Source organism: Kribbella italica (assembly GCF_014205135.1).
GTDB lineage: Bacteria > Actinomycetota > Actinomycetes > Propionibacteriales > Kribbellaceae > Kribbella > Kribbella italica.
In genome coordinates this window covers 2,725,768-2,783,438 of the sequence record NZ_JACHMY010000001.1, presented here as the reverse complement: position 1 = coordinate 2,783,438, position 57,671 = coordinate 2,725,768, and the positions used below count along the sequence as shown (strand labels likewise).

41 protein-coding genes (2 of these 41 only partly in view) are annotated in these 57,671 nt (G+C 68.6%); 30 read left to right on the top strand and 11 right to left on the bottom strand.

What is annotated here, in order from left to right:
• The 4 genes from HDA39_RS12850 to HDA39_RS12835 all read left to right on the top strand — a co-directional run.
• Window positions 1-607, top strand: the 3' portion of a protein-coding gene (locus tag HDA39_RS12850; RefSeq protein ID WP_184795447.1) for a helix-turn-helix transcriptional regulator. It extends 395 nt beyond the left edge of the window; only the last 607 of its 1,002 coding nucleotides appear in the window; the start codon falls outside the window, past its left edge; the stop codon is at window positions 605-607.
• A 99-nt stretch (window positions 608-706) separates the two neighbouring features.
• Window positions 707-6,946, top strand: coding sequence for an RHS repeat domain-containing protein (locus tag HDA39_RS12845; RefSeq protein ID WP_184795446.1), 6,240 nt, complete (start codon window positions 707-709; stop codon window positions 6,944-6,946).
• The gene (locus tag HDA39_RS12840) at window positions 6,939-10,850 is read left to right on the top strand and encodes an RICIN domain-containing protein (protein ID WP_184795445.1); all 3,912 of its coding nucleotides are present in this window, start codon (window positions 6,939-6,941) and stop codon (window positions 10,848-10,850) included. Before HDA39_RS12845 ends, HDA39_RS12840 begins: the two co-directional genes overlap by 8 nt.
• 15 nt (window positions 10,851-10,865) lie before the next feature.
• The gene (locus HDA39_RS12835) at window positions 10,866-11,444 is read left to right on the top strand and encodes an SDR family NAD(P)-dependent oxidoreductase (RefSeq protein ID WP_184795444.1); all 579 of its coding nucleotides are present in this window, start codon (window positions 10,866-10,868) and stop codon (window positions 11,442-11,444) included.
• 478 nt (window positions 11,445-11,922) lie between these two features.
• On the opposite strand, the gene HDA39_RS12830 is transcribed toward HDA39_RS12835, so the two are convergent.
• From HDA39_RS12830 to HDA39_RS12810, 5 genes are all read right to left on the bottom strand, one after another.
• Complete coding sequence (locus HDA39_RS12830) at window positions 11,923-12,942, bottom strand: phosphotransferase enzyme family protein (protein ID WP_184795443.1); 1,020 nt, start codon at window positions 12,940-12,942, stop codon at window positions 11,923-11,925.
• Window positions 12,943-13,458: 516 nt separating this feature from the next.
• On the bottom strand, window positions 13,459-14,304 hold the full coding sequence (locus tag HDA39_RS12825) for an alpha/beta fold hydrolase (protein WP_184795442.1): 846 nt from the start codon (window positions 14,302-14,304) through the stop codon (window positions 13,459-13,461).
• Window positions 14,305-14,346: 42 nt separating this feature from the next.
• Window positions 14,347-14,655, bottom strand: a complete 309-nt coding sequence (locus HDA39_RS12820; protein WP_184795441.1) for an EthD family reductase — start codon at window positions 14,653-14,655, stop codon at window positions 14,347-14,349.
• A 26-nt stretch (window positions 14,656-14,681) separates the two neighbouring features.
• Window positions 14,682-15,500, bottom strand: coding sequence for an SDR family oxidoreductase (locus HDA39_RS12815; RefSeq protein ID WP_337925729.1), 819 nt, complete (start codon window positions 15,498-15,500; stop codon window positions 14,682-14,684).
• A complete protein-coding gene (locus HDA39_RS12810) occupies window positions 15,497-17,059 on the bottom strand; it encodes a phosphotransferase (protein ID WP_202892982.1) in 1,563 nt (520 codons plus the stop codon). The genes HDA39_RS12815 and HDA39_RS12810 overlap by 4 nt, the downstream gene beginning before the upstream one ends.
• Between HDA39_RS12810 and HDA39_RS12805 the strand changes: the two genes are divergently transcribed.
• A complete protein-coding gene (locus tag HDA39_RS12805) occupies window positions 17,040-17,291 on the top strand; it encodes an ANTAR domain-containing protein (RefSeq protein WP_184795439.1) in 252 nt (83 codons plus the stop codon). The genes HDA39_RS12810 and HDA39_RS12805 overlap by 20 nt on opposite strands.
• A gap of 212 nt (window positions 17,292-17,503) precedes the next feature.
• On the opposite strand, the gene HDA39_RS12800 is transcribed toward HDA39_RS12805, so the two are convergent.
• Window positions 17,504-18,988, bottom strand: a complete 1,485-nt coding sequence (locus tag HDA39_RS12800; protein WP_184795438.1) for an alpha/beta hydrolase — start codon at window positions 18,986-18,988, stop codon at window positions 17,504-17,506.
• Window positions 18,989-19,312: 324 nt separating this feature from the next.
• Here HDA39_RS12800 and HDA39_RS12795 point away from each other — a divergent pair, with 324 nt between their 5' ends.
• From HDA39_RS12795 to HDA39_RS12780, 4 genes are read left to right on the top strand one after another with little or no spacing between them, the layout of a single operon-like run.
• Window positions 19,313-20,317, top strand: coding sequence for an ABC transporter substrate-binding protein (locus tag HDA39_RS12795; protein WP_238356039.1), 1,005 nt, complete (start codon window positions 19,313-19,315; stop codon window positions 20,315-20,317).
• Window positions 20,314-21,078, top strand: coding sequence for a class I SAM-dependent methyltransferase (locus HDA39_RS12790; protein WP_184795437.1), 765 nt, complete (start codon window positions 20,314-20,316; stop codon window positions 21,076-21,078). Before HDA39_RS12795 ends, HDA39_RS12790 begins: the two co-directional genes overlap by 4 nt.
• On the top strand, window positions 21,075-22,085 hold the full coding sequence (locus HDA39_RS12785; RefSeq protein WP_337925728.1) for a FecCD family ABC transporter permease: 1,011 nt from the start codon (window positions 21,075-21,077) through the stop codon (window positions 22,083-22,085). Before HDA39_RS12790 ends, HDA39_RS12785 begins: the two co-directional genes overlap by 4 nt.
• Window positions 22,082-22,861 (top strand): ABC transporter ATP-binding protein, encoded by a 780-nt coding sequence (locus tag HDA39_RS12780; protein WP_184795436.1) that lies wholly within the window; start codon window positions 22,082-22,084, stop codon window positions 22,859-22,861. Before HDA39_RS12785 ends, HDA39_RS12780 begins: the two co-directional genes overlap by 4 nt.
• Window positions 22,862-22,927: 66 nt before the next feature.
• On the opposite strand, the gene HDA39_RS12775 is transcribed toward HDA39_RS12780, so the two are convergent.
• On the bottom strand, window positions 22,928-23,413 hold the full coding sequence (locus HDA39_RS12775) for a DUF3253 domain-containing protein (RefSeq protein ID WP_184795435.1): 486 nt from the start codon (window positions 23,411-23,413) through the stop codon (window positions 22,928-22,930).
• A 296-nt stretch (window positions 23,414-23,709) separates the two neighbouring features.
• On the opposite strand from HDA39_RS12775, the gene HDA39_RS41830 reads away from it, so the two are divergent.
• Window positions 23,710-24,096 carry a hypothetical protein gene (locus HDA39_RS41830; RefSeq protein WP_202892981.1) on the top strand — a complete coding sequence of 129 codons (387 nt, stop codon included), beginning with the start codon at window positions 23,710-23,712 and terminating at the stop codon, window positions 24,094-24,096.
• A gap of 71 nt (window positions 24,097-24,167) precedes the next feature.
• A complete protein-coding gene (locus HDA39_RS12765; protein ID WP_184795434.1) occupies window positions 24,168-25,520 on the top strand; it encodes a salicylate synthase in 1,353 nt (450 codons plus the stop codon).
• Window positions 25,521-25,792: 272 nt separating this feature from the next.
• On the opposite strand, the gene HDA39_RS12760 is transcribed toward HDA39_RS12765, so the two are convergent.
• Entirely contained in the window at window positions 25,793-26,842 is a 1,050-nt protein-coding gene (locus tag HDA39_RS12760) for a hypothetical protein (RefSeq protein ID WP_202892980.1), read from the bottom strand.
• Between the two features lie 117 nt (window positions 26,843-26,959).
• Here HDA39_RS12760 and HDA39_RS12755 point away from each other — a divergent pair, with 117 nt between their 5' ends.
• Entirely contained in the window at window positions 26,960-28,111 is a 1,152-nt protein-coding gene (locus HDA39_RS12755; RefSeq protein ID WP_184795433.1) for an alpha/beta hydrolase, read from the top strand.
• A gap of 1,377 nt (window positions 28,112-29,488) precedes the next feature.
• Here the strand turns inward: HDA39_RS12755 and HDA39_RS12750 are convergent.
• On the bottom strand, window positions 29,489-30,790 hold the full coding sequence (locus tag HDA39_RS12750; RefSeq protein ID WP_184795432.1) for an ATP-grasp domain-containing protein: 1,302 nt from the start codon (window positions 30,788-30,790) through the stop codon (window positions 29,489-29,491).
• Between the two features lie 340 nt (window positions 30,791-31,130).
• Here HDA39_RS12750 and HDA39_RS12745 point away from each other — a divergent pair, with 340 nt between their 5' ends.
• Window positions 31,131-32,333, top strand: a complete 1,203-nt coding sequence (locus tag HDA39_RS12745) for an MFS transporter (RefSeq protein ID WP_337925727.1) — start codon at window positions 31,131-31,133, stop codon at window positions 32,331-32,333.
• A gap of 116 nt (window positions 32,334-32,449) precedes the next feature.
• On the opposite strand, the gene HDA39_RS12740 is transcribed toward HDA39_RS12745, so the two are convergent.
• Window positions 32,450-33,241 carry an IclR family transcriptional regulator domain-containing protein gene (locus tag HDA39_RS12740; protein ID WP_184795430.1) on the bottom strand — a complete coding sequence of 264 codons (792 nt, stop codon included), beginning with the start codon at window positions 33,239-33,241 and terminating at the stop codon, window positions 32,450-32,452.
• 168 nt (window positions 33,242-33,409) lie between these two features.
• On the opposite strand from HDA39_RS12740, the gene kduI reads away from it, so the two are divergent.
• The 8 genes from kduI to HDA39_RS12700 all read left to right on the top strand — a co-directional run bounded on the left by kduI (window position 33,410) and on the right by HDA39_RS12700 (window position 47,045).
• The gene (kduI, locus tag HDA39_RS12735; protein WP_184795429.1) at window positions 33,410-34,225 is read left to right on the top strand and encodes a 5-dehydro-4-deoxy-D-glucuronate isomerase; all 816 of its coding nucleotides are present in this window, start codon (window positions 33,410-33,412) and stop codon (window positions 34,223-34,225) included.
• Complete coding sequence (kduD, locus tag HDA39_RS12730) at window positions 34,222-35,001, top strand: 2-dehydro-3-deoxy-D-gluconate 5-dehydrogenase KduD (RefSeq protein WP_184795428.1); 780 nt, start codon at window positions 34,222-34,224, stop codon at window positions 34,999-35,001. Before kduI ends, kduD begins: the two co-directional genes overlap by 4 nt.
• A gap of 70 nt (window positions 35,002-35,071) precedes the next feature.
• The gene (locus HDA39_RS12725; protein ID WP_184795427.1) at window positions 35,072-36,157 is read left to right on the top strand and encodes a sugar ABC transporter substrate-binding protein; all 1,086 of its coding nucleotides are present in this window, start codon (window positions 35,072-35,074) and stop codon (window positions 36,155-36,157) included.
• Window positions 36,154-37,155, top strand: coding sequence for an ABC transporter permease (locus HDA39_RS12720; RefSeq protein WP_337925726.1), 1,002 nt, complete (start codon window positions 36,154-36,156; stop codon window positions 37,153-37,155). Before HDA39_RS12725 ends, HDA39_RS12720 begins: the two co-directional genes overlap by 4 nt.
• Window positions 37,152-38,699: a sugar ABC transporter ATP-binding protein gene (locus HDA39_RS12715; RefSeq protein WP_184795426.1), complete on the top strand. Its 1,548-nt coding sequence runs from the start codon at window positions 37,152-37,154 to the stop codon at window positions 38,697-38,699. Before HDA39_RS12720 ends, HDA39_RS12715 begins: the two co-directional genes overlap by 4 nt.
• Window positions 38,696-39,688, top strand: coding sequence for an ABC transporter permease (locus HDA39_RS12710; protein ID WP_184795425.1), 993 nt, complete (start codon window positions 38,696-38,698; stop codon window positions 39,686-39,688). The genes HDA39_RS12715 and HDA39_RS12710 overlap by 4 nt, the downstream gene beginning before the upstream one ends.
• Before the next feature lie 62 nt (window positions 39,689-39,750).
• Window positions 39,751-41,247, top strand: coding sequence for an aldehyde dehydrogenase family protein (locus HDA39_RS12705; protein WP_184795424.1), 1,497 nt, complete (start codon window positions 39,751-39,753; stop codon window positions 41,245-41,247).
• A 50-nt stretch (window positions 41,248-41,297) separates the two neighbouring features.
• Complete coding sequence (locus HDA39_RS12700; protein WP_184795423.1) at window positions 41,298-47,045, top strand: LamG-like jellyroll fold domain-containing protein; 5,748 nt, start codon at window positions 41,298-41,300, stop codon at window positions 47,043-47,045.
• Between the two features lie 64 nt (window positions 47,046-47,109).
• Here the strand turns inward: HDA39_RS12700 and HDA39_RS12695 are convergent, their stop codons facing one another.
• Entirely contained in the window at window positions 47,110-47,334 is a 225-nt protein-coding gene (locus HDA39_RS12695) for a tautomerase family protein (protein ID WP_184795422.1), read from the bottom strand.
• Between the two features lie 117 nt (window positions 47,335-47,451).
• Here HDA39_RS12695 and HDA39_RS12690 point away from each other — a divergent pair, with 117 nt between their 5' ends.
• From HDA39_RS12690 to HDA39_RS12650, 9 genes are all read left to right on the top strand, one after another.
• Window positions 47,452-48,219 carry a YcnI family copper-binding membrane protein gene (locus HDA39_RS12690; RefSeq protein ID WP_184795421.1) on the top strand — a complete coding sequence of 256 codons (768 nt, stop codon included), beginning with the start codon at window positions 47,452-47,454 and terminating at the stop codon, window positions 48,217-48,219.
• Between the two features lie 47 nt (window positions 48,220-48,266).
• A complete protein-coding gene (locus HDA39_RS12685) occupies window positions 48,267-49,892 on the top strand; it encodes a copper resistance CopC/CopD family protein (RefSeq protein WP_337925725.1) in 1,626 nt (541 codons plus the stop codon).
• A 133-nt stretch (window positions 49,893-50,025) separates the two neighbouring features.
• Complete coding sequence (locus tag HDA39_RS12680) at window positions 50,026-50,949, top strand: ABC transporter ATP-binding protein (protein ID WP_184795419.1); 924 nt, start codon at window positions 50,026-50,028, stop codon at window positions 50,947-50,949.
• Entirely contained in the window at window positions 50,949-52,295 is a 1,347-nt protein-coding gene (locus tag HDA39_RS12675) for an ABC transporter permease (protein WP_184795418.1), read from the top strand. The genes HDA39_RS12680 and HDA39_RS12675 overlap by 1 nt, the downstream gene beginning before the upstream one ends.
• Before the next feature lie 12 nt (window positions 52,296-52,307).
• On the top strand, window positions 52,308-55,052 hold the full coding sequence (locus HDA39_RS12670) for an alkaline phosphatase family protein (RefSeq protein WP_184795417.1): 2,745 nt from the start codon (window positions 52,308-52,310) through the stop codon (window positions 55,050-55,052).
• A gap of 36 nt (window positions 55,053-55,088) precedes the next feature.
• Entirely contained in the window at window positions 55,089-55,466 is a 378-nt protein-coding gene (locus HDA39_RS12665; protein ID WP_202892979.1) for a BlaI/MecI/CopY family transcriptional regulator, read from the top strand.
• Window positions 55,463-56,359: a M48 family metalloprotease gene (locus tag HDA39_RS43200; protein WP_184795416.1), complete on the top strand. Its 897-nt coding sequence runs from the start codon at window positions 55,463-55,465 to the stop codon at window positions 56,357-56,359. Before HDA39_RS12665 ends, HDA39_RS43200 begins: the two co-directional genes overlap by 4 nt.
• A gap of 368 nt (window positions 56,360-56,727) precedes the next feature.
• A complete protein-coding gene (locus HDA39_RS12655) occupies window positions 56,728-57,504 on the top strand; it encodes an ANTAR domain-containing protein (protein WP_184795415.1) in 777 nt (258 codons plus the stop codon).
• A 145-nt stretch (window positions 57,505-57,649) separates the two neighbouring features.
• Window positions 57,650-57,671 carry the 5' portion of an arsenate reductase/protein-tyrosine-phosphatase family protein gene (locus tag HDA39_RS12650; RefSeq protein WP_337925724.1) on the top strand. The gene runs 644 nt beyond the window's last position, so only the first 22 of its 666 coding nucleotides appear in the window; it begins with the start codon at window positions 57,650-57,652; its stop codon lies off the right edge, out of view.

The following is a 57,671-nucleotide window of genomic DNA, read 5'->3' as shown; positions in this document are numbered from 1 at the left end:
CGCGATCCGCGCGTACCACGAGGCCGCGATCGCGCCGTACTGGAGCTCGATCGGGATGCTGGTCGCGGCTGACCAGGCCCGGCGTGGCCGGACGCTGGTCACTCACGGGGTCGACGACCTGTTGTCCTCCCTGCATCCACGGGTCCGGTGGGAGCCACCGGAGTTGCAGGTGCTCGGGATGCGTGACCGCAGTCTGCAGCTGGACGGGCGGGGGATTCACCTGCAGCCGTCCGCGTTCTGCTGGCAGGTGCCGACCAAGTTGCGCGATCCCTTGCTGCCACCGATCCTCGTCTACCCGATCGACCACACACCGGGCATCCTCGACCCGGGCCTCGGCAGCGCCGGCCGGGCATCGGACGCGCTGGGCGTGCTGCTCGGCGCCACCCGGGCCACCGCGCTCGCGGCGACCTTCTCCGGTTGCACAACCACCCAGATGGCCGAGCTCTGTCAGGTCTCACTCGCATCGGCGAGCCACCAGGCAGGCGTACTGCGCTCGGCCGGTCTGATCACCACGCGGCGGACGGGTTCGTCGGTCCGGCACGAGATCACCGAGCGCGGCCTGTGCCTGCTGTCGGCTCGTCAGCAGTTCGGTACGCCGGCCCACTGAGTGCCGCCGTACGGCCCCTTTCGGCCGGAGCCTAAACCGTCGCGCGCGGTGGGCCGCTACCTCACGCTGTGGGCGACGCCGTGAGCGAGGAGAACCATCATGTCGGATCCGTCCCACCGACCCTTCGGACGCCGTACCCTCCGCCGTTCTGCCCGGAACGGTCTGATCGCGCTGGTGAGTCTCGCGCTACTGGCCGGCAGCCAGGACAGCGGACTGACCGCTGCGGCGGCGGCACCGCCCGCCGATCCGGAGATCGCTCTACGCCGCGACGGGTCCGTGCCCGGTGTCGAGGCGCAGCCAGCCGTGCGCGCGGCTGATCCGGCGATGGCCGATGCGACCCGGAAGCGTACGCCGCGGCTGACCTGGCCCACGGCCGGTACGGCGGAAGTCGCCGTACCGCGGGTAGGTGACGGCACGAATCTCGGCCGGTGGAACGCGGTGCTGTCGGGCAGCCCGAAGGTGACCAGGCAACGCGCCGGCAACCTGCCGGTGTGGATCGGCCCCGGGACGGAGGCCACCCGGAACTGGATGTCCACCGGAAAGACCAGCGGCCCGGCCAAGGTCCGGGTGTCGATCAGCGGTCGTCAGGGGGACGCGCTGGCCGTCGAGGTCCGGCGTACCGATGGACTGAAGGCCGCGGGCACTGTCGGGCTGACGCTGGACTACTCCGCGTTCGCCGACACCTACGGCGGCGGCTGGGCTAGCCGGCTGCGCCTGTACGACGTGAAGTCCGGCAAGTCGTTTGCCAGCAGCAACAAGGGCGACGGCACCGTGCAGGCCGACGTACCGGCCGACTCGTCGCTGCGGATGGTCGCGGCCGAGTCGGGCGGCGGGGGCGACTACGGCAAGGGTGACCTGTCCGGTGGCGCGGCCAAGTGGACGATCGGGGGACCGTCGGGCGCCTTCGAGTGGTCGCTCCCGATGGAGGTGCCGCCCGGCGTCGGCGGACCGCAGCCGTCCGTGGCGCTGCAGTACTCGTCGTCCACCCTCGACGGCCTCACCTCGTCCTCGAACAACCAGGTGTCGGCGACCGGACAGGGTTTCGACGTCGCCGGCGGCGGAACCATCGAGCGCCGGTTCAAGAGCTGCTCCAAGGACAAGGGCAACAACGGCACCAAGATCACCGGTGACTTCTGTTTCGCCAGCGAGAACGCGAGCCTGGCGATGACCGGAAAGACCGGTGACCTGTTCCTGGTGTCGAAGACCTCGACGTCGGAGACCTGGCGGCTGCGTGGTGACGACGGCACCGTGGTCGAGAAGCTGTGGGGCGCCGCGAACGGCGACGAGGGCGTCGCGGCCGCCGAGAAGGGTGAGTACTGGCGGGTCACCACCAAGGAGGGGACGAAGTTCTACTTCGGTCTGAACCGGCTGCCCGGCTGGGCATCCGGCCGGCCGGAGACGCGGTCGGCGATGACGATGCCGGTGTTCGGCAACCACGCGGGAGAACAGTGCAACCGTGCTGCTTTCGCCGACTCGTGGTGCCAGCAGGCGTACCGCTGGAACCTCGACTACGTGGTCGACCGGCACGGCAACACGATGAGCCTGTACTACGACAACGAGACCAACAACTACGCCCGCGCGGTCGTGTCCACCGCGGTCAGCCCCTACGTCCGGGCGAGCAACCTGACCCGGATCGAGTACGGCCAGCGCGACGGTCAGGCCTACACCCAGAACCCGATCGGCAAGGTCCTGTTCACGTTGGCCGAGCGGTGCGAAGGCGCCAACTGCGGCCCTGCCCAACCCACGACGTACCCGGACACTCCGTTCGACCTGCGCTGTACGAGTACGACGAACTGCAACAACCACTTCACCCCGACCTTCTGGTCGCAGAAGCGGCTCGCCAAGGTCACCACGCAGGTCTGGCGGGACAGCGGCTTCACCGACGTACAGAGCTGGACGCTTCGGCACGAGTACACCAACGGCGCCGGTAGCGGGCGGGCACTGTGGCTCGAAGGGGTGACGGCCACCGGCAAGGTGGGCGGCGAGACGCAGATGCCGGAGACCAACTTCGACGGCGTCGGCCTGGACAACCGGGTCGATCCGGCCAACCCGAATCTTCCGAGCATGGTGTGGTTCCGTATCCAGTCCGTGCACTACGGCACCGGCGGTGACCTGGCGGTCAGCTACTCGGGCAAGCAGTGCACCGCCTCGAGCCTGCCCGACCCGGCCAACAACGACCGGCTGTGCCATCCACAGCGCTGGACCCCACCGGACCAGGGCGAGCGTCAGGACTGGTTCCACAAGTACGTCGTGACCGAGGCGAACGAGCTGGACCGCAGCGCGACCTCCAGCGTGCCGGCAGCACCGGTCCCGGTGACCAGCAAGGTCGAGTACCTCGGTACGCCGGCCTGGCACTACGACGAACAGGACGGCCTGGCGGACACCACCACGCACACCTGGAACCAGTGGCGTGGGTTCGAGCGTGTCCGGCTGCGCAAGGGCGCGGCCAGTGAGCCGCAGTCGGTCACCGAGACGCTGTACTACCGCGGCATGGACGAGGACCGGAGGTCGGACGGCTCCGCACGGGACGTCAAGCTGACCGACTCCACAGGCGTCGCGGTCGACGACACCGACGAGTTCTCCGGTCAAGTGCGCGAGCAGATCACCTACAACGGGTCCGCGGTCGTCGACAGGTCCATCAGCGACTACTGGCGCTCGGATCAGCCCACTGCGGTCGAGTCCCGCCCGTGGGGCACCCGGTACGCGTACCTGACGGGCCAGAAGGGCATCACCCAGTACCAGGCCGTCGACGGCGGGGTGCTGCAGGTCGCGAACCGACAGGAGTACGACGCCAGGGGCCGGCTCCTGTCGAAACACTTCGCCAACGACGCCGGCACCACGGCCGACGACAGCTGCACCCGCTACGAGTACCTGGACAACCCGGTCACCGGGCTGCAGGAGTTGCTCAGCCGCGAGCAGACCGTTGCCGTCGGATGCGACAAGTCCTACACCAGGGACCAGGTGCTGAGCGACGAGCGGATGTACTACGACAACAACACCTCGACGACCGCCACTCCGACCCGGGGCCTGCCGACGAGGGGCGAGCGGCTCGCCGGCTTCGACAGCGGCGGCAACCCGACGTACGAGACGGTCTTCACCGCGACGTACGACGCGTACGGCCGCCGGACCAGCATCTCGAACGCGGAGAACAAGACGGCGCGGGTCACCTTCTTCCCCGAGTACGGGCCGACGAGCAAGGTCACCGAGACCGCGCCGAACGGCATGCAGTCGTCGGAGGAGTTCGAGCCGGCTTGGGGCGAGCAGATCGCCGCCACCTCGCCGGACGGCAAGCGTGCCGAGGTCGCCCTCGACCCGCTCGGCCGGACCGCGAAGGTCTGGCATCCGGGCCACTCGCGCAGCTCCAGCCCGGCCGACATCGAGTACGAGTACCTGCTCCGTGGCGACGCCTCGTCGGCGGTCGTCACCAGAGCCAGACTCGGCGATAACCGCTACGACGTGACCTACGAGCTGTACGACGGACTGCAGCGGCTCCGGCAGACCCAGGAGGGGACGCCGGCCGGGGGACGCCTGGTCACCGACTATCGCTACGACAGCCGCGGCAAGCAGAACATCGTCTCCGGTGCGTACTTCAACCAGGCCGCACCGAGCACCGAGATCCTGTACGTCGACGACGCCGTCGTACCCAAACAGGAAATGACGGTCTGGGACGGCGCCGACCGGCCGTCCGTGCAGATCTTCCGGTCCGAGGGCCAGGAGAAGTACCGGACCAGCCACCAGATGACCGCGACCCGGCAGAGCATCGACCCGCCCCAGGGCCAGGCACCGACGACCAGGCTGACCGACGCCCGTGGCCGGCTCACCGAGGTGCGTCAGTACCAGGGCGACAGCTGGACCGGGGCCTATGACAGCACCAAGTACACCTATACCGCGCTCGGCCAGCTGAAGTCCCTGACCGATGCCGGGGGCAACGTCTGGAGCTACCAGTACGACCTCCAGGGCCGCCGGATCACCGAGACCGACCCGGACCGCGGCACCACGAGGTACGCGTTCAACGCGGCCGACCAGATCGTGTCGAGCACCGACGCGCGCGGCGTGACGACAGCCTTCACGTACGACGACGTCGGGCGGAAGACCGCGCAACGCAGTGGGTCGTCATCCGGGCCGGTGCAGATCGCGTGGACCTACGACACCCTGGCCAAGGGGCGTCCGACCTCGATGACGCGCTACGTGAACGGGAACCCGTACACGACCCAGTTCAGCGGCTACGACGACGCCGGCCGGGCCACCGGCCAATCCGTCATCCTGCCCGCCTCCGAAGGAGCGCTGGCCGGGACCTACACGGTCGCGCAGACCTACACCGACGACGGCAAGGTCGCGACCCGCAAGCTGCCAGCGGTCGGCGGACTGGCGGCCGAGACCCTCTCGACGACCTACAACGACCAGAGTCTGCCGACGGCGCTGAGCAGCGAGCTGGGGACGTACGTCCGCAACAGCAGTTACACGCCGTTCGAGGAGACGGACACGCTGACGCTCGGCGAGACCAACGGGCGCTGGGTACAACAGCGGTTCGAGTATGAGTACGGCACCCGCCGGCTGACCCGCGTCGTCACCGACCGCGAGCTGTCGCCGCGACGGATCTCGGACACGCAGTACAACTACGACCCGGCCGGCAACGTCACCAAGATCACCGACACCCCGTCGGCCTCCAGCGACGAGTCGATCGACACCCAGTGCTTCGGCTACGACCACCTGCGTCGGCTCACCCGGGCCTGGACCCCCGGATCGGGGGACTGTGCGGCCGCGCCGACCGCGGCCGGTCTGGGCGGCCCGGCGCCGTACTGGCACAGCTGGACGTTCGACAAGTCCGGCAACCGGCAGAGCGAGAAGAAGGTGACGCCGACCGGTGCCGCCACGACCAGTACCTACAGCTACGGCGCCGGTACGTCGGCGAACGCGCTGAAGAGCGTGACCACGATCGGGCCGGCCGGCACGACGACGAACAACTACACCTACGACGCCACCGGAAACCTGACGTCCCGGACGCAGGGCGGAAGCACCGAGACGCTGAGCTGGACCGACGACGGCAAGCTCGCCGCCACCAGCAAGGGCTCGTCGTTCGTGTACGACGGCGACGGCAACCGGATCCTGCGCCGCGACTCCAGCGGGACGACGCTCTATCTCGGCGAGACCGAGCTCCGCCTCGGCACCGACGGCAAACTGAGCGGAACGCGCTACTACACGTTCGGCGACGATGTGGTCGCGGTCCGGACCGGCGGCAAGCTGAGCTGGCTGCTGGCCGACCTCCACGGGACTCCGACCATCGCCGTGGACTCGAGCAGTCAGGCCGTTCAGCGCCGCAGGACCACGCCGTACGGCGATGTTCGCGGCACGGCACCAGCGGACTGGCCCGGGCAGAAGGGATTCCACACGGGCACCGCCGACCCGGACACCGGCCTGGTCCACCTGGGCGCCCGGGAGTACGATCCGTCGCTCGGCCGGTTCATCTCGGTCGACCCGGAGGTCGATCCGGAGGAACCGCAGTCCCTGAACGCCTACGCGTACGCGAACAACAGCCCGGCGACCTTCGAGGACGCCGACGGCCGGGTCGCGGTCGTCGCGGTTCCGGTGGCCCTGAGCGTGGTGGTCCTCGCGGTCGTGGTCGTGATCGTCGCGATCCTCGTCGCGATGGTCATCGAGCAGTTGGTCCCGGTCATCACCTGGGTGGCCGACCGGGTCTGGAGCTGGCTGGGCGACGTGTTCCGGGCCGTCGCGCGGGCGATCGTCGTCTGGGTGACGGTCTTTCGGACCGTCCTCAAGGTCGTGATGAAACGGGTGGTCAAGTACGTGGCGAAGGTCATCGTCAGGATCATCTGGCGGTACAAGAAGGTCGCCGACAAGATCCGCAAGCCGGTGCGCAAACCACCGCAGTCGATCAAACCCACACCGAACAAGCCGCGTCCACCGGTGCGGCAGAAGCCCTCGGCCGGCGGGAACAAACCCGGGGGAGCCAACCGGCCGGGCGGCAAACCGGAGAAACCGAACCGGGGCAACCCCGGGGAGCGGATCAAGCAGGATCGCGCCCAGCAACGCGAACAGCAGCGCGCCGAGCAGGAACGTCGCCTGGAGGAGATGCGGGAGCAGGTCCGGGACCAGGTGGGCAACCCCCGGCGCGAGGACTGGAAGAACGAGACCGCGGAGGAGGTCAACCCACATCCGACCAAGTACCCCGACGGCACCTCGAAGTGGAAGGAACCCTTCAAGGGCGGGGACTTCGGCTCCATGACCGGAACCAGCGCCGGCTGGAAGGTGATCCTGACCGGCGGGTTCCTGGTCGAGGTCGTGAAGCTGATCAAGTGGTTCGGGAGTGCCGGTGGCTAGGCGACGCGGTCTGCTGGCCGGCTTCCTCGCGCTGCTGCTCGCGGTCCCCGCGCTGAGAACCGCCGAGGCGGTCGAGCAACCGTCGGCACCTGCCGGCGCCACGAGTCCGGTCGAGCTGACGCACCTGCGCACCGAAAGCACCGAGGTGTACGCCGACGCCTCCGGCCTCCACACCCTGGTCGCACACCCCAGCCCGGTCCGCGCCCGCCGCGGAACGGACTGGGTGCCGATCGACACCACTCTGCGCCGCGGTGCCGACGGCACGGTACGGCCGGGAGCGACCGTGACCGGGCTGACACTGTCCGGAGGTGGTGACCGCGCGCTGGTCACCCTCACTGACGGGGCTGCGAGGCTCGGTCTCACCTGGCCCACCGCGCTACCGAAGCCGGTGCTGCAGGAGGGGACCGCCACGTACCCCGAGGTGTTCCCGGGGGTCGACCTGGGAGTACGGGCGGAGCCGGACGGATTCGCGCAGTACCTGGTGGTGAAGAACCGCGCGGCGGCCGAACGGCTGACGAAGATCGACTTCGGCCTGACCACGGCCGGCGTCCGGGTCGAGGACGGTCCGGCCGGATCGACGGTTGCCGTCGACAACAATGGCCGTCCGGTGTTCAGCGCCGACAAGGCGGTGATGTGGGACAGCGCGGCCCGGCACACGACGATGCCGACCAAGCGGTCCGGCGCCGGGCTGAGCGTCGTACCGGACCGGGCGTTGCTCACCGCGCCGACCACCGAGTTCCCGGTCTACATCGATCCGTCCTGGACCGCGGGACACCAGCTGTGGACCCACGTCAACCAGATGGCGCCGAACCAGTCGTACTGGAACTACGACCGGGCCGAAGGCGCGAAGGTCGGGCTGTCCTGGGACCTGGCCGTACGGTACCGATCGTTGTTTCAGTTCGACACCAGCGCACTGGCCGGGTCGAAGGTGGTCTCGGCGGCCTTCGACATCGTGCTCGACCACTCGCCGTCCGGTAGCCCAACCCCAGCGGCGCTCTGGCGGACCGCCGCCATCGACGCCGGACAGCCACTGACCTGGAACAACTCCGGTGGCCATTGGCTCGAGGAACTGGCCCAGGCCAGCGGCAACGCGTGGACCGGTCATCAGCCGGACATGGGGATGCGGTTCACCAGCGACAAGGTCCGGACGATGATTCAGGGGATCGCGACGGCACGGACGACGAAGGCCACCTTCGGCCTGCGGGCGCCGAACGAGGGCAACAAGTACCAGTGGAAGAAGTTCTTCCCGAACACTGCCGCTTTGGTGGTCCGGTACAACAACGCACCCCGGCCGCCGAGCAAGGTGAACTTCTCCCGCCCACGGCCGTGCGGTACGCCGGAGGTGCCGACCGTCGTCAGCGGGCTGGTCCCGCCGTCGTTCTCCGCGGTCGCCAGTGACCCGGACAACGACAACCTCACCACCAAGCTGTCGATCCACCGGGCCGGCGACGACTCCGTCGCCTACGAGGCGACTTCCACCACGACGACCTCCGGCGCTGCCTTCGCGTGGCCGCAGCCGGCGGCCGGAGCGCTCACGGCCGGCGTACCGTACTACTACGTTGCCAGTAGCAACGACGGTGTGCCTGACGACGGGATCGAGTTCGGTCCCGAGACTCCGCGCTGCTACTTCGTGCTGGACGCGGAGTCGCCGGCGGTCCCGCAGCTGGTCTCGACCGACTTCCCGGCCGACGGCGAACCCGGTGTCCCGGCCCGCACCACCGGGGTCGTCACTGTCCGGCCGGGCGCAGGGGAGACCGATGTCGCCGAGTACCTGTACGGCTTCCAGCAGGACCGCGTGCTGTCCCGTGTCAAGGCCGGTGCCGATGGAGTGGCCAGGCTGCCGGTGACGGTGTGGCCGGACCCGAACACCGGTATTCCGCAGCAGCGGCTCTACGTCCGTGCGGTCGACCAGGCCGGGAACGCCGGTGCGGTGACCCGTGCGTACGATCTCGTTGCCTCTGGCAATGGTGCGGTGATCCCGCGGGTTCGTGGGGACATCAACGGGGACGGACGTGCGGACATCAGCGCCGTACTCGACCACGGGTGGGGGAGGACCGCGGTGTGGAACGTCCTGTCCAAGCCCGGTGGGTTGCAGACCGGGACCCTGGCCTGGGACTCGGGGGAGAACGGTGGGTTCGCGCTCTACCGGACCAAGCCGGTGCAGGGCGACTTCGACGGTGATCAGCGATCCGACACCGTGCTGTTCCGCGAGGAGGCCGGTCGCCGGATCTCGGCGTACCTGCTGAAGTCCGACGGGAACGCCTATACCGCGGGCTCTGCACCGGTCTGGTACTCAGGGGCGGCGGGCTGGCCGCTGAGCGGCGCCCGGATCGTGTCCGGAGACGTCAACGGCGATCGGCTGGACGACATCGCCGTACAACTCGACAACGGCAACGGCACCTGGCGAGTGATGTTGTATCCCGGCGGCAACCTGGGGACGCCGGTGCAGTGGGTCACCACCGGCGGTGACTGGTCACGCAGCGCGCCGCTGCTCGCGGACATCGACGGCGACGGACTCGACGACCTCGTCGACATGGTGAACCTGGGCAACTGCCGGACGCAGGTCACCGTACGCAGATCCACCGGTACGTCGTTCAGCGCGAGCCCGACCACGCTGTACGACGGATCGTCGTACTGCTGGGAGAAGAGCAAGCCTGTCGTTGCCGACGTCAACGGCGACGGGCTGGACGACGTGGTGGCGATGTACGAGCACGGGCCGTCCGATCTCGCGCTGCGCGTGTTCGTGTCCAACCGGACCGCCCTGACCGAGTCGCAGTGGTACCGCGGAGCGCTCGATCCGGCCAAGGCGGCGCTGAACGCAGGCGACTACACCGGCGACGGCAAGGGCGACGTCGCGCTCGTGTACGCCCTGGACGGCGGTGGGCGGGACGTGTTGACGCTGGTCTCGAACGGGTCCTCGTTCGCTGCGCCGGTCTCGCGCTGGCGTGAGGCGGCGGTCGGTGCGACCACCGGTCCGAAGTTCGACCTCGACAACCGGGCCTACGAGTTGGTCGCGCGGCACAGCAGCAAGTGCCTCGACGTACCGCATGGGAGTCAGACCGATGGTGTGGCGTTCCAGCAGTACCAGTGCGTCGGAACGCTTCAGCAGAGGTTCCGGTTGGTGCAGGTCGCGGGCATCGACCAGTTCGAGGTGCACACGGTGCATGCGAACGGTGTCGCCGTCGACGGGAGGCCGCGCTGCCTGGATGTCGACCGGATGTTGCAGGACGACGATGTCTCCCTGCAGCAGAGGCCCTGCTCCAACACGGGCAACCAACAGCTGACCGTGGAGTATTTGGAAGGCAGCAGTTACGACACGGTGGTGCGGCTGCGCTTCGCGCACAGCGCGAAGTGCGCCGGCGTGCGGCAGTCTTCCCTGGGGGACGGCGCGGCGGTGGTCCAGCAGACGTGTTCGGCGGAGGCCGGCCAGCAGTGGATTCTGCGGCCGGTGTTCACCGGGCAGACGCTGAGTGGCCGGTACCGGATCGCCTCGGCCCGCGGTGGCAAGGTGCTGGACATCGTGGACTGTGGGACGAACCCGTCCAGTACGGACATCCGGACGTGGGACTGGGTGCCGGCGAGTCCCTGTCAGCGTTGGCAGATCGTGCCCAAGGGCGACGACATCTACCAGCTGTACGACCCGAACTCGCGGACGAACATCGATGTCCAAGGCTGCCCCGGCAACGCCGGATCGCCGGTGCTTCCCGGCGTACCGAACGACACCGCTGAGTGTCAGTCCTGGCGGATCGAACCGGCGGCCGACAACACCTGGAGCGTTCTGCAGAACACCTCCGGACGCTCGATGGACGTAGCCGGCTGCAGCGACAAACCCGGCGCCGACGTGATCACCTGGCCGTACTGGAACGGCGCCTGCCAACGCTGGGTGCTGACGCCGATGAACTGAACTGCCTGGAGTTGGGTGGCTGAACTGTCGACTCGGGCTGGTATCGACGGCGACGCAGACGAGCTGCTTGCCCTCGGCGATCTCGGTGGCTTGGTGAGCAACGCCGGTGGCTGGTTGCCCGGCGAGCAGTACCCGGAGTCGGTGCCAGACGTCTGGCTGTCGGCGCTCACGCTCAACCTGATCGCACCCATGTTGCTCACCCAGCGCCTGTGGCCGGAGTTGGCTGAGAACCGGGGCGCGGTAGTCGGCATCGGGTCGAGCGGCGGACTCGGTGACATGTCCTACGGATCACCCGAGTACGGCGCGGCCAAGGCGGGAGTTCGGCGGTTCACCGCGAGCCTCGGCGACCGCACGGACGTCCGGGTGATGGCCGTTGTACCCGGTTGGATCGGACTGGACCGAGCCCTGGTCGAGTGGGCGGAGCTGACCCCGGAGCAGCAGCGGCAGACCGACCCACCAATACCACCCGAGGATGTAGCGAGGGTGGTGGCTGACCTGCTGGAATCGGGACAAGCAGGCGAGGTAGTGAGGATCCTCAAGCCGCAGGAGTATCACTCGACACGGGCAGTCCAACGCTCCGGCGAAGACCGGTAGCACTCGCTAGGAGCGATCGCGTGCCCTTCATCTCCTCGAGCGAAGGCCTGATCGAGGTAGGTGAGGGCGCGGTCCAAGGCACGGACCAGCGGCGGCCAACGGCCTGATGGGCAACACAGCTTGCGAGTTGGACCTTCCGATCGAAATGAGAAGGGCGGTGGGGCCGGCCGTCGCATGTCTTGGGCGAGTTCAAGTCCGGAGCGAGCAGCAGCTCAGGACGGCCCTCGACGCTTCTAGTTGGCTGGCGGGGCTTGTCGATGCATCAAGGGATCATCGTCGAGCAGGGGACGCACAACCAGTTGGTGGCAGCCGGCGGTCCTATGCGAGATTGTGGTCCGCGTTCGACGGCGACTCGGTACCGTGCTCGGGCGCCTCATAGCTTTAGCCGAAGCGAGCAGCGGGCGAATTTGCAGATCTTTGTTGCTCATCATCATCACGGCCCAGTCCCTGGGATGTGAGATGCTGTGGGTCGCAGCTTTCAGGAAGTGCGGATCTCCTGCGTACGTTGTTGAATGGCGATAATAGTCGCCGCGACCTCTTGCACCTGCTCTGCAGCGCGTGGACCTACGATTCCATCGTCGACGGTCCACTCGAGCTCGGACAGTTCTCCCATCACAGCGAAATTGCTGAGCAGTTCGATGTCCCTTGTTTCGACCGGACCACCGGCATCAACATAGACGTCGCAGAAGCCCTTTACGTCGTACTCGCCGGTCCGGAAGGCTACTTGGGCGAGTTCCCACGCGAGTGGGTTCACGCAGCAGTCGTCCCAGTCGATGACTGCGCAAAGGCTCGCCGCCGGTACGCCATCCTGGAAAAGGATGTTGCGGTTGTTGAAGTCCCCGTGAATGACCGCTTCGGAACCGAGATCCCCGGTGCGCCATGCGGCATCGAGCCAGACGTCGAGTTCCGTCACGGCCGAGTCGATCACCTCGAAGGACCGGCCGACGTCCGTAGTGCCGAGTGCCTGCCTGAGGGTTGCTTCGAACTTCTTCCAGACCCAGCGTGGCTCATCCCTTACCGAACGGAACCCAGTCCTTTGCGGCCAGCGGAGAATGGCTGTCCGGTGATGGATCTGGCCTAATACGTCCGCAACGGCCGACATGCGGGTCTCGGCCCGCAGTTCGGTACCCGGGATGCCATCGACATACCGGAAGAGCGACACCGGGCGGTTCTGCCACTCCTGTAACGTCCCATGGTCCAGTCCAGGCTCCGGCGGAATCACAACGACGATGCTCTTGTGCAGTTCGGTGGTCAGACTGTGTTCGTACTCGATTTGCTCTCGAGTACGATCGGCGCGGGTCACCCGCAGGACGAAATCACCGTCTGCGGAGGAGATTCGCCACGATTGGTTCAGCATCCCGGCAGCGAGGAAGGTCGCCGAGTCCGCGGCAATTCCGTAGCGCCTGCGCACGGCGTCCTGCACGCCGCCCGGAGTGATCCACAGCCTTTTCCAGCCCCACGCTGGGCCGTTCCAATAGTGGCTGGCCTCGGTGTTCAACTGACCGACTGTGAGCTCAGGCATTGTGGTCAGCAATATACCAATGCTGGCGGAAGAGGAAGGTCCTGGAGGAAATCGCAGGCAGTTGCAACGCGCAGGGCTCGGGTACCTCCCACCGGAAGAAGCTGCACCCGGACCTGAACATGACGCCGTACCAAGAGGAAACCCTCTGGATCTACACCCGCGACGGCGGTCGTCGCGCCCAGGCCATACCTACGGTCCTGGACCCGTTGTCTTCGCCCCCGCCGTCGCCGAGGTACAGCAGTTGCAAGCCGAACACCGGGTGCAGTCGGCCGAGGTTGAGCATTGGCGTGGTGAGCAGGAGCGGCGCCGGCGCGAGGCCGACCAGCGGGCTGCCAAGGCGGAGCCTCGGGCCGAGGTCGAGCAGCGGGTCACTGAGATCGGCGGGCTGATGACACATCAGCCCGCGTTTGTGCGTCGTACGTGATGGTGGTGCACGTCGGAGCCGCCATCTTCTGCGGTGCCACGGCGACGGTCATTGTGTGTCGGGTTGTCTCATCGGGCGAAGGTTGCGATGGCCTGCCACAAGGCGTCCGGGGATTCGAGAGATGCTGAGTGGCCTGAGTGCGGTATGACGGTGGATTGGACGTCGCGCAGGCCGGCTGTTGTGAATCCGTCGAGGTACTCGGCGACGTCGACGGGGTCGGCGTCGCCGCGGAGGTACAGGACGGGGGTGTCGATCGGGCTTGTGTTCGCGGCGTTGTGTTCGGCGTCGTCGGGGAGGGCTCGGTACCAGTCGAATCCGGTGGTCAGTGCTTCGCTGGTCGCGTAGGCGGCGGCGAAGTGGTCGCGGTACTCGTCGGAGATCCGGGCCGGGTCGTCGGAGAGCAGGTCGAGGAACCAGTCGAAGTAGGCTCGTTCGCGGCCGGTGACCAGTTGTTCGGGCAGGCCGGGGACGGCGTGGAAGTGGAAGTGGAAGATGTGCGGGTTCCCGTAGACGTTGTTCCACGGCGGTACGCCGGGGATGACGGTGTTGCAGATGGCGACTCGCTCGAAGATCGGCGCCGCGCGTAAGGCGGCGTAGGCAACCATTCCGCCGATGTCGTGGCCGACGAGGCGTGGGTGCTGCCAGCCGAGTTCGTGGGCGAGTTCGGCGAGCAGCTGCGCGAGGTCGTGCTTGGTGGCGTTGGTACTGCCGCGGGTCGAACCTCCGATTCCGGGCAGATCCACGGCGTGCACCGTTGCTCCGTCGGCGGCGGCGCGTTCGAGGATCGGCACCCAGGCCACCGAGGATTCCGGCCAGCCGTGCACGATCAGGATCTCGGGACCGGTGCCGGCGACGGATCGAAGGTGCAGCTGCGCGTCGCGAACCCGGACGTCTGTTTGGACGATCTCAGCCATGGCGCCGCCTGTCCGCCGACGTTGTCCGGCTGCGGGGCCTCATCAGTCGTCCTCGACGATGAGCAGGGTGACGCCGCCGGTGGCGAAGTTGTCGAGGTCGGCGATGGTCGAACGGCCGCCCTCGGACCCGATGGCCTCGTGCAGTGCGGGGAGGTCGTCGTAGGTCAGGTGCGAGATGCGGTAGTACGGCGGTCGGCCGCCGTCGACGGTGGCGGTGACGCGGGAGTTCTGGAAGTCGCGGACGCCTGGCATGTGTTCGCCGGCGTACGGGATGTGGGTGTTGGTGTAGTAGTCCTCGAATGCGGCGGTGTCGTCGGGGTGCCCGTAGGCGATCACCAGTCGCGCGGTCATGGTGCCTCCTCGAATCGGTACGGCTTCTACGACCCCTGGGCTTGCTCTGAGACCGGCTGCCACTCGTTCCAGGTGGCGAGGCGGGACTCGTAGTCCTTGGTTGCTATCGACAACGGTGCCTTGCCGAAGAAGACCCGGAGCGGTGGTTCGTCGGCGTCGACGATCTTCAGGATCGGCCCGCGAGTGGCTGTCGGGTCACCCGGTGACGCGGCCGACGGGCGGTTCTTGGCGGCCTCGCGGACGTCGTCGTACGCGGGGTTCTCGTCGCTGTGGACGGCGGACGGGCCGGACCAGTCGGTGGAGAATCCACCCGGTTCGATCAGCGTGACGTGGATGCCGAGGCCGGCGACCTCTTGGGCGAGGGATTGCGACAGGCCCTCCAGGGCCCACTTGGACGCGTGGTAGGCGCCGACGCTCGGGAAGGCGCTGATGCCGCCGATGCTGGACACCTGGATGATGTGGCCAGACTGCTGCTCGCGCATGATCGGTAGCGCGGCCTGGGTCACCCAGACCGCTCCGAACAGGTTGGTCTCCAACTGGTTGCGCAGTTCGTCCTCAGTGAGTTCCTCGACCATGCCGAAGTGTCCGTAGCCGGCGTTGTTGATCACGACATCGAGCCGGCCGAAGTGCTCGGCGGCCTGTTGCACGGCTCCCTGGGCTGCGGCTCGGTCGGTGACGTCGAGTTCGAGTGGCAGGACGTTGTCGCCGTACTTGTCGACGAGGGCGTCCAACGTCTCCGGTTTGCGCGCGGTCGCGGCCACCTGGTCGTTCCGCTCGAGGGCGGCCTCGGCCCACTCGCGGCCGAAGCCCTTCGATGCCCCCGTGATGAACCAGACCTTGCTCACGTGAATCCTTTCGATCGCTGTCGGCGACTCGCTGTACCCACAAATCGGCGCGGGCATGCGCGGGCTCGGGACGTCAGCGGGAGGTGTTGCTTCGGTTCTGCGGGCTGTGGTTCTTGGTTCAGTGACTTGTGGACGTACAGCGGGCGATCGGTTTCGAGGCCGTAGTGAAGGTCTTCGAGCAGCGAGCAGCCGGCGTAGAAGCGGGCGCGGTCGCGGAGGCGACCGCCCGTCGGGTGCTGACCGAGTGCCACGTCGAGGGCCGCAGGACCCAAGTCGCGGAGGATCAGGCCGAAGTCGCGCGCTGGATCGCAGACGGCGGCGTCGGACCAGTCGATGACGCCAGTGACCTTGCCGGTGCCGGGGGCAACCAGAACGTGTTCGATGCCGAGGTCGTTGTGTGAGAAGGCCAGCTCCTGCGCCTGGCTCGGCAGTGGGGCGCGCAGGAACGACTCGATCCTGCGCTGCGGGCCGGGTGTCAGGACTTCGGCAACTTCGGCGAAGTGCTCGGCTGCTTGGTCGCGCCAGTCCGCCGGCGGTTCGTCGTCGATGCTGACCAGGCCGTCCCATCGATCGGTGCCCGACGTCTGCGGCACGGTGAGAAACCTCCCGAGCTCCGAGCCGACGGAAGCGGCGTACGGCGCTCGGTCGACGATCGGCAACTGGATCAGGGGTGTACCGCTGACCTTCCGGTAGCCCAGGCAGTTGTCCTCGGCCAGGACGAAGAGCGGCTCGGGCACCGGCAGCGGACTCATCTCGCCGACTCGGGCCAGCAGGGCACCTTCCCGTCGTACCGAATCTGGTTCGCGGGCGATGCGAACCACGAGCTCGCGGTTCACCTCGTAGGCGATGTTGTCCAGGCCCGCACCAAGCTGCGTGACCGTCCTGATGGTGCGGCCCGGCAGCCCGACGCTCACGAGATGGTGAACGTCGATCCCTGTGAGTCGGCGAAGAGTGGACCTTCCCTGCCATCTGGGGTCAGCGTCCTTGTGGATCGAGAGTCCGCGGGCGGGGGGCCGCTCGGTGTAGCGTGCCTGGCGCGCAGGCATCCTCTGAACGGACGGACAGCAGGGAAGACGGCGATGACGGACGACCTCTTGTCGGTGGCGCAGGAGCTCGCTGAGGTCGGGCGGCTGGTGGACGGCGACGATGTCGCCGCGGTACTGGAGCGGTTCGGTCGACGGATCGTCGCCACGGTCCAGGACTGTTCGAAGGCGGTGATCGTGGTCAATGGCCGCAACGGGCCGGAGTTGGTCGCCGGGACGGGCAGCGACGAGCACGACGAGGTGACCGGGACAGCGCTGTTCGATGCGATGCTGGGGGTAGCCGGGCCGGTCTCGCAGGTTCTCACCTATGGCGAGCCGCACCGTGTTCGCGATACCGCGACCGACCCGCGGTGGCCACGGTTCTCCCAGGCCGCTCTCGCGGTCGGCTATCGCAGTACCGTGTGGTTGCCGTTGCCAACCAGCAACGACCTGAGTGCGGCGTTCGGATTGTTTTCCGTCAAGCCTGATGCGTTCGACAGCCTCACTGATCGAGCAGTTGCAGACCGCGCTCGGCACCCGAACAGTCATCGGCCAGGCCCAGGGCATCGTGATGCGCCGCTACGGAATCAACGCCGAGATCGCACAGCTGGTCTTGATCCGCGGCTCCCAGAACTCCAACACCAAGCTCCGCACCGTCGCGACCGACCTGGTCGAAGCACAAGAACAAGGCCGGCTGGTCGCCGCGCTGACACGCTATGGGCTGGGCTCCGGGAGCGACAGCGATGAGCCCGCCGGATCCTCCAGCTGAAGGATTTCGCCCCTACGAGACCTGGCCCGGCGATCGGGCGACGGATCGCCACGATTGGATCGCCTTCGGTGGGGAACCGGTAAGGCAGCAGCAAACGACGTGCGCGTGCGGACTCTGCTGCAGATCATGGGCGTTGAGCAGCCAGGGTTCATGATCCGCGCACCGGGCAGATCCCAGGGACCGTGCCCGGTGCGCGCTGCATCCTTGGCGGGCTATTTCTTCCTCGGCTCCACCAGGCACGCCAGGTCGCGCGCCGGAAGCTTGCCTTCGACAAGGAATGCGTCGACTGCGGTCTTCGCGCACGTGCTGGGGGTGAAGGGGTAGACACCGTGGCCGCCCGCGTCGACCGTGATCATCCTGGCCCGGTGGCCGAGGGCTTGCCGGGTTTTCCGCGCGCCGGTCAGGGGCGTTCCGGGGTCGCGCTCGTTCTGGACCACGAGGACGTTCGAGGGGCCGTGGCTGGTGATCTTCACCGGCGGCTCGGGGTGCTGGTTCGGCCAGAAGGCGCACGGGCCGATGTTGGCGGAGGCTCCGCCGAGCATCGGGTACCTGATCCGGTCGACCAGGGCGTCGCGCTGGTACGCGCTGACCGACGTCGGCCAGCGGCTGTCGCCGCAGATCACGTGCAGGCGGCCGGACATGGCGTTGTCGCCGTAGGTCTGCGGCGGCGCGACCGGGTTGCCGGCGTCGATGTCCTGCCAGAGCTTGGCCAGTTGCGGCATGCTCGCATCGGCGTACAGCGCCTCGAACGCGGCGACCCTGAACGCGGTCTCGTCCATGTTCACTGCGGGCTCGGCTCGCAGCTTGCGTGCGAGCTCGAAGAACTTCGCTTTCACCTGCAGCGGAGTCGTGCCCAGCCGGTACTCCGGATGCGCCACCACGAACTTCGCGAAGTCCGGGAACCGGTCCGCCAGTCCGCGGGCGAACTGCCGCATCGCCGTCTCGTCGTACCCCTTGGGCCCGAGCACGCTGTCGATCACGATCCGGTCGCTCTGGTTCGGGAACAGTGTGGTGTACACGGCACCGAGGTAGCTGCCGTAGGAACCACCGAAGTACGAGATCTTCTGCTCGCCCAGCGCCTCGCGGATCCGGTCCATGTCGCGCGCGGTGTTCGCAGTGGTGATGTACGGCAGCAGCGACGCGGTCTTCGAGGTGGCGCACTGGTTGGCGATCTTCTGCGCGTACGCCGACTCACGGACGACATCGGCCGAGCTGTGCGCGTACTTCGCGAACAGACCCCGGCGCTCCTGCTCAGCGGTGAAGCCGCAGCTCACCGGCGTACTGCGTCCGATGCCGCGCGGGTCCATGCCGATCAGGTCGTAGGTGTCGAGCACGCTCTTGGGCAGTCCGAGCGCGGCCAGCAGGCCCGGGAAGTCGAGGCCGGAGATCCCGGGGCCACCCGGATTGGTCAGCAGTACGCCGCGGCGCTGCGCCGGGTTCTTGCTCTTCACCCGGGTGATGGCGACCTCGATCTGCCGGCCGTCCGGCTTGCTGTAGTCCAGCGGTACGCCCAGCGTCGCGCACTCGAGCGGAACGTACTGCACCACGTCAGGCGGGCACGGACTCCAGTGCACAGGACTCGGGCTTGCGGCCGGCCGCGGCGCGGCCGAGACGTCCCGCGCCGCCGTCATCGACACGGCCGGGACTGCTGCGGCCGCGACCGCGGCACACAGGGCGAGAACGAGCGTCCTACGCATCTGAGGTTCCTCCACTAGGGCGCACGGTGCGCCGGCACGATGCGAGGAATCTAACCGCGCGGCGGGGGTGCCCGCGTCAACCGTTCGTCGTCGGTCGGCCGTCGATCGGTTGAACGGCCGTGTGCAAGGGGCGACTGCTGCACCACGACGACGTTTACGCATCACCTGGCGGCGATGCTGGTCAGCCTGCCGTCCCGGCAGACCGTCGTGGTGAGCCGGCAGGTGTTTCAGAACTGATCATCAGCAAGGCCGCCGGAGCCGCCAGGGACGGGAAGCTGTTCTGTTACGCTCCTGGTCGTGAAGATGAAAACGATTGTCGTTACGATGACGGCCGGACTGGCGTTCGTGCTGTCCGGTTGCGGTGAGGCATCGGTTCCGGCCGCGGGCGCGGCGGCCGGGACGACATCCGGTACGACGACGTACCCGCTCAGCTACGACAACTGCAAGTCGCAGGTAACCGTCCAACGGGTACCGACGCGTGCGGTGTCGCTCAACCAGTCCGCGACCGAGATCATGATCCGGCTCGGACTGGCCGACCGGCTGGTCGGTACGGCGTACGAGACCGATCCGGTACCGGCCGACATCGCCGCGGCGTACCGGAAGATTCCGCTGCTCAGCAAGGGGCTGCTGAAGCACGAGACGCTGCTGGCGGCCCAGCCGGACTTCGTCTACTCGTCGTTCGCGTCGTTCTTCACCGCGCAGAACGCGGGGGAGCGGGCCGAGTTGCACAAGCTCGGCGTACCGACGTACCTGACCGAGTTCGACTGCACCTACCATGCGTCGGTCGCGGGGGGCGCGAAGTTCGAGATGCTGTTCGACGAGATCAGGGCGATCGCGCGGATCTTCGGCGTGCGCGACGCCGGCGAGAGGCTGGTCGCCGAGCAGCAGGCCGTCGTCGACCAGGGCCGCAAGCTCGCGGAGCAGGTCGAGGGCACGCCGCGGCTGGTGTGGTTCTACTCGACCGCGGCGTCGTCGAGAACGCCTTCGGTGGCCGGTCCGGGCGGGCTGCCGCAGACGGTGAGCGAGATGCTGGGGGCGAAGAACCTGTTCGACGACGCGTCGACCAAGTGGCCCGAGGTCAGCTGGGACGAGATCGTGGCGCGCGACCCGGACGTGATCGTGCTGGCCGACCTGACCCGCGGCTACCCGGGGGACACGGCCAAGGAGAAGATCGAGTTCCTGAAGCACGACCCGCTCACCTCGCGGTTGGATGCCGTGCGCAACGACCGGTTCATCGTCGTACCGGGTCAGGCGATGGATCCGTCGATCCACAGCGTCGACGCCATCTCCGCGGTGGCGCAGGGACTCGTGAAGCTGGGGGCGCGATGACGGCTATCGAGCAGCTGATCCGCCGGTGGGACGATCAGCAGGCCGCGTACATCACCCACCGCGAGGAGCGGTTCGCCGTGATGCTGGACGTCATCGCGGCGGCGGACTTCGGTGCTGGGCTGACCGTGCTCGACCTGGCTTGCGGGCCGGGCAGCCTGGCCGGGCGCGTCCTCGAACGATTCCCCGACGCGCGCGTGATCGGCATCGACTACGACCCTGTCCTGCTCACTCTCGCCAACGCCTGGCTCGGTGGCCGGTACGGCGATCGCTTCACTGCCGTCGACGCGGACCTGGCCCGGCCCGGCTGGGAGGTGAAGCTGCCGTGCGACACGATCCAGGTCGCGGTGTCGTCGACCGCACTGCACTGGTTGCAGCCGTCCGAGCTCGTCGCCGCCTACGCGACCCTCGGCAGCGTGCTGCCGGCGTACGGGGTGTTCATGAATGCCGACCACCTCCGCTACAACCCGCGGACCCAGCCGTTCCTCACCGAGGTGGCTGCCGCGGACGACGAACGCACCCAGCGCACGGCTCGCGCCGCGGGCGCGCAGACCTGGGACGAGTGGTGGGCCGAGGCGGTCGCGCTTCCCGAGCTCGGGGCGCGGCTGGCCGAACGCGAGCACCGGTTCGCCGATCATCCGCCCACACCGCACGCGCCGCTCGAGCTGCACCTGCAAGCTCTTGGTACGGCGGGTTTCAGCGAGACCGGGACGATCTGGCGGCACTACGACGACGTGGTGGTGTTCGCGCGGCGATCTTCGTGAGAACGCGGTCCCTGCTGCTGGTCGGAGGGTTCGGTGTCGTGCTGGGCCTGTCGATCGTGGCGGCGGCGTTCGTCGGTACGGCGAACATCGGTCCCTCCGACGTGGTTGGCGTCATCCTCCACCACGTCGGCCTGGGCCCGGCGCCGCTGCCGCTGATCGACGCGCTGATCTGGGAGTCCCGCCTTCCGCGCGTACTGCTTGCCGCGGTGATCGGTCTCGGCCTGTCGATCTGTGGCGCGGTCCTGCAGTCCATCACGCGCAATCCGCTGGCGGAGCCGTACCTGCTCGGTGTTTCTTCCGGAGCCTCGACCGGTGCGGTGTCGGTGATGGTCCTCGGCCTCGGCGCCGGGGCCGTCACCCTGTCGACGGGAGCGTTCGCCGGGGCGCTGGTTGCGTTCGCGATCGTGCTGGTCCTGATCGCCGGCGGACGGGTGTCCGATCCGGCCCGAGTGGTGCTCACCGGGGTGCTGGTGTCCCAGTTCTTCTCCGCGGCGACCTCGTTGGTGCTGATGCTCGACGGCGACGCGGACGCGACGCGCGCCTTCACGTACTGGTTGCTCGGCTCGCTCGGCGGTGCTCGGTGGCAGTCGTTGACGGTCGCGGCGGTGGTGATTCTGGCCGGCGCCCTGGTCTGTCTGTTGTTCGCCGCGGCCCTGGACGCCTTCGTCTTCGGTTGGGACACCGCGGCGTCGCTGGGGATCGACGTCACCAGGGCGCGGGTCGTCCTGATGGTCGTGACCGCGTTGATGACCGCGGCGGCCGTCGCGGCCTCCGGCGCGATCGGCTTCATCGGCCTGCTGGTCCCGCACGTCGTTCGGTTGGTAGCCGGCGGCAGCCATCGGCTCCTGCTGCCGTTGACCGGTCTGGGTGGCGCGATCTTCCTGATCTGGGTCGATGCCTTCGCCCGTACGGCGTTCGCTCCGCGCGAGGTCCCGGTCGGTGTGATCACCGCACTGATCGGCGCTCCGGTGTTCGCCGTCGTGCTCCGTCGGGCGGTCCGCCGATGACCGCGCTGGTTGCCACCGGCATCGACTGGTCGGTCGACGGTGTCCGGATCCTCGACCAGGTCGACCTCGTGGCGCCGACCGGTCAGGTGCTCGGAGTGCTCGGCCCGAACGGCGCGGGCAAGACGTCGCTGCTGCGAGTGCTGGCCGGTCTCCGGCCACCGGATCGGGGGACGGTCTCGCTCGGCGGGAAGCCGCTTCGGGGCACCTCCCGGCGTACCGTCGCCCGCCGGCTGGCCATCGTCGAGCAGTCGCCGGAGGTCCACTCCGACATCACAGTGGACGAGACCGTCGCTCTCGGCCGGACGCCGCACCGAGGCATCTTCGCCGCCCTCGGCCGCGACGACCACGTCGCGATCGAGCACGCGCTGGAAGTCACCGGCATGACCGCCTTCCGCGACCGGTCGTGGCGCACTCTCTCCGGTGGCGAACGCCAACGCGCGCAACTGGCACGGGCCCTGGCCCAGCAACCGAAGACCATCGTCCTCGACGAACCGACGAACCACCTCGACATCCGCTACCAGCTGGAGATGCTCACACTCCTGAGCGGTCTTGGCCTGACCGTCGTCACCGCCCTGCACGACCTCAACCTCGCCGCCCGCTTCTGCGACCAACTGGTCGTGCTGTTCAAGGGCCGAGTCGTGGCCACCGGTACGCCGACGCAGGTCATCACCGCGCCGCTGATCCACGAGGTCTACGGCATCGACGCGGTCGTCGAGCGGTCACCACACACCGGCGCGCCGACCGCGACCTTCCTGACACCGGCGCCACGGAGGTAGCAGCAAATCGCCGTACGGCGGGAACGGGGCTGTCGGTTCGGGTGAACTGCGCGCTGTACGACCGGCTCACCAGCGTGGACCGCGGGCGAGGCGGATCGGTCCGACCGCGGTGGTGACGTCGACATCGGTCCCACCCTGACGAACCACGATGAGGCCTTCCCGGGACAACTCGGCCGTCACTTCTCGTGCCGTGTCCATCAGCTCGCGCCACGACTCGCCTCCGGCCACCCGGGCGGCGTCGCTGGGGCAGATGGTGGCGTCGGGCGATCGATGACGCAACAACGCGCGGATCGCCGCGGCCAGGCGGGTCCGCAGGCCGCCGGGTGTCGGCGACCACCAAGGATCGCCCCGTTCTCCCAGCGCCACCTTCGCGTCCTGCACCCGGGGACGAGCCTGGTCCGGATCGTCACGGACGAGCCGACGGGCGGCCATCAGTTCGCTCACCAACTCGAGGCGCAGAGACTCCGGGATGGCCGGGTCCGTAGCCCGCCACCGCCGGCCGAACACGATCAGGTACCGACCGTCCTCGCTCGTGCCGTCCTCACTCGCCATGGCCCCTCGTCTCCGTCGACCAACCAGCTCGAACGACGTCCGGACGTAGCCGCCCTCGGGTCATCTCGCGGTCGAACAGCTCGGAGCCGCGCCGCATCGTCCTGGTCCTGAGTGAACCACAGTCGCACATCCACGAGCATTGCCGTGGGCACCGAGCGGTCAAGGTCCGCGACCCCGGCGCACGAGGCGCACGCGGACCGGTGACGGTCAGTTGGAGCCTCACTTCAACTGGCGCGATTGTTGCCGAGGGCCCGTTCGGGGGGACCTGCCTGAACGCGGGGTGTATTCCGCGCAAGATGCTGATCCGGGCGGCCGAGGTCGCCGACACCGTTCGTGACGCCGACAGGTTCGTGATCGCGGCCGGCAGCCGGCCGGTCGTACCGTCGCCGATCGCCGAGTCCGGACTTCCCTACGAGACCTCCGACAGCGTCATGCGGATCGACGAGTTGCCTCCGGCGATGGTGGTCGTAGGTGGGGCTCTCGAGGACGAGACCGGCTTCCGCCCTGCTCGCTTTGCCGGATTGATGACAGGCGACCGAAGTGGCGGCAACCCGAACCCGAGTGACGGCAACTGGTCTCCCACAACCATCAGCCTGCCAGGCGCCGTGCCGGACGGGGCATCACGTCCCTGCGCTGGTGACTCCCCCGGCCGGGTGAGGGGTGTCGATCAAGTTCCCCCATGAGAGGGAGGTTGCCGGGCGCCACCATCGGTAGCGTCGGCCGAAAGTCCTGACGCCACCTCGGGAGGATCGCAGTGACGGCGAAGTATCACCAGCGGATGGTGCCACCGGTCCCCGATTGGCTGTGGACGGTGAGCCGCGTCTGCGATCGCCTCCGGAGCCGCGGTGCTCTTGTCTTCGAGGGCGGAACAGACTGGTCGCTGGCTGTCGGACAGGCGGCCCGGCTGACCGCGACGTCCCGCACAGTCAGGCTCAGTACGGCGTCGACGCAGCGCAGTTGGCCGTGGACGCCCGCGGTGATGGCGCAGATCCCGGACGTTCTGGATTCCCTCGGCATCGACGGCTGGCGTGCCTACGGCTGGTGTGGCTTCGGCCTCGGAGTCATGCTGTACGGCGGAGCGCCACGAGATCCGGAGGCCGTCGAAGTCCAGCTGACGATCCCGCAGGCAGAAGTGCGGAGGTCGCCGGACGGCCTTCTGCTTCGGGCGCTGGCACCCGCCGACCTGGACCTGCTGGAGCGTCTGGTCTGCTCGTCCGGAGCAGGCATCGATCCGGCCGCGCGCAAATACCCGGACGGCGATCCGTTCGCCATCACGAGCGACCACAGGTCCGAACACGAGGCCGCTGTCGCCGCCGGCGTGACCCGGATCGCCACCGGCCCGCTGCAGAAGGTGGTCCTGTCGAGAGAGCTGCCACTTCCGGGGCCGGTCGACATCTTCGCCACCTACCGGGCCGCCCGGACCCACACGCGGTGCACCAGGTCCTTCGCCTTCTCGCTGGACGGTTTCGAGGCAGCCGGGATGAGCCCGGAGTCCGTGCTCCACTCCGCTGGGGACGGTGTAGTGACGTCGGAGCTGGTGGCCGGTACCCGTGCGCTGACGGGTGTCGCGGCAACGGATCGGCGGTTGGCCCGTGAACTGTTCGATGATCCCAAGGAGATTCTGGAACACGCCGTGTCGGTGCGAGACACTGTCACCCAGTTGCGAACGGTCTGCGCCCCGGATTCCCTGACCGTGAAGCCGTTCATGGACGTGGCCAGGTTCGGAGGCGTCCAGCACCTGGAGTCGGCCGTCACCGGCCGGCTCGCTGCTGGCTCATCGGCCTGGACGGCCCTTGCAGCGCTGTTCCCGGCGATCGCGCTGACAGGTAGCCCCAGGAACGAAGCCATCACGACCATCCGGCAGCTGGAGGCGACCGAACGAGGGTTGTTCGGAGGCTCGGTCGTTTCCCTGGATGTTTCGGGTGCGGTCGATTCCGCCGTCGTACTGCGGACGGTCTTCCAGCGCGAAGGACGGGCGTTCCTTCGGGCCGGCGGTGGCATCGTTGCAGGTTCTCAGCCCTCCAGGGAGTTCGAGGAGACCTGCGAGAAGCTTCGCGGCGTCGCGGCCCATGTGGTGACCGAGAAGGTCGACGGACGGCGGCCGTAGTACTCGGGACGAGTCATCGCTAGGGGATCACTCGGACTCCGAGGACACTGTCCAGGTCGAAGCGCACACGTCGTCCGGGATCGTACGCGCTGACGTGGTAGCGCACCGGACCGTGCCCACCGCGAGCACCGACGGCCAGCGGCCGGTCGAGCCGAAGTGGCCACCACGGAGGCGAGGGCCACAGCTCCCCTCCAGGGTCGGTGACTTCGTCGATCAGTCGCCCGGCCGTGTGGATCGGCGCGTCGAGAGTCCGCTCGTGCCGTTCGACGACATCAGAGAGCCGGGGCGCCATGGCATTCGTCCTGCGAGTTGTCGAGTGCCGAGCGGTAGCGGTGGTAATAGCCCGCAAGGGCCACGGCGAGTGAGATTGCCCAGAGCGGGAAGAAGAACCAGCCGAGGCCGTCGGCGCCCCAGTACGCCGAGTCGTCGATCGGTTGGCCCCACAGCTGAAAGGAGTCGGCCGCGCCGGGAAGTTGCAGGCCCAGGCGCCCTTGGAGAGTGCCGCGGCCGAAGCCGAAGATTCCGACCACCGCGGACCCGCCGAGCAGGAGTGGGAACCACAGTGGCACCTGGCGTCCGCGAACGAACGGGATCCAGCGAGGGAAGTTCCGTCCCCACCGGCACAGCAGACCGTAGGTGAGGACCGCCCCGCCGATGGCGAACGACGCCAGGACCGGCTCGATCAACCGGTTCTCCGGCTGGTTCCGCAGGGTTGCCTCGACGAACGGAGCCGGTGCTCCGAGTGCCCAGCCTTGAGACCAGGCCAGCCGGATCACGGCGTACGGCATCGGAGACACCATCGCGACGTAGGTGGCGACCTTGCCGACGCGGATCCAGGACGAGCGCCGTCCGCGTGTGGGGGTCATGTTGGCAACCGCGGCGATGACGAAGAGGGCGGCGCCCAGGGCCGTGACGGCCTGGAAGACAGTCGGCCAGTCGGCCGAGATCCAGTTGATCGGGTACAGACCGAGCGGGGGCAGGAGCGTGATCATCCGCGAGTCGACGACGAGGCCGACGATCGCGACCGCAAGCGCCACCGCACTGCCGGCCAGAGCTCTGGAACGCCGTCGCGAGCTGTGCAGCAATCCAGCCACCACGACGGACAGCACTCCGAACCCGGTGATGAGCGGTGCGCCCAAGCCGGCGTCCAGACCCGTCAGCAACGACGCTGAGTCCGGCCCGGTGCGGTCGTTGCGTCCGAACGGGAAACCCGCGCCCCCGGTCCACCAGTAAATCCCCAGGACGGTCACGAAAACGGCCCAGGTCTCGGCGGCCAAGGACGACCAGCTCCGCCAGGAGCTCGCTGGAAACGGCGATGTCATTGCGTCAGTCTCTGCCGTTGGAGCAGGGCGGGTCTTCCCTCGTGCGGGGGAATCATCCGGTCCGGTTCCCCCGGACGAGGGAAGCGCGGCCGCGGAGGGCGAGCCGATGATCAGAGCATGTGGAGACGACGCGGAATCGCCGCGATGGCCGGTCTGGTCCTGGCGGGCATCACCATCCTGATGCTCCCGAGCCACGGCAACACCAGCGGCTGGAAGGACACCTACAGCCCTGCGCTCCCGGCGCCTGGTGGTCCGTACGCCGTCGGCGTCCGTCGGACTCGGCTGGTCGAGAACGGCCGCCCCGATCCCTGGCGACCGGATACCGAGCGCCAGTTGATGGTCGACGTGCACTACCCCGCCGCGTCCCCGTCCAGGCCGATGGAGCAGTACTACGTCTCCGCGGCCATGACCGAGCTGGGCAGCCTGGCGTGGGCACCCGGTGAGGAAGAGCGCCTGGGGCTCGAGCCCCGAGAGGTGAACTGGCAGTTTCGTACTCACTCCCACGAGTGGGCGCCACCCGTTCCTGGCTCGTACCCGGTCATCGTCTGCTCGGCGCCGCCCGGGCGTCTGCGATCGTCGTACGCCGGTATCGCCGAGGAACTGGCCGGCCACGGCTTCGTGGTGGTGACGGTCGATTACCCGTACGACGCACCGGTGGTCGAACTCTTCCCGACCCGGCGCGTCGAGAGCTCGGCCGACGCCCAGGTCGCGGTGTCCAGAACGGCAGCGGACAAGGCACGGACCGACGATCTGGCGCACGTCGTCGCCACGTTGGGAGATCTCGACCCCGAGCTCACCCCGATCCTCGACCAGCAGCACGTCGGGCTGCTCGGCTGGGTCGGTACGCGCACCGCCGACGTTGCCCGGCTCGCTCACCTACCGAAGGTGTCCGCCGTCGCCTCACTCGGTGCTGGACCGATGGATGTCACCGGAGCCGGCGACACACCGCTGCTCGTCGTCAAGGCGCTCACCACAGCCATCGAGGGGCGCGCGACCGGCTGGAGCGCCACAGTCAGCCTCTCGGAGGTCACCGAACGAGGTCTGACCGACGACGGCGCCACCCTCACCCAGGTGGCGAGGGCCTATCCCCGAACGAACACTCAGATACGTCGAGCAATCGGCAGCGCAGACCCTTCGACCACCCAGCCGGCCATCCGCCGCTACGTCGCGGCGTTCTTCGACCTGCACCTCCGCGGCATCCCCACCGACGCGTTCAGCGCGCCCCCACCGACCGGCGTATCGGTCGACCCTCCGGACAATCCATCGTGACAACAGGGCCGGCCGCCCGGGCTGCCACAGGAGTCGACTGCGAATGGCTCAGCTCACCCGCAGCGCGCGATGATCGACCTTGCCGCTGCTCGTTGGCGGAACCGTCGGCAGAACTGACGTTGCCGCAGGGATCATCGAACTCACGAGTCGCTGGGCCGTCCGCGACCGAAAGTGGCGCGCGTCGATCGTGCCCCCCTCGGGCGCGGCGACGTACGTCACCAGATGCGTGCGCCCCTCCGTGTCCGCCCACACCGTGACGTGCGCCTGCGCTGACACAGCCGGTGACAGCGCTCGGTCGGTGCCTCGCCGGCCGTCCACCGCCCGAGGGGCGCGCGGCTGGGGGAAGTATGTACCGACTGATCGGAGCAGGACTCGTCGTCGCGGCCGTTGCCCTCATCGTGCCCACGGCGCTCAGCTACTCACGAACGGTGGCGAAACCGCAGCCGATCCCGACAGTGACCGTCTCACTCCCGAGCAGCCCGGCCACCCAACGCCAGCAGCCAGTGCCGACGCCCCAACTGGCGGCCACCGCGATCGAGAAGGCTGATCGCCAGATGACGGAAAGTGCCGCGCTGAAGGCGTTCACCGGAGACGTTGCCTACCGCATCAAGGTTCAGGGCTACTGGACCCGGACGAACTCGAACGTACCGATCGGCCTGGTCCGGTGGATCGACGCCGAACCAGCTCGTCTTCTTCGTGCACGGCCCGGAACAGTCCGGACTGGTCAACTACGACTTCGAGACCGAGAACCCTGCGAACAACAACGTCGACTGGCCGATCACCCTTGTCTTCTACAACGGTGCCGGCGTCAACAACGTCAAGGACCAGCTGTCGAACTACTTCGGGCAGTTCAGCACTGACAGCAAGCACATTCCGGTCACCTATCTCGGGGGGACTCAACCACTGGGACAGCGACGCAGGCAAGAAGGGCTTTGCGTGCCCAGGACCGGGAGCCTGGAACGACGTCATCGGGTGGGGAACAACGAGCCGTATCACCCACCGACAGTCCAACCAGCAAGGCGCCCGTCAACGCGCCGCCGACACCAACGGCGAACCAGACAAGCCAAGGAACCCCAGCCGAGGACACGCTTCGACAGTAGTCCCGGTCAACGCACCCAGGGTCCGCACCAGCCAACGTCAATTCCCGCCTGATCGGCGGCTGGCCGAGGAGCTTCGACCCCTGGTGGAGATCCACCTGCCGAGGTGGAGCTGATCGGCACGGTGTACGGCGTACAGGCCGCTTCCGTGGAGTTCGTTGTGCAGGTTGAGGGCCCAGTTGCCGCGGAGCCGACGAGATCCGAAGTTCCGCTGCGATTTGTGGACGCTCCTCGGGTGAGGGAAGGCGGGATGCCGTTGGCAACGCGCGCGGCGTCCGCGTCAGTGGTTGTACAAGGCTTCGAGTTTGGTGCGGCGGGTGGTGACTTCGTCATGATCGTCGCCGAAGACGATCAGGTGTAGCGTGGTCTGGTTGATCGTGTTGTCGGTGCGGCGGGGGTCGTGGCCGCCGGTGACGATGAGCCCTCCGCGCTGCAGCGCGGGGCGCAGCGCGGCCAGCAGTGCGGCGATGGATGCGGAGGTGGTGAGTTTCGTCGACTCCGACGGACGGTCCAGGGCGTCGGGGCGGATGGTGTGCAGCGCCAGCAGCGGGATGGATCCGCTGGTGATGCGGAAGTTGAGGTCGAGCATGACGAGTCTGCCGTCGTGGGTCTGGGCGCAGTCGAGGCTGCACATGCCGCGGTAGCCGACGTCGGCGGCGCGCTGGGCGATCGCCAGGCATTCGGTGAGCAGGTCGGCGGGCAGGGGGACGATGAGCCCGAAGCGGCCGCCGGTGTAGACGCCGTCGGCATCGATACGCTGGTCGGTCACGGCGAGCAGGCGGGCCCGGCCGTCGGCGGCGACGTAGAGCTGCACGCCCCAGTTGTGGTGGATGTTCAGGTACTCCTCGACGACCACCTCGGTGAGGAGGTCGGTGAACGCGGGCAGGATCACCGGGTCCCCGGCTCGGTGCAGGTAGACGTCGAGGCTGGCGCCGTGAGCGGCGTTGGTGGCGGCTTTGAGCACCCAGGACTTCTCGACGGGGGTGGCTTCGGCGAGCTCGTCGATGGTGACGACCTGGCGGCGGGCCTGGAAGCGGGGGTCGACGAAGGTGCTGATGCTGGCTTTGTTGTTGAGGTAGCCGACGAGTTCGGCGCTCTTCACGGAGCGTTCGTCGGGGGACAGGGTCGTGGGCTGCGGGTATTCCATGGACATGAGCAGGCCGTCGCTGAGGGCTTCGGTGACGCGGGCGGCGAACTCGGCCTCGGTGCGGAACTCGCGTGGATCGGTGCCGACGGGCAGGCCGCCGTCGCGGAGGGCGGCGAGGAGGTTGGGTTCAGTGCCGCCCGCGCTGGTGATGACGGGGGTGTCGCCCGCGATGGCGAGGGGGCGGGCGGACAGGACGTCGCGGGTGTTGCGGTGCCTGCTCGACGGAACCGTCGGTTCCTGGGCGGGGCGTGCGCAGACGGCGATATCGGGGCCGTAGATGTCGGTGAGGGTGCGAGGGGCGGCCAGGGTCGGCGTGAGCGCGGTAGCGGTAATGGGAGATCTCCCTTGTGGGGTGGTGGGTGTACCCGGTCCTGGCGTGGAGTGGTGCGAGATGACCGGGAGCGGTGAAACGCGCCTGGATGAGGCGGCGTCCACTCCGGGGTGAAGGTGCCCGCGGGGGTGAACCCGGGGCGGCCGTATACGTCGACTGTCTCACGTTTCGCGAGGGTCGGTGCTGTCGGCGGCGCGAGAGTGGAGGCAGCGGGGCGCCAACGCACCTCTTGATGTACCTCAATGAGCGCGATGATCGTCAACGACGAGAACCTGCGGGCACTTCGGATTCATTGATGTGGGCACGTTCCACGAGTACGCGGTGAAGGACGGGCAATACATCAGTTCTCTGTGGATGCAGCGTCTCTTCTGACCGCCTGTGGTGGCGGATGTCGCGCGGTACAAGTCTGTTGCGGGGGTGGAGTGGATGGGTCAAGGTAGGGCGGTGACCGTGACGGCTGTGGTGCGCGGGCGGTTCGGGCTGTTGTTCTCGGCCCGGTCGGTTTCGTTTCTGGGGGACTCGCTCGGGCTTGTGGCGTTGCTGCTGTACGTCGAGGCTTCCACGGGGGCCGCGCTGGCGGTGGCCCTGTTGCTGCTGGCGGGGGACTTCACTCCGGGACTGTTCGGGGCTCTGGCGGGGGCCATCGGGGACAGGTTCGATCTGCGGAAAGTGATGGTGACCTGCGACCTGCTGCAGGCGGGGCTGGTGGCGGTTATGGCGTTCGTCCTGCCGCCGTTGCCGGTGCTGCTGGTGCTGGTGGCGGTACGAGGCGTGGTGGCCCAAGTCTTCCAGGCCGGGTCGCGGAGTGCGGTGCCGGCGTTGGTCAAGGACGAGGAACTGGAGACGGCGAACTCGGCGCTGGGTGCGGGAACGAACGGGATGGAGGCGATCGGGCCGCTGATCGCGGCAGGCTTGTTCCTCGTGCTCGACGTACGGGCGATCCTGCTGATCGATGCGGCGACGTTCCTGGTGTCGGCGGCGCTGCTCGCCAGGCTGCCGTCGCTGCCGCCGAGTCCGGAGCACCAGGACGGGTCGCTGATCGACAACGCACGCGCGGGGCTCGGCTACATCTGGAAGACGAAGGCGGTCCGGGTGATCGGGCTGGGGTTCTTCGCCGTGGTGGCGTTCAGCGGGGTGGACGACGTTGCGATGGTGTTCCTCGCGAAGGACGAGCTCGGCGGTGGGGACTCCGCCGCCGCCACCCTGTACGCCGGAGTCGGGATCGGTCTCGTCATCGGGTACGCGCTGCTGACCCGCTTCGCCCCGAGGTTCAGCATGCCGGTCCTCCTGGTCGTCGGGTTCGCGATCAGCAGCGCGGGCAACCTGTTCACCGGCCTCGCCTGGGCGGTCTGGACCGCGCTCGCACTGCAGACCATCCGCGGCCTGGGCATCGCCGCGCTCGACGTCGCGATCAACACCCACCTGCAACGCGTCGTACCGGCCGCCATGCTCGGCCGCGTCTTCGGCAACCTGTACGGCGCGATCGGCCTGGCCGCCGGCATTTCCTACGTGCTCGGCGGTCTCCTCCTCGAACACACCAACGCCCGCGTCACCTTCGTCGTCGCCGGCGTGGGCGGCCTGGTCGCGGCGTGCGCGTCCGGAGTCGCGCTGTTCAGAGCAAGGAGATCGGAGCCCGCAACGCCCTGATCGACGCCGCGGCGATCACGGCCGGCACCACCGCGGAGACAGCAACTGCCGACCGGCTGTCTGCCGCCATCGACCGTGAAATGCCGAACCACTTCGTCGACTTCTGGACCGAAGCGTCAGCGCATCATGCTGTTGTCGTGCAGCGCGGACAGTCTGGCTTTCACGCTCAGCAACATCTCGATGATGAAGTCTTCGCGGGCTTGGTCGAGGCGGCTGATCGGGACCGCGACGCTGAGCGCGTCGGTCGAGGCGCGTGAGAACGGCAGTGCGACGCCGAAGCAGCGGACGCCCAGGCAGGACTCCTCGCTCTCCTCTGCGTAGCCGACCTGTTGGGCCTTCTCGATGATCGCGAGCAGGGCGCCCCGATCCGTGGTCGCCTGGGCGGTGAGGGGCTCGATCTGGTGGGGGATGAGCGTGTCGCGGACGGCTTCGGGCTGCTCGGCGAGCATCGCCCGGCCGAGGGACGTGGCGTACGCCGGCAGCCGGCGGCCGACGGCCGAGTGCATGCGCAACGGGTGCTTGGATTCGCGTTTGGCCGTGTAGATGACGTCCGAGCCCTCCAGGCGACCCAGGTGCACCGTCTCCTCGGTGGCTGCCGCGATCTCGTCCATCACCGAGGACGCGCGTGACAGGACCGGGTCGCCGTCGAGGTAGGCCGAACTGACCGTCAAGGTGTGGATCCCGAGACGGTAGACGCTGCCGGTCTGGTCGGTGTCCAGCCAGCCGCGAGCGCACATGGTGCGCAGGAGCGCGTGCAGACTGCTCTTCGGAATCCCCAGGCGGTTGGCCAGCTGCAGTTGGGTGCCGGGCCCGCGAGCGGCGATGTCGTCGAGGACGTCGAGGACGCGCGCGGCGGATTTGACCTGTCCGGTGGTGGAGCTGCTGATCCCCGTCTTCTCCGTACCCACCGAGACCTCCTGTTCATCGTGGCGCGGCGTACTCGCGCTCAGCGCGATGCTACACCACTGTCCACATATATGGACCAACTTCGACCCCTTGACCTGTGATCGGAGCCACAGGTACTTTCTGCCCTAATTCACGTAGCAGAACGTGGTTCAGATAGCGAGGAGAGCGCGTTGATCGAAGTTCGGTACTCCGCAGCGCCGTCCAGCGTGGAGACGGCGACGAATGCGGACCTGCGGGAGAACTTCCTCGTGCAGAACCTGTTTCGCACCGGAGAGGTGAACGGGGCATACACCCACGACGACCGGCTGGTCGTCGGCGGCGCTGTTCCCGGCGACGGCCCGCTCGAGCTGCCGGCCTGGGACGTGCTCGGCACCGCATTCCACCTCGAGCGCCGCGAACTCGGCATCATCAACGTCGGGCAGCCCGGCCACGTGCTCGTCGACGGTGAGAAGTTCGAGCTCCAGCACCTCGACGGGCTGTTCGTCGGTCGCGGCAGCGAGGTCGCCTTCGCCGGCGCGGACGCCGCGTTCTACTTCGTCTCCGCTCCGGCCCACGCGACCTACCCGACCACCGCGCTCAGTCACCCGGCGATCGAGCCGGTCGCGCTCGGTACGGCGCAAGGCGCCAACGAGCGCAGCCTCTACCGGTATGCCTGGGGTCAGGAGCTGCAGACCTCGGTGCTCCAGTTCGGCGTCACCGTCATCGCCGACGGCTCGGTGTGGAACACCTTTCCGCCGCACCTGCACGACCGGCGGACCGAGGTCTACCTGTACGTCGACCTCGCCGAAACCGACCGGGTCTTCCACTTCCTCGGCCGGCCCGGCGCGACCCGCCACCTCGTCGTACGGGATCGCGAGGCGGTCATCTCACCACCCTGGTCGGTCCATTCGGGCGCAGGCACCGGTTCGTACGCCTTCATCTGGGCGATGGCCGGCGAGAACAACACCTACACCGATCTGACCCCGGTACCACTGGAGGACCTGTGACCACACAGACGGCCGCCGAACTCCGCTCGCCCTTCGACCTCCACGGCCGCTGCGCCGTCGTCACCGGCGCCGGCCGCGGCTTGGGGCAGGCCGTCGCCATCGGGCTGGCTCAGGCGGGTGCCGACCTGGTCCTGCTGGGCCGGCCCGAGAGTCAGTCCTCCACCTACGACCAGGTGGCCGACCTCGGCCGTGCCGTCGAGGTCGTCGACCTCGACGTCAGCGACCACGAGGCCGTCGTACGCGTCGGAGCCGAAGTCAGCGCCGACCGGCGGGTCGACATCCTGGTCAACAACGCCGGCATCATCGACCGCCAGGACTCGGTGGCGGTGAGCCACGAGTCCTGGAACCGGGTGCTGGACACCAATCTGACCGGCCTGTTCTTCCTGTGCCGGCAGTTCGGGGGCCCGATGGCCGAGCGGGGCCACGGCAAGATCGTCAACATCGCCAGTCTGCTGTCCTTCCAGGGCGGGATCCGCGTCGCGTCGTACGCCGCCAGCAAGCACGGCGTCGCCGGCATCACCAAGGCCCTGGCCAACGAGTGGGGCCCGCTCGGCGTACAGGTCAACGCCGTCGCGCCCGGCTACATCGCCACCGACAACACGACCGCCCTGCGGGAAGACCCCGATCGTTCCCGCTCAATCCTCGAGCGCATCCCCGCCGGTCGCTGGGGAGCCGCCTCCGACATCGCCGGGTCGGTGGTGTTCCTGAGTTCGGGCGCCGCCGACTACGTCAACGGACACGTCCTCGTCGTCGACGGGGGCTGGATGGCCCGCTGACCCCGGCAGCTCCTTTTCCGTCCGTGCCACCCCGCCGGAGCCCCGGCACCGAAGAAAACGAGGAACGACCATGAAGTTCACCTCTCGCCCTGCCGCGGCCCTCATCGGCCTGTCACTGGCCGCCGCCACGCTCGTGGGTTGCAGCGAGGAGGCCGGTGGAGGCAACAGTTCCGCGGACGCGGGCAAGTGCGAACCGTCCGAGGTCAAGCTGGTGGGCCAGGTTCGCAACGAGTCCAACCCCTACGAGGCTTCGTGGCTGGCCGGGGGCGACACGTTCGCCAAGTCCGTCGGCCTCACCCAGGAGCGTCTGACGTACGGCGGTGACTCCACCAAGCAGCAGGAGCAGATCAGCCAGGTCCTGGCCGGCAACACGTCATGCCTGGTGATGAACGTGCTGCCCAACGGCGACTCCGACACCACCCCGATCGTCAAGGGTGCCGACCAGGCCGGGGCCTACCTCGTCACCCAGTGGAACAAGCCGGCCGACCTCAAGCCGACCGACTACGCCAAGTGGCTCAGCCACATCACCTACAACGGGGTCGAGTCGGGCCAGCAGATCGGCGACGCGCTGGCCACGGCGATCGGCGGCTCGGGCGGCATCATCGCTCTGCAGGGTGTCCTCGACACGGCAGCCGCCAAGGACCGGTTCAAAGGCCTCGAGGCTTCCCTCGCGAAGAACACCGGCGTCAAGCTGCTCGACCAGCAGGCGGCCAACTTCTCCCGGGCCGAGGCGCTCGCGGTCACCAAGACGCTGCTGACCAAGCACGGCGACAAGGTCAAGGGCATCTGGGCCGCCAACGACGACATGGCGCTCGGCGCACTGGAGGCACTCCAGCAGGCCGGCCGGGCCGGGAAGGTGGCGGTGGTCGGCATCGACGCCGTACCGGACGCTCTGACCGCGATCAAGAACGGCTCCATGACCGCTACCGTCTCCAGCGACGGCCCGTGGCAGGGAGGGATCGGCCTGGCGATCGGTTACTGCGTCGCCACCGGCGAGCTGGCGGCGGGTGACATCGCGGCCGAGAACCGCGCGTTCTTCGCCGAGCAGTTCCTCATCAGCAAGGACAACGTCGCCGACTTCCAGCAGCCGAAGACGAATCCGGACGACTTCAAGTGCGCCAACGTCTTCAACCGCGTGGCTGGTTCCCTGTCGTGAGCCTGACGACGCGGGTCGCGCCGGCGTCTCGTTCCCAGCCTCGACGACGGGTGTCGTTGCGGGACGCCGGCCCACCGGCCGCCCTGGTGGTCATCTTCGTGGTCTTCTCGGCCCTGAGCTCGCAGTTCCGCAGCATCGGCAACGTGCAGAACATCATGGACGCGGCCGCGGTGCTGGCCGTCGTCACCTGCGGCATCACGTTCGTGCTGATGATGGGGTCCATCGACCTGTCGGCCGCCGGGGTGATGGGCGCCTCGGCCCTGACCGTGTCGCTCCTGGTGGCGAACAACCGCAACGACAACGACTTCGGGGTCCTCGCGATCGCCGTCGCGGTGCTGGTCGGTGCCGCGTTCGGCTGCGTCAGCGGATTGGCGCTGGTGTTCCTGAAGGTGCCGTCGTTCATGGCCACGCTGGGGGTGTCGGCGATCGGGCTCGGTGTCGCGACCTTGCTGTTCGCCGGCGTCCAGCCCAACATCTCCGACACCATGCTCGAGAGCTGGGCGATCGAGCGCCTGCTCGGATTCTCCTACCTCACCTGGATCGCCGCCGCCTGCCTGGTGGTGGGGTGGCTCATCCAGCGGTACACCCGGCTCGGTCGCTACGCCTTCGCGATCGGAGGCGCGGAGGAGGTCCTGACGCTTTCGGGCGTCAGGGTCCAGCCGTACAAGATCGCGGTCTTCACCCTCGCGGGCGCGTTCTACGGCCTCGGTGGTGTGATGGTGACCAGTCAGCTCGGCGCCGGTCTCGTCCAGGCCGGTGACGGCTACGACTTCTCAGCCATCACTGCCGCGGTCGTCGGCGGCACCCTGCTCACCGGGGGCCGAGGTGGCGTCCTGCATTCGGCCGTCGGCGTCCTGCTCGTGGTGGTACTCACCAACGGCCTGGTGCAGGTCGGAGTCAGCCCGTACTGGCAAGGCGGTGTCCAGGGTCTCATCGTCGTGGCCGCGGTGGCCGCGGCGGTCATCCCTCAGCGTCGAAGGAACCAGGTGGTCAAATGAGTGTTCACGTCGCCCAGGAGCCCACAACCTCCGTGCCGGCGCTGGAGGTCCGTGGCCTCGTCAAGCACTATCCGGGCGTCAAGGCCCTCGACGGCGTCGACCTGGTGGTACGCCAGCACGAGGTCCTCGGTCTGGCCGGTGAGAACGGCGCGGGCAAGTCCACGTTGCTCAAGGCACTGGTCGGTCTGGTCCGCCCCGACGCCGGCGAGATCTACGTCCGCGGTGAGCCCGTCAAGCTGCGCAGCGTCGTCGACGCCGCCGGCCACGGCATCGGAATGGTCTTCCAGGAACAGTCCCTGGTGCCCAACCTGACCGCTGCCGAGAACATCGTCCTCGGCAGCGAGGGAAACGCGGTACGCCGGGGAATCTACCGCTGGGATGCCCTTCGCCGCCTGGCCCAGGAGCAACTGGACAAGATCGGCTCGAGCATCGATCCACTGGCCCGGACCGACACGCTGTCGTTCGCCGACCGGCAGATGGTCGAGATCGCGAAGGTGCTGCGGATCGAGGAGCGGAGCCGGCACGCGCCGGTCGTCATCCTCGACGAGCCCACGTCGGTGCTGGAGTCGAAGGAGATCGAGACCCTCTTCGAGCAGATCCGCCGGCTGCGTGAGTTCGCTTCCGTGGTGTTCGTCTCGCACCGTCTGGACGAAGTACTGGACGTGTGCGACCGCGTGACCGTACTGCGCAGCGGCCAGTCGGTCGGTGAGGTCGCCACGGCCGGTGCCGTTCCGCGTGAGCTGCACCGGATGATGATCGGGTCCACCGGGTCCGACGATCACTATCACGGGAACGCCGCCGCGCCGGTCGTGGCCGAGCAGGCCCGGCTGTCCGTCCGCGGCCTGTCGGGCAAGTCGTTCCGCGACGTCGACCTCGACATCGCGGCGGGCGAGATCGTGGCGATCGTCGGCGTCCACGGCTCCGGTCGCGAAGAGGTCTGCCGCGCGCTGTTCGGCGCCGAGCCGACGACGACCGGTGAAATCCTGATGGACGGGAAGGTGCTCGACCTGCCCGGCACCCGTGCCGCCTGCGCCGCCGGCATCGGCTACGTACCCGCCGAACGCAAGCTCGAGGGCATGGTGGGCCCGATGTCGGTGGCCGAGAACATGACTCTGACCAAGCAGAAGGCTCGTTGCTCAGGGCCCCTGGTAGCGCCCAGGAAACAGGCGGCCTTGGTGGACAGCTGGATCAGCCGGCTCTCCATCCGGACGCCGGGCCGTGACACCGCCATCCAGCGGCTGTCCGGTGGCAACCAGCAGAAGGTCGTTCTGGCCCGATGGCTGGTCGGCGGCGACATCAAGCTGTTGCTGCTGGACCACCCCACGCGTGGTCTCGACATCGGGGCCCGGTCGGAGGTGTACCGGCTGATGCGCGAACTCGCCGCGAGTGGAGTGGCCACCCTGCTGCTGGCCGACAGCCTCGAGGAGGCCATCGGCATGGCCGACCGGATCCTGGTCATGAACGACGGACGGGTGGCGGCCGAGGTCGCCTGCCCGAACGGCGGTAAGCCGAGCCCTCTCGACCTCGTGAAAGAGATGGTATGAGTACCCCCGTCACCGTGAAGCCGACCGCCGGGCCGGCCCTGAAGGGTGGTCCCGGTCCGGCCCAGCGACTCACCTCGTTCATGCCGCTCATCGCCCTGGCGGTGCTGCTGGCCGCCCTGACCATCGCCGACCCGGAGTTCCTGACCCAGCGGAGCCTGACCGCGGCCGCGCGGACGGCCGCGCCCCTGATCGTGCTCGCCGCGGGGGCGACCCTCGTCGTCCTCTGCGGTGGCATCGATCTGTCCATCGCGGCGCTGGCCTCGGTGTCGACCGTCCTCCTCGCCCTGTGGCTACCGGACCTCGGCGCACTCGCCACGCCCGCCGTGATCCTGGTCGCGGCGGCGATCGGCGCGGTGCAGGGCGTGGCGCACGTACTACTCCGGATACCGTCCTTCATCGTCACCCTGGGCGGACTGAGCATCTTCTCCGCGGTGGCCCTCGTCGTTTCCGGGGCCGGCACCGTGCGGGTCGTGGACGACTCGACGATCAGCTGGCTGGACCTGTACGTCGGGGGATACGTGCCGATGTCGTTGGCCGTGGCGCTGATCGTCGTCGCGCTGATCTCCGTGATTCTGAAGGCAACACCACTGCACAGCTGGATCTCCGCCACCGGCTACTCCGAGTCGGCGGCGCGGCTGGCCGGCACGCCCGTCGACCTGGTGAAGATCGGTGCGTTCTGCGTCTCCGGTGCCTGCGCCGGTCTCGCCGCGGTGATGCTGGTCTCGCGCCAGTTCAGCGGCAGCCCCACCATGGCCGACAACCTGCTGCTGCCGGCCGTGGCAGCGATCGTCGTCGGCGGTACGGCGATCACGGGCGGCCACGGCAGCGTCTGGCGGAGCCTCGCCGGGGCGCTCGTCGTGACGCTGCTTCGGGTGGGCCTGCCGATCGTCGGCGTCCCGTCCGCCTACGAGCAGATCCTGTACGGCGCGATCATCGTCGCCGCCGTCGCACTCACTCTCGACCGTTCGAAGGTGCTGATCATCAAGTAGCCACGCCCGGTTCCGTCCTGCCATCGCGTCCGTTCGCCAGTCCACACCTACGGAAGGCCACCATGCCCCACGAGAACTCCACTCTTCTGCCCGCCGTCCGCTCGTTCCTGTCCTCGCCCAAGCAGCTGCTCATCGACGGTGAATGGGTGGATGCCAAGGACGGCAAGACCTTCGCCACCGTCAACCCCTCGACCGAGGAGGTGCTGGTCCAGGTCGCGCAGGCGTCGGCGGTCGACGTCGACCGCGCGGTCGTGGCGGCGCGGACCGCGTTCGAGTCGCCGTCACCCTGGTCGAAGCTGACACCTCGCGACCGCTCGCACCTGCTGTGGCGCATCGGTGACCTGATCGAGGCCCACGCCGACGAGCTGGCGCAACTGGAGGCGCTCGACAACGGCAAGCGCGTCGAGGCGGCTCGCGACGGGGACGTCGCGACTGCCGCCGAGCTGTTCCGCTACTTCGCGGGCTGGGCGACCAAGATGGAGGGCACCAGCATTCCGATGTCCGTGCCTGGGGCAGAGTTCCACGCCTACACCCGCCGTGAACCGATCGGCGTGGTCGCGGGCATCGTGCCGTGGAACTTCCCGTTGCTGATGGCCTGCTTCAAGATCGTCCCGGCCATCACCGCGGGCAACACCGTCATCCTCAAGCCGGCCGAGCAGACCCCGCTGACCGCGCTGCGCCTCGGCGAGCTTCTGCTCGAGGCCGGTGTGCCCGCCGGTGTCGTCAACGTCGTGCCCGGCTTCGGCGAGACCGGAGCCGCGCTGGTCGAGCACCACGGGGTCGACAAGGTCGCCTTCACCGGCAGCACCGAGGTCGGCAAGAAGATCGCCGCGGCCGCCTCGGGCAACCTGAAGAAGGTCTCGCTCGAGCTCGGCGGCAAGGCTCCCAACATCATCTTCAACGACGCGGACCTCGACGCCGCGGTCGCCGGTGCGGTGCTGGGTGGCTACTTCAACGAGGGCCAGTGCTGCGTCAACGGCTCGCGCCTGTACGTGCAGCGCGGCGTCTTCGACCAGGTCGTGGAGGGCGTGGCCGCGGCCGCGCGTGCCATCAAGGTCGGCGACGGCTTCGACCCCGGGTCCCACATGGGTCCGCTCGTCTCCGAGGAGCAGCACGCGAAGGTGCTCGGCTACATCCGCGGGGCGGTGCGGGAGGGCGCCGTACTCAACGCGGGCAGTGCCGACGCCGTCGGTGACCGCGGCTACTTCGTCGCGCCGACGCTGATCACCTCCGTGACCGAGCAGATGGCCGTGCAGACCGACGAGATCTTCGGCCCCGTCGTGACCGCGGTCCCCTTCGACACCGAGGACGAGGTGGTCGCGGCCGCCAACAACACGGTCTACGGCCTCGCGGCCGGAGTCTGGTCCAAGGATCTCGGGACCGCGCACCGCGTCGGCGGTCGCCTCCGCGCAGGCACGGTCTGGCTCAACACCTGGCACGCCGATGACGTCACCCTGCCGCGCGGTGGCTTCAAGCAGTCGGGCTGGGGCCGCGAACTCGGGTCGTTCGGTCTGGACGACTACACCGAGCTGAAGACCGTCATCGCCGAACTCCGCTGAACGTCATCTCCCTACCCGCGCCACCTCCGCCGATCCCAGGGTGACCTCACATGATCACAACCAGCAGATCAGCCCCCGTCCGCCTCTTCGCCCGCGTCGTCGCAGTGCTCGTCGCGCTGGCGCTCACCGTCGGTACGGCGGCCTCGGCCGCCGCCAAAGCTCCAGCCGCGGCCGTCGCCGCCGATGACGGCCAGCTCAACGTCCTGTTGTTCTACAAGCCCAACTTCCACGCCTCCAACGTGCAGGCGCGGCAGGCCGTGCGGGACCTGACCACCGAGCTCGGCACGCAGTACGGCCAGCCGGTGAACATCCAGGAGACCGACAGCCCGACGGCCTTCACCACCGACAACCTCGCCACCAAGGACGCCGTGGTCTTCGCGCAGACCGGCGGCGTGCTCTTCAACACCGAGCAACGCGCCGCGCTCGAGGCCTACATCCGCGGCGGCGGTGGCTACCTGGGCATCCACTACGCCGGCTGGTCGGTCGGCGAGAGCGAGCACGACGTCAACCCGTTCTACGCCCGCCTCGTCGGCGCCGTGTCCGAGGGGCATCCGGAGAACCCTGCCGTCCGACCGGGCCGAGTGTTCGCCCCCGATCCCAGCCACCCACTGACGCAGGGCCTGCCGGACAGCTTCACCCGCAGCGACGAGTGGTACGACTGGGTCGTCAACCCGGCGCCGAACGTCCGCACCCTGCTCCAGGCCGACGAGTCGTCGTACGGCGGGGGGCAGAACGGCACCCTGCACCCGATCACCTGGTGCCAGGAGATCGACGCCGGCCGGTCCTGGTACACCGGCATGGGTCACGAGGGCACGGCGTACGCCGAGCCGGTGATGCGGACCCAGATCAAGAACGGCATCGCGTACGCCGCCGGGCTGCTGCCCGCGGACTGCTCGCCGCCGGCCAAGGACAGCGCCGGCGCCTGGAGCGGCGTCACGCCGTGGCCGCTGATGCCGATCAACATGGCGCTGACCTCGGACGGCAAGGTGCAGTCCTTCGGCAGCGTCGGCGGCTGGGGCAACGACACCACGCCGTACGACTGGTCCGGCAACAGCTCGGTCACCCAGGGCGGCCAGATGGAGGTCGACGTCTGGAACCCAGCCGAGCCGAGGACCCTGGCGAACCTCCGCAACGGCATCCTGCCAAACACCACCTACACCGATCTGTTCTGTTCCATGCAGGTGCAGAGTCCCCACAATCACTCCACGATGACCGTCGGAGGTGACGACGGTCTGGGCGGCAACGCCCCCAACGACGGTGCCGTCGGCGTCACCAGTTACTCCACGAACAACGGGCTGCAGAACGAAGCGCCCATGAACTTCCCCCGCTGGTACCCGACCGGCACTACGATGCCCAACGGCGACGTCGTCGTTCAGGGTGGCAGCCTCCGCGGCGGGACGGGTGGGCCCGGCGTACTGACGCCGGAGATCTACACTCCGGACAACGGCTCCGGCTGGAAGACGCTGGACGGTGCCAAGAGCGCGGTGGCGTACGGCGACGGCGGATCCGATCATCCCGGAGCGGACGAGAACCGGTGGTGGTACCCCCGCGCGTTCGTCGCACCGGGAAGCGGCAACCTGTTCAACCTCAGTGGCACCCAGATGTTCGAGCTCAACCCCCAGGGCAACAACGGAACCGGCCAGCTGACGTTGCGTGGCACGCTTCCGGCCGGCATCGCCAACCAGGGTGCCAACGGCAACCCGGTCGGCGCGACCTCCACGGCCACGATGTACCGCCCCGGCAAGATCCTCCAGGTCGGCGGCGGCTGGTGGGGCAACGGCGGTGGCCCGGACGGCGCCCGTGCCGGCTTCACGGTCGACATCACCGGCGGTACGGCGAACCCGGTGATCGCCGCGACCGACCCGATGAAGTACCAGCGCCACTGGGCGACCTCGACGGTCCTTCCCGACGGCGACGTGCTCGTCACCGGTGGCGGACGCGAGAACAACGGCAACGGCGGGTACGTCACGAACGCCGAGATCTGGAATCCGGACAGCGGTGACTGGACCGAGGTCGCCGTGCCGTACGAGCACGCCCGGCTCTACCACTCCGCGGCCTTGCTGCTGCCCGACGGTCGGGTGATGCTCGGCGGTGGCGGCGCACCCGGCCCGCGGAACTACACCGACGTGGAGTACTACTCCCCGTCGTACCTCTTCGACGGCGACGAGCCGGCCCAGCGGCCGGTGATCACCACCGCGCCCGACAAGATCGGCTACAACGGAAACTTCCAGATCGCCGCGTCCGGCGGCGTCTCCCGCGTCACGCTGGTCCGCAACGGATCGGTGACGCACGGCTTCAACAACGACCAGAACTTCCAGGACCTGGCCTTCAGCCAGTCCGGTGGAACGGTCAACATCACGGCGCCGGCCGACGGCACCTACGCACCTCCCGGTGCCTACATGCTGTTCGTCTTCGACGCCGACGGCACCCCGTCGGTCGCGAAGATCGTGGACATCGACCCCACGGTGGCGATGGACCAGCGGACGCCGCAGGTCGTCGACCAGTTCGAGTACCCGCGGCTGCCGGCCGACTGGCGGGGTGGCAACCCGGCCCCGGTCGTCGATGTTGCCCCGGGCAACGGCCGGATGACGCCCTGGACGATCGAGAGCCAGGTCCAGCTCGTCCGCGGCGCCGCGGCCGGCCAGGGTGGCCTCGGTCTCACCGGCTACTACCTCGGCCTGGGCGCTTCGGGCAGTCTCGAACGCACGCTCAAGGGGCTCGACCCCGGGCGTGAGTACCGGATCTCCCTGCGGTACGCCCGCGACAGCCGGTCGGCTGCCGGAGCGGGGCCGGCAACGGCCGCGCTGTCGGTCGGTGACCTGAGTACCACGCTCACCGCCACGACGGACCTGCCCTCGACCGGCGCGTTCGCGACGTACGTCGGCACCTTCACGGCGGCGGCGCGTTCGCAGGCGCTCAGCCTGCAGGCCCCGGGAACCGGCGCCGGCCTGATGATCGACAACCTCGTGATCGTCGGCACCGACCCAGGAGCATCCGACGTCCCGGTGCAGTACGAGTTCGAGGAGGGCCAAGGTACGACGGCCGCCAACACGGGCAACGCCCGCGGGGCCGGGGCCGCGACCCTGACCGGAACGACCGGCTGGTCCGACAACGGAGTCTTCGGCAAGGCGATCAACCTGCCCGGCGGCAGCAACGCCAACGCGGTCGATCTGCCGGACAACCTGCTCCAGGGCGCGGCGAACTTCTCGACCGCCTTCTGGGTCCGCCCCGACACGTTGAACGACTGGATCGGTCTGTTCCAGCTCGGCGACGGGCTCGGCGACGCCGGGAGCTTCTTCCAGATCCAGATGCAGACCCAGGCGGCCGGGAACACCGGGCTCGCGGCCACCTTCAAGGCGAAGGGCAACGCTCTCCAGGAACGTGTCTACGCCAGTCCCACCAAGGATGTCGCGGTCAACCAGTGGAACCACGTGGCCTTCACCCGTCAGGGCGAGGTCGGCACGCTCTACCTCAACGGCGAGGCGATCGCGACCCGGGACAACCTGACGATCGACCTGGCCGACATCGGTCCCACGACCGACAACTGGCTGGGCCGCAACGGTTTCCCGGATCCGGCGTACGACGGCCTGATGGACGAGGTGCGGCTGTACACCTCCACCCTGACGGCGGCGGACGTGGCCGCGATGTACGCCGCGGGCTCGGCGCTGCGCACGACCACGACGGTCACGGTCGAGCCGGGTTCCCCGTCGCCGTTCGCCCAGCCGGTGACGGCCTCGGCGGTCATCACCGACGAGGCGGCGGCGAAGGCCAAGGGCACCGCCCAGCTGTGGGTCGACGGTTCCAGCGTCGGCTCGACGGTGACCGTCGCCGACGGAGCTGTCTCGTTCCCCGCGCTGACGTTGTCCCCGGGAGCGCACCAGATCGAGGTCCGCTTCCTCGGCGCGGAGGGCTGGCGTGACTCGTCGGCCACGGTGACCCACACGGTCGAGCGGCCACCGCCGGGTGAGGGAGTCCCGGTCCACTACACCTTCGACGAGGGTCAGGGCACCACCGGCGCCAACTCGGGGAACGACCCGTCGATCGGCCCGGCGAGCCTGCAGGGCGCGACGTCCTGGGCCGCAGGCCGGTTCGGCAGCGCGGTGTCGCTGCCGGGTGGCGCCTCGGGGACGGGCAACCAGGTCCGGCTCCCGGACAACATCGAGGCCGGTATGGACGAGGAGTTCACGGTGTCGATGTGGGCGCGTCCGGACGCGCTGCCGAACTGGGTGCCGCTGCTTCAGATCGGCAGCAGTACGGACACGTTCTTCCTGCTGCAGTCGTCGACGCAGGCGGCCGGGGCGACCGGGTTCGCCGCGACGTTCAAGGCACCCGGCAACGCGACGCAGGAGCGCCTCACCCTCGGTGGAGGCAACGACCTGCCGCTCAACGCGTGGACGCACGTCGTGTTCACGATGAGTGGTTCGACCGGCAAGATCTACTTCGACGGGCAGCTGAAGGCCACCCGTACCGACTTCACCCTCGGCATCGGCGATGTCGGCGTGGACGGCAACACCGCGGCCAACTTCATCGGAGGGACGAGCTGGCCGGATCCGAGGTTCGACGGCCTGGTCGACGACTTCCGGATGTACGGCTACGAACTCACCGCCGAGCAGGTCGCTGAGCTCGCCGCCGGTCCACCGGCCAACGTCGCTCCCGTCGGTGCGGCCGACGCCTACGGGACGGTGGAGGGCAAGCCCCTGACGGTCAGCGCGCCGGGGGTGCTCGCCAACGACACGGATGCCAATGGCAACGATCTGACGGCGGGCGGAGCCACCCAGCCGGCCAACGGCACGGTCACGCTGGCGGCCGACGGATCCTTCACCTACACGCCCAAGGCGGGGTTCTCGGGCACGGACACCTTCACCTACAAGGCTTCCGACGGGACCGCCGCCTCGGCGGCGACGACGGTGACCATCACGGTGGAGCCGGATGAGCAGCCGCCGGACAACACGGCCCCGGCCGCAGGTGAGGACGCCTACGAGACTGTTGCGAAGCAGCCGCTGGTGCTTCCGGCGCCGGGCGTCCTGGCGAACGACACCGACGCCGACGGTGACGTGCTCACGGCGATCGGTGCCACCCAGCCCGTCAACGGGACAGTGACCCTGTCCGCCGACGGGTCGTTCACCTACACACCCGACGCCGGCTTCACCGGCAAGGACGTCTTCTACTACCGCGCGGACGACGGGGAGGACGTTTCCGCTCGCACGAAGGTGACCATCACGGTGAAGGCCGACGGCGATGGTCTGACGACCACAGCGGTGGCGGGAGTCGCCGTACCCACGACGTACGGCGTGTCCGGAACTGTGTCGGTGGCAGTCTCCCCGGCCGAGGCCACCGGGACGGTCGAGCTGCTGCGGGGGACAGCCGTCCTGGCAACGGCCACGGTCGCCGGGGGGAGGGGGACCGTGGTGCTGTCCGCCAAGGCACTCCTGCCGGGGACCCACGACCTGACCCTGCGCTACGGCGGGGACTCTGCTCACCGGCCGTCCTCGTCGACGGTGCAGGTGGTCGTGGTGAAGGCGGTGCCGACGATGGAGGTCACCGCGGTGAAGGTGCCCGGCAACAAGGCGCGGATCACGGTGAAGCTGTCGGCGTCCGGCGCCGTACCGGTCACCGGCGAGGTCAGGGTCAAGATCAAGGGCGGTTCGACGCTCGTCGCCACGGTCAAGGACGGACGTGCGGTGTTCGTGTGGCCCAAGATCGCCAAGGACGGCCGGCTCACGCTGGCGGTCGCCTACCTCGGGAGTGAGTTGGTCGAGCCGGCGAACGCGGACCTCACCGTCAAGGTCCGCACCTAGCGCGACGGCACGGGCCCAGGGAACTGGGCCCGTGCCGTCGCGGGGCGCCGGTGCTTCCGGCTGATCAGCTCTTGTCCAGCGCGGACACCACCGCCGCGCGGGTGTCGTCCTCGCTGGCGAGCACTCCGCCGTTGGCGACGATGTCCGGGGTGATCTCGGTGAAGACCATCCGGACGTCCTGGAGCCGGGCGCCGAGCAACTCGACCGCGTTGGCGGCCACGGCCTCGGCGAAGGCCCGGCGTTGCTCCAGGGACCGGCCGGCCAGCAGTTCGACGGTGATGTTGGGCATGGAGGGCCTCTTCCAGTCGTGGTCGTCCACAAGGGTGACCGAGGTTCACTGATGTGAACGTCACGGTAGCGTGCGATTTCAGGGCTGAACAAGTCCCCGAGAAACGAGGATGTCGACATGTGGTGTGCAGCGAAGAAGTCCACTCGGGTCCGGGTCGACGATCGTGACCGCCGTCCGGTCCGGACCCGAACCTGCCGCATCCTGACGGCCGGAGCTGCCGTGGTACTCGGGTCGATCGGCCTGGCCACCCCGGCGAGCGCCCATGTGATCGTCACTCCCTCGACGACGGCGGCCGGCGCGAACGCCGTCCTCGAGTTCAGCGTCGCGCACGGGTGCGAGGACTCGCCGACCACCAGGATCACCATCCAGCTGCCGCCGCAGATCACCTCGGTCGCCCCCACCCGGACGGCGCTGTGGAAGGTCGAGAAGAAGCTGGAGAAGCTCGACCCACCGGTGGTCGATGCCCATGGCAACCAGATCGTCGAACGGGTCGCGTCGGTCACCTTCAGTACCGGTACTCCGCTCCCGGACGGCCAGCGCGAGGTGTTCGAGCTCGCCGTGCAACTGCCCGAGGCCGAGGGCACCAAACTTGCGTTCCCGACCATCCAGACCTGCGAGAAGGGTGAGTCGGCCTGGATCGAGGTCCCGCAGGACGGGCAGAACGTCGACCAGCTGGAGTTGCCTGCCCCAGAACTCGTCGTCTCGGCAGCGGCTGGTGGCGGGCACCACGGCGCGGCGTCCACAGTCGCGCACTCCGCTGGGGCAGCTGTCGCAGCGCCGGAGCCGAAGGGTAGCGACCCCCTGACGCTGGCCGCGCTGGCTGCCGGGATCTTCGGCTCGATCCTCGGTGGAGCAGCGCTCGTTCGGCAGCGCCGCCAGGCATGATCGGTGCGCGACCGCTACGACGCGGAGTTGCGGCGCTCCTGGTCCTGGTGTTGGCCACCGCGACACTCTTCGGCCTCGCCCAGCCGGCCAGCGCGCACGCCATCCTCGTCAGGACCGACCCGGCCGAAGGTGCGGTCCTGCAGGCTGCCCCCGACCGGATTCTGTTCACCTTCGACGAAGCCGTACGCGTCGTACCTGACGGTGTCCAGGCCTTCGACTCTCGGGGCGGACTGGTCGAGGTGTCCGCGACGGCGAAGGGCGCTGAGCTCGCGGTGGCCCTGCCAGAACCGCTGGGCAACGGCACGACGGTGATCGTCTGGCGGGTCGTCTCCGAGGACGGGCATCCCATCGGCGGCTCGCTCACCTTTTCCGTCGGCGCCCGCAGCGCGAACGTCACCCCACCTCCGAGCGACCCGGCCGAGGCTCCGGACGTCCCGGTGGCGCTGACCCTGGCCCGCTGGGTGGGCTATCTCGGCCTCTTCCTCGCGGCCGGGCTGATCGCCTTCGCCGCGCTGTTCCTGCCCGCCGATCCGCAGGCCGACCGTGCCCGTCGCCGGCTGGCCACCTCGGCGCGTACCGCCGCTGCTGTCGCGATCGTGGCCTGGCTTGCAGCGCTACCACTCACTGCGATCTACCTTCTCGACGGCGGCCTGAACTCGCTGAGCCGCGGCAGAACCTGGTCCTCGTTGCCGCCGACCGAGTACGTCGTACCCGCACTGGTCGTCGGTGGGTTGGCGCTAGCCGTGGCCTTGCTCGGTCGCGGGCTCCCGTCGCGGACGCGACGGGTCGCGGCGGTGGTGGCGGCCGCGGTCGCGGTGGTGGCCCCCGCGCTGACCGGGCACACCCGCGCGGCGAGTCCAGAGGTTCTCGTTACGGGGGTGGACGTATTCCACCTGCTCGCAGGCAGCGTCTGGCTCGGCGGGCTGGTCGCCTTGGCGCTGACGTTGCCTGACCTCTCCGGTCGTGGCGTCGTCGCGGCTACCGTGCTCGCCCGGTTCTCCACGGCGGCGGCCGGTGTTCTCGCGGTCCTGGTCGCCACCGGCTCGGTGCTGGCCTGGCGGATTCTCGGATCGTGGAGCGCCCTCCTCGACACAACCTACGGACAACTGCTCCTGGTCAAGATCGGCATCGTGCTGGTCGCTCTCGCCATCGCGGCCTGGAACAGGTGGTCGCTCCTCCCACGGCTGAAGCGGGCCACCAAGCAGCAGAGCCGGCGAGCGCGCTCCCGTCCGATCGTGCGCGCCACCGCGATCGAGAGCGCGATCCTCGTGGCCGCGCTGCTCGTCACCGGCTTCCTCGTCGACAAGAGCCCCGAGGGCGATCCAGTGCCGGCGAGCGCCGCGGCCAAGACCGACCCCGGCGTCCGTACGACGACGCTGGGCGACATCGGCGTACGGGCCACCTTGACGCCTCTCGGCGTGGGCTCCAACACCGTGACCATTCAGCTGAGCTCGGCCGCCGGGGATCCCACCGAGGGGGTCGCGCCGCCGGTGGTGCGCCTGGCGTCCGACCAGGTGGAGCTGGGCGCCGTTCCGCTGAAACAGGTGTCGGCCGGCCTCTACACGGCGCGCGTCGTGTTGCCTGCAGCCGGAACCTGGCGACTACAGATCTCGCTACGAGTCAGCGAGTTCGCCAACCCGGTGAGCGAGTTGGAGTTCGTCACCAAAGGATAGTTCGCGCTCCGAGGGGAGCGGCTGCTCCTACACGGTGTAGGACTGTTCTCTGGTTGTTCAACTTCCGGTTCCCCGGCGTGGATGCATTGCTGCCTAATGTTTTTAGGTCAGGCATTCGCCCCGGAAGGGAACCATGGACACTCCGCTCGCTGTCCGTGCTCGTGGGATCGAACAGGCTTTCGGCGAGGTCGTCGCGCTCGACGGCGTCGAGTTGACAGTGCCGGCCGGGCAGATCCATGGCCTGGTGGGACCGAACGGCGCGGGGAAGACCACGTTGCTCGGTCTGCTGCTCGGGTTGGCTGTCGCTGACAGCGGCAGCCTCGAGATTCTCGGTACGCCGGTCGGCCGCGCGCTCGCCGTCCCCGACGGCGTCGCCGGCTTCGTCGACGGGCCCGGGCTCTACCCGTCGCTCACAGCCCGGCAGAACCTGGCCGCACTGGCCGCCCTCCGGGGTGATGCCTCGATGGCCAAGGCGATCGACGACGTGCTGGCGCAGGTCGGGCTGACCGTCGTCGCCGACGACCGGACGCGCGGGTTCTCGCTCGGTATGCGTCAGCGCCTCGGTCTCGCGGCCGCGCTGCTCACCCAGCCGCGGTTGCTGATTCTCGACGAGCCGTCGAACGGTCTCGATCCGGCCGGCAAGAAGCAGGTGTACGGCGTACTGAAGCGGCTCGCCGCGGACGGTGCCGCGGTGGTGCTGTCCAGCCACCGGATGGACGACGTCGAGGCGCTGTGCAACGAGGTCACCATCCTGTCGACCGGCCGGGTCGCGTTCTCCGGTCCGCTCAGCAAACTGGCCGGCGAGAACAGCGAGCTGGACTACCGGATCGTCGCCTCCGACCCGCAGGCCGCTCGGGTGGTGGCCGGTACCACCGACGGCCTCCGGATCGGCGGTGACAGCAGCGACGAGGTGCTGGTCGTGTCCGGGCCGGTGCCCGTGCTGGACGAGCTGGTGAAGCGACTCGTTCACGCGGACATCGCGGTCCGTGAGCTGGTGCCGGTGGCGTCCCCGCTCGAGGCCGCGTTCCTCGCCCTGACCGAGCAGGAGACCAACTGATGACCGCGATCGCCGCTGAAGCTCCCGCGATCCACCGGGTCCCGGTCGCCCGAGGCTATCGCTTCGAGTTGGTCAAGCTCCTGTCGCAATGGCGGGTGCGTCTGCTGATCATCGCCTGCTGGATCGCGCCCGCGGTGTTCGTCGCCGTGGTGAGCCGGCAGGCTTCGCTCCCGGTCGACACCCTGTTCGGCCGGTGGATGCACGCGTCCGGCTGGGCCGGACCGCTGGTGCTGCTGGGGTTCTCGGGCTCGTGGGCGCTGCCGTTGCTGACCTCCTTGGTCGCCGGCGACGTCTTCGCCTCGGAGGACCGGCTCGGGACGTGGCGGCACCTGCTGGTCGCCGTACGGTCTCCGCGGCGGATCTTCGTGTCCAAGGCGTTCGCCAGCCTCACGGTGATCCTCTTGCTCGTTGCCGGCCTGGTCGCGTCGAGCGCGATCAGCGGGGTCGTTGTCGTCGGCAACCGAACGCTGACGGGCCTCGACGGACATCTGCTGTCACCGGGAGATGCGGCCGGCAAGGTCCTGCTCGCCTGGGCCTGTGCTCTCGCGCCGACCCTCGCCCTGGCCGCGATCGGCCTGCTCGGGTCGGTCGCACTCGGCCGGTCGCCGATGGGACTGCTGCTCCCGGCGCTGGTCGCACTGGCGATGCAGATCGTTCAGATGCTGCCGGTGCCCGTCGCCGTCCGACTTGCTCTGCCCGGGTACGGATTCATCAGCTGGAACGGGCTCTTCACGAGTCCCGGGCAGCTGAAACCACTCTTGATCGGCATGGTGGTCAGCCTGGTCTGGGCTCTCGTCGCGACCGGCCTGGCGTACTTCCTCTTCGTACGACGGGACTTCACGAACCCGTCGCACGACGGCTCCGGTCGCCTGGCGCTCGTCGCCGGTGCGCTGCCGCTCGTCGTGCTGTTCGGCCTCACCACGGCGGTGATGGCGCCCGTGGCCGGAGCGACCGGCTCGGGCATCGACCAGGACAAGGTGCAGCACGCACTCGCGACGGAGTTCGCCCACCTCTACCGCCTCCAGACCGAGCAACTCCACCGGCCCGCCGTCACCGAGGCGCAGTTGCAGAGCTCGGCCGCCTGTACCAAGGGCGGTGATCAGGTCGCTGCCGAAGGACCGGGCAACGACTGGCGCTGCGTCGTGTCCTGGCACGTGCCGGGCGTCGAGTCCGCCGGCTCGGCCATCTACCAACTCGACATCAATCCGGTCGGACGGTACGTCGCCGACGGGGACGGCCCGAAGGAAGTGAACGGCTATTTCCTGGTCCGCACCCCGAACGGCGACGAACCGAACCCGCTCTGGCAGTTCGACGGCTTGGTCGAACTGCTTCCGTCCACCCCCTGAAGGGACACCCTCATGCAGGTAACACGCCGCAGGCGTGACAAGGAGCGCAGGCCAGGCCTCCTCGGCCGACGCGCCACCGTCGTGACGGCCGGTACGACGGCGCTCGCCGCCGCCCTGGCCGGGACGGCGGTCGCCTCGACCACGCAGTTCGGGACCGACCGCGTCGGTCAGGTGACCGGCGACGGCCAGGTCGTGTCCAGCGACCAGTACGTCGCGCCGTACGGCGACCGCCTGCTGCTGCAGAAGGGCAAGATCATGTCGTCGACGGTCAGCCCCGACGGCAGCCGTCTGACCGCGTCGATCACCGACGGCGGGATGGCGGTGGCGGTCGTCGACCTGAAGAACTGGAAGGTACAGCAGTACGTCGGCAACAACGCCGCCGCGGACCTGCGCATCCCGGGCAACGACATCGGACAGGAAGGCCCGACGTACTCGCCCGACGGTACGCAGTTGTGGCTCGGTCAGACCGACGGCTATCGCCGGTTCACCGTCAAGCCGGACGGCTCGCTCGCCGACCCGACGTTCGTCACGATCGCGGCCGACGGCGCGAAGCATGCGCTGGTCGGCGAAGCCGTCTTCTCGGCCGACAGCTCGACCGTGTACTCCGCGGTCAATGGCCAGAACCGCGTCGTCGCGATCGACACGGCGACCGGTTCGATCAAGCAGAGCTGGGCGGTCGGCAACGCCCCGCGTGACCTGGTCCAGGTCGGCTCGAAGCTCTACGTCAGCAACGAGGGCGGCCGTCCGGCCAGGCCGGGGGAGCCGACGATCAACTCGTACGGCACGCAGGTGCCCGCGTCGCAGGTGACCGCCGCGACCACGACCGGCACGGTCAGCGTGATCGACCTCGGGCACCAGAAGGCGAAGCCGGCGAGCATTACGGTCGGCCTGCACCCGACCGCGCTGTACGCGAAGAACGGCGCGCTGTTCGTCACCAACACGGCGACGAACTCCGTCTCGGTGATCGACACCCGCCGCGACAAGGTGATGCAGACCATCGCGACCCAGCCCTGGACGGAAGCCTCGGTGGGCTACGAGCCCAACGGCGTGACGCTGACCCAGGACGGTCACCTGCTGGTGACGCTGGGCCGCGCGAACGCCGTTGCCGTCTACAAGTACCGGAACGCGTTGGAGCCGGTGAGCTACGTCGGGCTGCTGCCGACGGACTACTTCCCGGCCGAGATCACCACCGTCGGCAAGGACGTCCTGGTCACCAACACCCGCGGCATCGACGCTCGCCGGACCACCACGGCGGCCGGCCACGCGACGCACGACACGACGTCAAGCCTGACCAAGTTCCGGCTGCCCGACGACCACGCGATCAAGGCCGAGACGGCCAAGGTGTTCGCGCAGAACGGCTGGACCAAGGGCGCCGCACAGGTCGCGAACAAGGGGCGTGGGCACACCAAACCCGTTCCGGTTCCGGCGCGGCTCGGCGACCCGTCGACGATCAAGCACGTCTTCCTGATCGTCAAGGAGAACCGCACGTACGACCAGTTGTTCGGTGACATTGCCGAGGGCAACGGCGACCCGGCGCTCGCGCAGTACGGCGAGAACGTGACGCCGAACCAGCACGCGATGACCAAGCAGTTCGGCCTCTACGACAACACCTACGACGTCGGCACGAACTCCGCCGAGGGCCACAACTGGCTGATGCAGGCCGACAACCCGGAGTACACCGAGTCATCGGCCGGTGAGTACCTGCGCAGCTACGACACCGAGGACGATGCCCTCGGCCACCAGCGCACCGGGTTCATCTGGACCGGTGTGCAGGCGACCGGCAAGACCGTGCGCGACTTCGGTGAGTTCCAGCAGTTCCTCACCAAGCCGGCCGGGGCGACCTGGCAGAACCTGTACTGCGACACCAAGAACATGGCCGCGACCGGGCAGAGCACGGCGTACCCGCTGGTGTCCTCGTCGCCGATCCCGTCGCTGAACGAGGTGTCGGTGCACGGCTTCCCGAAGTTCGACACCGACGTCCCGGACCTGTACCGGTACGAGATCTGGAAGCGTGACTTCGCGAAGCACGGCCCGGCGAACCTGAACATGTTCTGGCTGTCCAGCGACCACACCGGCGGCCCGCCGAACGGCGCCGCCCAGGTCGCCGACAACGACCTGGCCACCGGCAAGATCATCGACCAGATCTCGCACAGCAAGTACTGGAAGGACTCCGCGATCTTCGTCGTCGAGGACGACTCCCAGGCCGGCCTGGACCACGTCGACGGGCACCGGGCGCCGATCCAGATCATCAGCCCGTACGCGCGGCACGGCGTCGTCGACAGCCGGTACTACACCCAGATCACGATGATCCGCACGATCGAGCAGATTCTCGGCGTGAAGCCGATGAACCAGAAGGACACCGCGGCCACCCCGATGGCCTCCGCGTTCACCGAGCGACCCGATCTCACGCCGTTCAACGCCGTCCCGAACCGGACCTCGCTGACCGCGGGCCTGGCCACACCACCGCCGTGTGGCGCGGACGTCCCCGCGGCACAGAACCCGAACGCAGCGCCCGCGCCGAAGGCCGTCGTACCGGCGGACCAGCAGACGGTCGCAGCACAGTGGGACAGCTGGAAGACCCAGCAGAAGCTCACCGGGCCCGACGCCCGCGCGGACTTCGCGAACCCGGCCCAGATGAACCACTTCGACTGGTACCAGGTGCACGACTGGTCGACGCCGTACCCCGGCGAGGACAAGATCTTCGCCCCGGCCGACGTACCGGGCGCGGTGATCCCGTCAGCGGAGAACGACGGCTGAGGCGCTGACGCCGAAGCTGCACCTAGGCTTGCCTTCGTGACCGAGAAGGGTGGACGGCGGGGAGCCGGTGAACTGGAGGCGCAGGTGATGGCCGCGCTGTGGGCGTCGCGCTCCCCGCTGACGACGTCCGAGGTGCAGGCGCAGGTCGGCGACGGGCTGGCGTACAACACTGTTCAGACGATCCTGACTCGGCTGGCGGCGAAGGGAGTGCTCGAGCGGGCCGAGCGGGGGCGTGCGCACGTCTACTGGCCGATCAAGGACGAGGCGTCGTCGGTCGCCGCACAGTTGCGGACGACGCTGAGCGGGGTCGGGGACCGGGAGAAGGTGCTGCGCGAATTCGCCGCCGGACTGGATGACGACGAGGCGCAGATCCTGCAGCAGTGGCTGTCGAGTCGGCCGGAGGAGGGGTCGTGAGGATCTGGGTCTACTTGCCCCTGGTGCTGAGCTTCCTGTTCCCGTGGGCCACGCAGTGGATGGCCGACCTGTTGTCGCCTGCTGCGGCGGTACGGCTGGCGACGGCCGGCGCTGCTGTTGCCGCGCTCGCCTCCACGTGCAGCCTGACGCTGCTCTCGTTGACGTTGTTCGACGATTTGCCGCCGCTGAACGCCTTCGACAACCGGCCCGAGCTCGGCCTGCCGAAGCCAGTCCCGGGTTGGCTCGCGTCGATCGCGGCGCTGGTTCTGCTCGCCGGGACGGTCCGCCTTCTCCGTGAGGCCGTACGCCGTCGCCGCGCGGTCGGTGAACTGCGCGCGGTCGGTGCGCCGTACGGCGGGCTCGTGGTCGCCGACCTGCCCGAGCCGTTCGCGGTCGCGATCCCGGGCCGGCCGGGGCACGTGCTGGTGACCTCGGGGATGCTGAGCCTGCTGGACCCGGTCGAGCGGAAGGTGCTGCTCGCGCACGAGCGCTCGCACCTGAACCGGCGGCACCACTTCCTGGTCGCGATCGCGGCGTCCTCGGCGGCGATGAACCCGCTGCTGACCAAGCTCGCGAGCCTGATCACGTACCTGGCCGAACGGTCGGCCGACGAGGACGCGGCCGCCGAGGTCGGCGACCGGACGGTGGTTGCGCGCGCGGTGGCGAAGGCGTCGGTGGCGGGATCCGGGCGAGGGCCGGCGCCGGCGCTCGGGTTGCACGGGTCGACGGCGGTCGAGCGAGTTGCGGCGATCGCCGGTCCTGAGCCGGCGAGTCGGTGGCGGGGTAGTACGGGCGTCGCGGCGCTTGCCGTCGTACAGGTTGCGGTGAGTGCGGTGGCGATCGTCCAGTTCGTCAGCGTGGCCGAAGCGTGGCTCGGGATGTTGTTCAGCTGATCCGGGCATGACCTGGCTTGACCCTGACATCGACGAGCTTGGCCGGTCACCGGTGCCGCCGTCGCCGTCTTGTCCGTCGACGACAGCACTCGTCGGGGTACTGAACGACGTTGCAAGCGCACTCGACAGCCCCATTTCCCGTGTTGTCAGGTGGATCGCTTGTTGACCGTGGGTGGTCCTGTGTTGACAGGCCGACACCCTGGTCAGTTCTTTCGCGGCCTGGCCGAGCCGGCCGATCGGTGGGTGGCTGCGGGCAGGGGCCGCCCGGTGTAGCGTGCGGCGTGCCCGGCGCGCAGAGGGCGTGGCGGTACTACTCGTGAGCCGGACTGGCAGTAGGGAAGATGGCGATGACGGACGACCTCTTGTCGGTGGCGCAGGAGCTCGCTGAGGTCGGGCGGCTGGTTGACGGCGACGATGTCGCCGCGGTGCTGGAGCGGTTCGGTCGACGGGTCGTCGCCACGGTCGCGGACTGTTCGGAGGCGGTGATCGTGGTCAACAGCGCTGATGGTCCGGAGGCGGTCGCCAGGACCGGCAGCGACGAACAGGACGAGGCCACGGAGTCGGCGCTGTTGGCGGCGATGCTGGAGGTGGCCGGGCCGGTCTCACAGGTTCTCACCTATGCCGAACCGCACCGTATCCGCGACACCATGACCGACCCGCGGTGGCCACGGTTCTCCCAGGCCGCTCTCGCGGCCGGCTATCGCAGCACCGTGTGGTTGCCGCTGCCGACCAGCAACGACCTCGGCGCCGCCATCGGACTGTTCTCGGCCAAGCCGAACGCGTTCGACGCTTTGAGCTACGACCTGGTGTTGCTGTTCACCCTGCACGCGGGTGTTGCCTTCGACAACGTGCAACTGTTCACCGACAGCCGGTCCCTGATCGAGCAGTTGCAGACCGCGCTCGGTACCCGGACGGTCATCGGGCAGGCTCAGGGCATTGTGATGCGCCGTTACGGGGTCAGCGCTGATATCGCGCAGGTGATCCTGGCCCGCGGTTCCCAGAACAGCAACACCAAACTCCGCATCGTCGCGGGCGACCTGGTCAAGGCCCAGGAACAGGGCAGCCTGGTCACGGCGCTGAGACGTTACGGGCTCGGCTCCGGTCCCGCGGACGCGGGCGATGAGCCCGTCGGATCCTACGCCTGAAGCATTTGCCCACAGGCAGGTCATGGGCGTTGAGCAGCCAGGGGTCCATGGTCCGCGGTACCTGTGGGAGTTGACAGGCGAATATAGCTCAGTGATCATTGAGTCAATGAACACTGAGGAGATGTCGAGAGCCTGGCGGGCGCGGGTGCATGCCGCGCTTGGTGATC

Coding starts and splice junctions, on each gene's coding strand:
- HDA39_RS12790 (WP_184795437.1), top strand. CDS start 20,314: ATGACGGCTATCGAGCAGCTGATCCGCCGGTGGGACGATCAGCAGGCC.
- HDA39_RS41830 (WP_202892981.1), top strand. CDS start 23,710: ATGCTGATCCGGGCGGCCGAGGTCGCCGACACCGTTCGTGACGCCGAC.
- HDA39_RS12795 (WP_238356039.1), top strand. CDS start 19,313: ATGACGGCCGGACTGGCGTTCGTGCTGTCCGGTTGCGGTGAGGCATCG.
- HDA39_RS12670 (WP_184795417.1), top strand. CDS start 52,308: ATGCAGGTAACACGCCGCAGGCGTGACAAGGAGCGCAGGCCAGGCCTC.
- HDA39_RS12800 (WP_184795438.1), bottom strand. CDS start 18,988: ATGCGTAGGACGCTCGTTCTCGCCCTGTGTGCCGCGGTCGCGGCCGCA.
- HDA39_RS12725 (WP_184795427.1), top strand. CDS start 35,072: ATGAAGTTCACCTCTCGCCCTGCCGCGGCCCTCATCGGCCTGTCACTG.
- HDA39_RS12845 (WP_184795446.1), top strand. CDS start 707: ATGTCGGATCCGTCCCACCGACCCTTCGGACGCCGTACCCTCCGCCGT.
- HDA39_RS12690 (WP_184795421.1), top strand. CDS start 47,452: ATGTGGTGTGCAGCGAAGAAGTCCACTCGGGTCCGGGTCGACGATCGT.
- HDA39_RS12715 (WP_184795426.1), top strand. CDS start 37,152: ATGAGTGTTCACGTCGCCCAGGAGCCCACAACCTCCGTGCCGGCGCTG.
- HDA39_RS12760 (WP_202892980.1), bottom strand. CDS start 26,842: ATGACATCGCCGTTTCCAGCGAGCTCCTGGCGGAGCTGGTCGTCCTTG.
- HDA39_RS12695 (WP_184795422.1), bottom strand. CDS start 47,334: ATGCCCAACATCACCGTCGAACTGCTGGCCGGCCGGTCCCTGGAGCAA.
- HDA39_RS12705 (WP_184795424.1), top strand. CDS start 39,751: ATGCCCCACGAGAACTCCACTCTTCTGCCCGCCGTCCGCTCGTTCCTG.
- HDA39_RS12680 (WP_184795419.1), top strand. CDS start 50,026: ATGGACACTCCGCTCGCTGTCCGTGCTCGTGGGATCGAACAGGCTTTC.
- HDA39_RS12820 (WP_184795441.1), bottom strand. CDS start 14,655: ATGACCGCGCGACTGGTGATCGCCTACGGGCACCCCGACGACACCGCC.
- HDA39_RS12775 (WP_184795435.1), bottom strand. CDS start 23,413: ATGGCGAGTGAGGACGGCACGAGCGAGGACGGTCGGTACCTGATCGTG.
- HDA39_RS12755 (WP_184795433.1), top strand. CDS start 26,960: ATGTGGAGACGACGCGGAATCGCCGCGATGGCCGGTCTGGTCCTGGCG.
- HDA39_RS12710 (WP_184795425.1), top strand. CDS start 38,696: ATGAGTACCCCCGTCACCGTGAAGCCGACCGCCGGGCCGGCCCTGAAG.
- HDA39_RS12780 (WP_184795436.1), top strand. CDS start 22,082: ATGACCGCGCTGGTTGCCACCGGCATCGACTGGTCGGTCGACGGTGTC.
- HDA39_RS12675 (WP_184795418.1), top strand. CDS start 50,949: ATGACCGCGATCGCCGCTGAAGCTCCCGCGATCCACCGGGTCCCGGTC.
- HDA39_RS12825 (WP_184795442.1), bottom strand. CDS start 14,304: ATGGCTGAGATCGTCCAAACAGACGTCCGGGTTCGCGACGCGCAGCTG.
- HDA39_RS12700 (WP_184795423.1), top strand. CDS start 41,298: ATGATCACAACCAGCAGATCAGCCCCCGTCCGCCTCTTCGCCCGCGTC.